The sequence below is a fragment of the Xanthomonas protegens genome (genome assembly GCF_038442435.1).
Lineage (GTDB): Bacteria > Pseudomonadota > Gammaproteobacteria > Xanthomonadales > Xanthomonadaceae > Xanthomonas_A > Xanthomonas_A sontii.
On the sequence record NZ_JAQJCQ010000005.1, the window covers coordinates 230,686 to 280,604 of the forward strand.

General features: G+C 69.6%; 44 protein-coding genes and 1 pseudogene (1 of these 45 running past the window's edge). 20 read left to right on the forward strand and 25 right to left on the reverse strand.

Annotated features, from left to right (window positions below; genetic code table 11):
- The 5 genes from dusB to PIQ37_RS08360 all read right to left on the reverse strand — a co-directional run.
- Positions 1 to 829: the 5' portion of a tRNA dihydrouridine synthase DusB gene (gene dusB, locus PIQ37_RS08340; protein WP_342073100.1), read on the reverse strand. Its footprint begins 170 nt before the window's first position; 829 of the gene's 999 nt are visible here — the first part of the coding sequence; it begins with the start codon at positions 827 to 829; its stop codon lies off the left edge, out of view.
- A 148-nt stretch (positions 830 to 977) separates the two neighbouring features.
- A complete protein-coding gene (locus PIQ37_RS08345) occupies positions 978 to 3,329 on the reverse strand; it encodes a glycoside hydrolase family 98 domain-containing protein (RefSeq protein ID WP_342073101.1) in 2,352 nt (783 codons plus the stop codon).
- A 444-nt stretch (positions 3,330 to 3,773) separates the two neighbouring features.
- Positions 3,774 to 4,379, reverse strand: a complete 606-nt coding sequence (locus PIQ37_RS08350; protein WP_342073102.1) for a DUF4893 domain-containing protein — start codon at positions 4,377 to 4,379, stop codon at positions 3,774 to 3,776.
- A 96-nt stretch (positions 4,380 to 4,475) separates the two neighbouring features.
- Positions 4,476 to 5,429 carry a ribokinase gene (locus PIQ37_RS08355; RefSeq protein ID WP_342073143.1) on the reverse strand — a complete coding sequence of 318 codons (954 nt, stop codon included), beginning with the start codon at positions 5,427 to 5,429 and terminating at the stop codon, positions 4,476 to 4,478.
- 68 nt (positions 5,430 to 5,497) lie between these two features.
- The gene (locus PIQ37_RS08360; protein WP_209231613.1) at positions 5,498 to 6,796 is read right to left on the reverse strand and encodes a NupC/NupG family nucleoside CNT transporter; all 1,299 of its coding nucleotides are present in this window, start codon (positions 6,794 to 6,796) and stop codon (positions 5,498 to 5,500) included.
- A gap of 228 nt (positions 6,797 to 7,024) precedes the next feature.
- On the opposite strand from PIQ37_RS08360, the gene PIQ37_RS08365 reads away from it, so the two are divergent.
- The 5 genes from PIQ37_RS08365 to PIQ37_RS08385 all read left to right on the forward strand — a co-directional run bounded on the left by PIQ37_RS08365 (position 7,025) and on the right by PIQ37_RS08385 (position 12,379).
- Entirely contained in the window at positions 7,025 to 7,996 is a 972-nt protein-coding gene (locus PIQ37_RS08365) for an aldo/keto reductase (protein WP_342073103.1), read from the forward strand.
- A gap of 192 nt (positions 7,997 to 8,188) precedes the next feature.
- The gene (gene hemP, locus PIQ37_RS08370; protein ID WP_017907561.1) at positions 8,189 to 8,389 is read left to right on the forward strand and encodes a hemin uptake protein HemP; all 201 of its coding nucleotides are present in this window, start codon (positions 8,189 to 8,191) and stop codon (positions 8,387 to 8,389) included.
- Between the two features lie 174 nt (positions 8,390 to 8,563).
- Positions 8,564 to 10,795 carry a TonB-dependent hemoglobin/transferrin/lactoferrin family receptor gene (locus PIQ37_RS08375; protein WP_342073104.1) on the forward strand — a complete coding sequence of 744 codons (2,232 nt, stop codon included), beginning with the start codon at positions 8,564 to 8,566 and terminating at the stop codon, positions 10,793 to 10,795.
- A gap of 6 nt (positions 10,796 to 10,801) precedes the next feature.
- The gene (locus PIQ37_RS08380) at positions 10,802 to 11,392 is read left to right on the forward strand and encodes a Hemin transport protein (RefSeq protein ID WP_342073105.1); all 591 of its coding nucleotides are present in this window, start codon (positions 10,802 to 10,804) and stop codon (positions 11,390 to 11,392) included.
- A 48-nt stretch (positions 11,393 to 11,440) separates the two neighbouring features.
- The gene (locus PIQ37_RS08385; RefSeq protein WP_342073106.1) at positions 11,441 to 12,379 is read left to right on the forward strand and encodes a DUF6607 family protein; all 939 of its coding nucleotides are present in this window, start codon (positions 11,441 to 11,443) and stop codon (positions 12,377 to 12,379) included.
- A 215-nt stretch (positions 12,380 to 12,594) separates the two neighbouring features.
- Here the strand turns inward: PIQ37_RS08385 and PIQ37_RS08390 are convergent, their stop codons facing one another.
- Positions 12,595 to 15,078, reverse strand: coding sequence for an ABC transporter permease (locus tag PIQ37_RS08390; RefSeq protein WP_342073107.1), 2,484 nt, complete (start codon positions 15,076 to 15,078; stop codon positions 12,595 to 12,597).
- Entirely contained in the window at positions 15,075 to 15,677 is a 603-nt protein-coding gene (locus PIQ37_RS08395) for an ABC transporter ATP-binding protein (protein ID WP_152180359.1), read from the reverse strand. The genes PIQ37_RS08390 and PIQ37_RS08395 overlap by 4 nt, the downstream gene beginning before the upstream one ends.
- Positions 15,678 to 15,786: 109 nt before the next feature.
- Between PIQ37_RS08395 and PIQ37_RS08400 the strand changes: the two genes are divergently transcribed.
- The 3 genes from PIQ37_RS08400 to PIQ37_RS08410 all read left to right on the forward strand — a co-directional run bounded on the left by PIQ37_RS08400 (position 15,787) and on the right by PIQ37_RS08410 (position 18,656).
- The gene (locus PIQ37_RS08400) at positions 15,787 to 16,461 is read left to right on the forward strand and encodes an arylesterase (protein ID WP_407136604.1); all 675 of its coding nucleotides are present in this window, start codon (positions 15,787 to 15,789) and stop codon (positions 16,459 to 16,461) included.
- A gap of 92 nt (positions 16,462 to 16,553) precedes the next feature.
- Positions 16,554 to 17,267, forward strand: a complete 714-nt coding sequence (locus PIQ37_RS08405; RefSeq protein ID WP_003481607.1) for a response regulator transcription factor — start codon at positions 16,554 to 16,556, stop codon at positions 17,265 to 17,267.
- Positions 17,268 to 17,375: 108 nt separating this feature from the next.
- Complete coding sequence (locus PIQ37_RS08410) at positions 17,376 to 18,656, forward strand: sensor histidine kinase (RefSeq protein ID WP_342073109.1); 1,281 nt, start codon at positions 17,376 to 17,378, stop codon at positions 18,654 to 18,656.
- Between the two features lie 121 nt (positions 18,657 to 18,777).
- Here PIQ37_RS08410 and PIQ37_RS08415 read toward each other — a convergent pair whose 3' ends face one another.
- The 5 genes from PIQ37_RS08415 to PIQ37_RS08435 form a co-directional block, all read right to left on the reverse strand.
- Positions 18,778 to 19,950, reverse strand: coding sequence for an efflux RND transporter periplasmic adaptor subunit (locus tag PIQ37_RS08415; RefSeq protein WP_342073110.1), 1,173 nt, complete (start codon positions 19,948 to 19,950; stop codon positions 18,778 to 18,780).
- Positions 19,940 to 23,152, reverse strand: a complete 3,213-nt coding sequence (locus PIQ37_RS08420) for an efflux RND transporter permease subunit (protein WP_342073111.1) — start codon at positions 23,150 to 23,152, stop codon at positions 19,940 to 19,942. Before PIQ37_RS08420 ends, PIQ37_RS08415 begins: the two co-directional genes overlap by 11 nt.
- Positions 23,153 to 23,387: 235 nt before the next feature.
- Complete coding sequence (locus tag PIQ37_RS08425) at positions 23,388 to 24,797, reverse strand: HAMP domain-containing sensor histidine kinase (protein ID WP_342073112.1); 1,410 nt, start codon at positions 24,795 to 24,797, stop codon at positions 23,388 to 23,390.
- The gene (locus PIQ37_RS08430; protein ID WP_342073113.1) at positions 24,775 to 25,458 is read right to left on the reverse strand and encodes a response regulator transcription factor; all 684 of its coding nucleotides are present in this window, start codon (positions 25,456 to 25,458) and stop codon (positions 24,775 to 24,777) included. The genes PIQ37_RS08425 and PIQ37_RS08430 overlap by 23 nt, the downstream gene beginning before the upstream one ends.
- 109 nt (positions 25,459 to 25,567) lie before the next feature.
- Positions 25,568 to 26,284: an SGNH/GDSL hydrolase family protein gene (locus tag PIQ37_RS08435; RefSeq protein WP_342073114.1), complete on the reverse strand. Its 717-nt coding sequence runs from the start codon at positions 26,282 to 26,284 to the stop codon at positions 25,568 to 25,570.
- A gap of 188 nt (positions 26,285 to 26,472) precedes the next feature.
- Between PIQ37_RS08435 and PIQ37_RS08440 the strand changes: the two genes are divergently transcribed.
- The 8 genes from PIQ37_RS08440 (at position 26,473) to PIQ37_RS08475 (ending at position 32,864) form a co-directional block, all read left to right on the forward strand.
- Positions 26,473 to 26,853 carry a diacylglycerol kinase gene (locus tag PIQ37_RS08440; protein ID WP_010342212.1) on the forward strand — a complete coding sequence of 127 codons (381 nt, stop codon included), beginning with the start codon at positions 26,473 to 26,475 and terminating at the stop codon, positions 26,851 to 26,853.
- Between the two features lie 39 nt (positions 26,854 to 26,892).
- Positions 26,893 to 27,642: a TerC family protein gene (locus PIQ37_RS08445; protein ID WP_010342213.1), complete on the forward strand. Its 750-nt coding sequence runs from the start codon at positions 26,893 to 26,895 to the stop codon at positions 27,640 to 27,642.
- A gap of 74 nt (positions 27,643 to 27,716) precedes the next feature.
- On the forward strand, positions 27,717 to 28,349 hold the full coding sequence (locus PIQ37_RS08450) for a LemA family protein (RefSeq protein ID WP_048490470.1): 633 nt from the start codon (positions 27,717 to 27,719) through the stop codon (positions 28,347 to 28,349).
- A gap of 123 nt (positions 28,350 to 28,472) precedes the next feature.
- Positions 28,473 to 29,360 carry a TPM domain-containing protein gene (locus PIQ37_RS08455; RefSeq protein WP_342073144.1) on the forward strand — a complete coding sequence of 296 codons (888 nt, stop codon included), beginning with the start codon at positions 28,473 to 28,475 and terminating at the stop codon, positions 29,358 to 29,360.
- Positions 29,360 to 29,851 (forward strand): TPM domain-containing protein, encoded by a 492-nt coding sequence (locus tag PIQ37_RS08460; protein ID WP_342073115.1) that lies wholly within the window; start codon positions 29,360 to 29,362, stop codon positions 29,849 to 29,851. Before PIQ37_RS08455 ends, PIQ37_RS08460 begins: the two co-directional genes overlap by 1 nt.
- A 705-nt stretch (positions 29,852 to 30,556) precedes the next feature.
- Complete coding sequence (lgt, locus tag PIQ37_RS08465; RefSeq protein ID WP_342073116.1) at positions 30,557 to 31,465, forward strand: prolipoprotein diacylglyceryl transferase; 909 nt, start codon at positions 30,557 to 30,559, stop codon at positions 31,463 to 31,465.
- Positions 31,462 to 32,256: a thymidylate synthase gene (locus PIQ37_RS08470; protein ID WP_342073117.1), complete on the forward strand. Its 795-nt coding sequence runs from the start codon at positions 31,462 to 31,464 to the stop codon at positions 32,254 to 32,256. The genes lgt and PIQ37_RS08470 overlap by 4 nt, the downstream gene beginning before the upstream one ends.
- A gap of 65 nt (positions 32,257 to 32,321) precedes the next feature.
- Positions 32,322 to 32,864, forward strand: coding sequence for a dihydrofolate reductase (locus PIQ37_RS08475; protein WP_342073118.1), 543 nt, complete (start codon positions 32,322 to 32,324; stop codon positions 32,862 to 32,864).
- A 131-nt stretch (positions 32,865 to 32,995) separates the two neighbouring features.
- Here the strand turns inward: PIQ37_RS08475 and PIQ37_RS08480 are convergent, their stop codons facing one another.
- From PIQ37_RS08480 to PIQ37_RS08520, 9 genes are all read right to left on the reverse strand, one after another.
- A complete protein-coding gene (locus PIQ37_RS08480; RefSeq protein WP_407136605.1) occupies positions 32,996 to 33,916 on the reverse strand; it encodes a symmetrical bis(5'-nucleosyl)-tetraphosphatase in 921 nt (306 codons plus the stop codon).
- Positions 33,916 to 34,299 carry a Co2+/Mg2+ efflux protein ApaG gene (gene apaG / locus PIQ37_RS08485; protein WP_010340000.1) on the reverse strand — a complete coding sequence of 128 codons (384 nt, stop codon included), beginning with the start codon at positions 34,297 to 34,299 and terminating at the stop codon, positions 33,916 to 33,918. Before apaG ends, PIQ37_RS08480 begins: the two co-directional genes overlap by 1 nt.
- Positions 34,300 to 34,613: 314 nt before the next feature.
- Positions 34,614 to 35,408, reverse strand: a complete 795-nt coding sequence (rsmA, locus tag PIQ37_RS08490) for a 16S rRNA (adenine(1518)-N(6)/adenine(1519)-N(6))-dimethyltransferase RsmA (RefSeq protein WP_342073119.1) — start codon at positions 35,406 to 35,408, stop codon at positions 34,614 to 34,616.
- A gap of 129 nt (positions 35,409 to 35,537) precedes the next feature.
- On the reverse strand, positions 35,538 to 36,515 hold the full coding sequence (gene pdxA, locus PIQ37_RS08495; RefSeq protein ID WP_342073120.1) for a 4-hydroxythreonine-4-phosphate dehydrogenase PdxA: 978 nt from the start codon (positions 36,513 to 36,515) through the stop codon (positions 35,538 to 35,540).
- A gap of 3 nt (positions 36,516 to 36,518) precedes the next feature.
- The gene (locus PIQ37_RS08500) at positions 36,519 to 37,880 is read right to left on the reverse strand and encodes a peptidylprolyl isomerase (RefSeq protein WP_342073121.1); all 1,362 of its coding nucleotides are present in this window, start codon (positions 37,878 to 37,880) and stop codon (positions 36,519 to 36,521) included.
- A complete protein-coding gene (gene lptD / locus PIQ37_RS08505; protein ID WP_342073122.1) occupies positions 37,877 to 40,222 on the reverse strand; it encodes an LPS-assembly protein LptD in 2,346 nt (781 codons plus the stop codon). Before lptD ends, PIQ37_RS08500 begins: the two co-directional genes overlap by 4 nt.
- 163 nt (positions 40,223 to 40,385) lie before the next feature.
- Complete coding sequence (locus tag PIQ37_RS08510) at positions 40,386 to 41,291, reverse strand: histone deacetylase family protein (RefSeq protein WP_342073123.1); 906 nt, start codon at positions 41,289 to 41,291, stop codon at positions 40,386 to 40,388.
- A 24-nt stretch (positions 41,292 to 41,315) separates the two neighbouring features.
- Positions 41,316 to 41,870 carry a cob(I)yrinic acid a,c-diamide adenosyltransferase gene (locus PIQ37_RS08515; protein WP_017913876.1) on the reverse strand — a complete coding sequence of 185 codons (555 nt, stop codon included), beginning with the start codon at positions 41,868 to 41,870 and terminating at the stop codon, positions 41,316 to 41,318.
- A 5-nt stretch (positions 41,871 to 41,875) separates the two neighbouring features.
- A complete protein-coding gene (locus tag PIQ37_RS08520; RefSeq protein WP_342073124.1) occupies positions 41,876 to 42,460 on the reverse strand; it encodes a hypothetical protein in 585 nt (194 codons plus the stop codon).
- Positions 42,461 to 42,603: 143 nt separating this feature from the next.
- Here PIQ37_RS08520 and ubiH point away from each other — a divergent pair, with 143 nt between their 5' ends.
- The 3 genes from ubiH to comJ all read left to right on the forward strand — a co-directional run bounded on the left by ubiH (position 42,604) and on the right by comJ (position 45,771).
- Positions 42,604 to 43,818, forward strand: a complete 1,215-nt coding sequence (gene ubiH / locus PIQ37_RS08525; RefSeq protein ID WP_342073125.1) for a 2-octaprenyl-6-methoxyphenyl hydroxylase — start codon at positions 42,604 to 42,606, stop codon at positions 43,816 to 43,818.
- Positions 43,815 to 44,993 (forward strand): UbiH/UbiF family hydroxylase, encoded by a 1,179-nt coding sequence (locus PIQ37_RS08530; protein WP_342073126.1) that lies wholly within the window; start codon positions 43,815 to 43,817, stop codon positions 44,991 to 44,993. Before ubiH ends, PIQ37_RS08530 begins: the two co-directional genes overlap by 4 nt.
- A 220-nt stretch (positions 44,994 to 45,213) precedes the next feature.
- Positions 45,214 to 45,771 (forward strand): competence protein ComJ, encoded by a 558-nt coding sequence (gene comJ, locus PIQ37_RS08535; RefSeq protein ID WP_342073127.1) that lies wholly within the window; start codon positions 45,214 to 45,216, stop codon positions 45,769 to 45,771.
- 171 nt (positions 45,772 to 45,942) lie between these two features.
- Here comJ and PIQ37_RS08540 read toward each other — a convergent pair whose 3' ends face one another.
- From PIQ37_RS08540 to PIQ37_RS08555, 4 genes are all read right to left on the reverse strand, one after another.
- A complete protein-coding gene (locus tag PIQ37_RS08540) occupies positions 45,943 to 46,263 on the reverse strand; it encodes an EF-hand domain-containing protein (RefSeq protein WP_342073128.1) in 321 nt (106 codons plus the stop codon).
- 185 nt (positions 46,264 to 46,448) lie between these two features.
- Positions 46,449 to 46,844, reverse strand: a complete 396-nt coding sequence (locus PIQ37_RS08545) for an EF-hand domain-containing protein (RefSeq protein WP_342073129.1) — start codon at positions 46,842 to 46,844, stop codon at positions 46,449 to 46,451.
- Between the two features lie 47 nt (positions 46,845 to 46,891).
- Positions 46,892 to 47,614 (reverse strand): hypothetical protein, encoded by a 723-nt coding sequence (locus PIQ37_RS08550; RefSeq protein ID WP_342073130.1) that lies wholly within the window; start codon positions 47,612 to 47,614, stop codon positions 46,892 to 46,894.
- An 81-nt stretch (positions 47,615 to 47,695) separates the two neighbouring features.
- Positions 47,696 to 48,595, reverse strand: coding sequence for an SMP-30/gluconolactonase/LRE family protein (locus PIQ37_RS08555; RefSeq protein ID WP_342073131.1), 900 nt, complete (start codon positions 48,593 to 48,595; stop codon positions 47,696 to 47,698).
- A gap of 125 nt (positions 48,596 to 48,720) precedes the next feature.
- Here PIQ37_RS08555 and PIQ37_RS08560 point away from each other — a divergent pair.
- Positions 48,721 to 49,838, forward strand: a pseudogene (locus PIQ37_RS08560) (Gfo/Idh/MocA family protein).
- The last annotated feature ends 81 nt before the right edge of the window (positions 49,839 to 49,919 follow it).

Consider the following 49,919-nt stretch of genomic DNA (forward strand, 5'->3'; position numbering starts at 1 on the left):
GCACGCCCTGCGCCTCGCCGTAGAACGCGTGCAGGGCCTGCAGGTGGCCGAGCAGGGTGTCGCGGACGAAGGTCAGCGACGGCGCCGGCCGCAGTTCGCCGGTGGCCAGGTAGTGCGCGATCTCGCCGAAGATCCACGGCCGGCCCTGCGCCGCGCGCCCGACCATCACCGCGTCGGCGCCGGTCGCTGCCAGCACCTGCGCCGCCTTCTGCGGCGAATCGATGTCGCCGTTGGCGATCACCGGAATGCGCAGCATCGCCTTGATCTGGGCGATGGTCGCGTACTCGGCCTGGCCGCTGTAATGCTGGTCGCGGGTGCGCCCGTGCACCGCCAGCGCGGCGATGCCGCAGTCCTCGGCGATGCGCGCGATGACCGGGCCGTTCCGGTGGTCGCAGTCCCAGCCGGTGCGGATCTTGAGCGTCACCGGCACCGGCGAGGCCTTCACCACCGCGCTGAGGATGCGCGCCACCAGCGCCTCGTCGCGCATCAGCGCCGAGCCGGCCCAGGCGTTGCACACCTTCTTTGCCGGGCAGCCCATGTTGATGTCGATCAGTTGCGCGCCGTGGTCGGCGTTGTAGCGCGCGGCCTCGGCCAGTTGCTGCGGTTCGGTGCCGGCGATCTGCACGCTGACCGGGTCCGGCTCGCCGGCGTGGTCCATGCGCTGCAGCGACTTGCGGGTCTGCCAGAAGCGCGGATCGGAGATGGTCATTTCCGATACGGCCAGGCCGGCGCCCAGCCGCTTGCACAGCAGCCGGAACGGCTTGTCGGTGACCCCGGCCATCGGTGCCAGGATCACCTTCGGTTCGATCGTGTAGGGGCCGATACGCATGCCGCTAGTGTAGCGGAGGCCGCCTCGGCGCCGCTTGGCGCCGTGGCTAGCCGGGCCGGTGAGGCGCGCGGCCGATGAGGGGCAGCGCGCCGCAGCCGGCGCAGCCCGCGGGCGAGGCTGCCGCCTCATCCGGGGAGCGGTCGTGCCATCACATCTGCCGCGACAGGCGGATGTTGTCCAGATACAGCGATGCCGGCCGCGCCGCACTGCCGCGGAACTCGATGCGGTTGCTGCCGGCAGTGAGGACCACCGGTTGCTGCAGCGTCGCCCAGTCGCTGGCGGAGGGGGTCTGCGCGAACGTCGGCGTGCCGACCTTCACGCCATTGACGTACAGGTCGACGTTGCCGATGCTCGCGCCCGCGGTCGAATAGCGGATCTGCAACTGGTAGGTGCCGGCGTCGGTCACGCGGATGTCGTCGCGCACGCTGGCGACCGGGCTGGTGCCGAAGTCCACGTAACCCAGGCCCTGGTAGTTGCGCACCGAGCCGGACACGCCATTGGCGACCAGGCTGCGGATGTTGCGGAAGTCGAAGTGCTCGGCTTCGTACTGTTGCACGCCGGTGTAGGCCGGTGGCGCCTGCGGGGCCTGTACGGACGCGATGGGCGCTCCGCTGAGGCGTCCGCTGGCGTTGCCGGTGCATCGCACGTTGATGTCCAGCGGCCCGTTGTGCGCCACGCGCAGGGTCAGGCCGTCGGCGGTCGCGGTGCTGGTCACCGTGCTGGGCTGGTGGTCGCCGCGATCGGCGAAGTCGAAGGTGGGCGTGGTGCTGGCGCCATCGATGTCGATCGTATCGGTCTTCAACGCCCCGTTGGGGGAATCGAAGTTGGTCAGGTAGATCGACAGCGAGTCGGGGAACTCCTTGATCACGCCGCTGGTGTAGGGCGCATAGGTCACGCTGACGGCGGCGCAGCTGTTGTACTTGAGCGGCAGGGTGCCGCTGGCGCTCTGGCCGGCCTTGGACGGGTTGTAGGTCACCCAGGTATTGTCCTGGCGCCCGGCGTAGATGTCGCCGCTGTATTCCTGCGGAAACAGCGCGTCCAGCTCGGCGCGCTTGGCCTCGATGGTGGGCCAGCGCGCGGCATATCCGCTCTTGGCGATCTGCACCTGGAACGATTTGGCGGTGGCGTCGGTCAGTTGCCAGACGGTGGGGATGGCCGGATAGCGTCCGGTCTTCTTGTACCAGCTGTGCTGGTTGAGGTACGTGCCGTCGCCGTCGATCAGGTACAGGCCGCTGAACAGGGTTTCCGGCGAGGAGTACAGGTTCCTGTCGTCGCCGGTGGTGGCGTCGTTGACGATCACCACCTTGGAGCGATCGATCACTTCCTGGCGGTCGAGGATGCGCAGCGTGCCGTCGAGGATCTTGCGGTAGATGTCCAACTGGATGTTGCGGTAGTGCGGGTAGAACTCCCAGCGGCGGCTGCTGTAGCCGTCGGCCGTGGTGGCGTTGGGCAAGGTGTGCACCGCATCGAGCATGATCTGTTCGGGGCCGTCGAACACGGTCTCGCCGGTAAAGGCCAGGTGCTCGATCAGGTGCGGCGATCCTGCCTGGACCGGATATGCGCTGTTGTCGCTGGTGTACCAGCCGGTGCGGTCGGGGCGAATGCCGTAGTGGCCGGCGAAGCCGGACAGGAACATCCCCAGGCTCACGCTTTCGATGTCGTGATAGCCATAGCCGCTGGTGAACTTTTCCTCGATGATGAAGTTGTCGGCGTAGCTGCCCACCGCGGCGCGCAAGCGCGGGTTGCGCTTGACCATCGCCAGCGGGTTGATGTTCGCCCCCCAAAAACCGCCGGTGAAGCTCACCGTCAGGTAGCCGCCGTACTTGTGGGTCAGCTTGAGCAGATTCGACCAATGCTCCCAGCGCTGCGCGGCCGAACCGGAACACGGTTGATCGAAGCCCCAGAACTGTTCGGCATAGTTGAAGCCGATGAAGTTGGGATAGTCGCGGAAGAATTCGCCATAGACGGTCGACTCCAGGTCGGCATCCGGCGCGTAGTCCGGGAAGTGGCTGAAACCGCCGCTGGACGGCTGGATCATCGCCCACACACCGTTGGTCGCAGCGGTCTTGATCCAGGATCGCGCGGTTTCGATGCCGTTCTCCACCTGCAGCCAGTTGCATTGATTGCCGGTGGCGCCCTGGTGGTAGATCGAGAGGGAGATCAGCAGCACCGTGTAGGGGCGCAGATCCGCCGGAATCAGGTCGATGATCTTCTGCGGATCGGCCGAATTCCAGGTGTCGGCGTGGACCAGGAACATCGGTTGGCGCGGCGACAGCGGGCGGCGCAGCGGCGTGCTGGAGCCGTCGCTGCCGGCATCGGCATCGGCGTCGCTTGCAGCGGTTGCTGTGGTCGCCGGTGTGGCGGTGCGCGTGGTCGCCGACCAGGCCATCGGTGCGGCAACGGCTGCCGCCGGCGTCGCGGTCCGGCTGTCGCCGTTCTCGTCGCCGCCGCACGCGGTCAGCAGCAGGCACAGCAGCGCGCTGGGAAGCGCGCGCGTCATCCATCCTCGGTGCTTGTTCATCGAAGAATCCATTTTGCAGTGGGGGAGTGCGTCGGCAGCGGCGGTCGTGGCCGCATCCTGCGACATGGCGAGCGGGCACTGCCTGAGCGGCGGCGAATCTAGCAAGCGTTCATCTGCCGCGACTGCGAACGGCCGCACGTTGCGCGCCGGTGTTTACGCAAATCGCAAAAGACGCGTGGCGATTCTGCGCGTGAGGCGCGACGTCGGCATCCAACGGTTACGCACGTCTCATCGCATGGCGGCGCAGCGGCACGGTGCAGGCGTGACACGCAACGCATGTGGGCCGCGTGCTGCGTAGGGCCGCGTCACACCGAGCAATGAGAAGGGCGAGGCCGCGTGCATCGCGGCGCTGTGGCGCACACGGCCAATCGTGCATGGGCAATGCGCTTTGCTGCACCGCACCGGCTGCGACCGCTGCGCGCGTCAGCGGATCAGTTGGTACAGCTCGAAGCCGTTGTCCTTGCCGTCCAGGATCAGCAGCAGTTCGTTCGGGCCCAGCGCGACCAGGCGGCCGACGCTGTTGCCGTGCGTGCCGTCGGAAACATGGCCGGGCGCGTAGGCCGCTTCCGGCTCGTCGTTGACCGTGCTTGCGCCGAGGAAGGCCAGCTCATGGCTGCCGGCGGACAGCGGATACAGCGTGCCGCTGCGGCGCTGCGAGCCGCTGGTCTTGCTCAGGTGGTAGCCGCAGGGATCGCGGCGGATCTCGGCCTTGAAGAACGGGTACGCATAGGCGAAGCGTGGGTCGACCTGGATCGAGCGCAGCTTCCAGCGGCCTTCCAGCTTGCCGGGCTGCTGCGGCGTCCGTGCGCGCTGCAGCAGGCTGCGCGCCAGCGCGGCGCCTGCTTCCTGCTCGGCATCGTCGTAATGCGGTGCGATGACCTGTTGCAGGTGTTCGGCGGACACGGTCACCGCGGCGCGGTCGGCATCGGCGGCCAGGCTGTTCCAGTCGCAGCGCGGCGCGGCGGCGGCGGACAGTGGGAGCAACAACGCGCACAGCGCGCCGAACGGCAACAGGGACGGGCGGGGCATCGGGAACGCCTTGTCGGAATGCGGCCGGCACGGCGGCCGGCGGTGTGTCGTCAGGGAACGCAGCAAACGCGGCGGTTCGCACCGCCGCGCACAGACTCAGCCGGCGTCCGGGGTCAGCCGCGGCATCGACGCCGCCGCGCCTTCGGCCTCGGTGGAGCGCGCCGCGTAGTGGTTGGCGAAGCGCACGTGGGTGGCGAACGCGGCGTTCGGCGACTGCGCCAGCGACGCCACCAGGGCGCCGTTGAAGGCGTCGCCGGCGCCGGTGGTGTCCACGGTATGCGCGGTTTCGGCGCCGATCCGGTAGTACGGCTGGGTGTCGCCGAGCAGGCGCTCCTCGGGGTGCGAGATGAACGCACCGACCGCACCCAGCGTCACCACCACGGTGCCGCCCGGCAGCAGCTTGCGGCACAGCGCGTGCAGGCTGCCGCCATCGGTGGCGGCGACGTCGTCGGCGTCCACGCGCACGCCGACATGGCGCGCGAGCAGGGCGGCGAACTCGGTTTCGTTGGGGGTCAGCACGTCGGCCAGCTTGAGCAGGCCGATGCTGGTCTGCGCGTTGGCCGGGGCGGCGTTGAGCACCGTGGTCAGGCCGGCCTCGCGGGCCAGCGCCAGGGTGCCCTCGATGGTCTCGATCGGCGATTCCAGTTGCGCCAGCAGCACCCGCGCCGAGCCCAGCAGCGGACGCTGCGCCTGCACGAAGTCCAGGCTCAGCGCGGCGTTGGCGCCGGCGCCGATGACGATGGTGTTGCGGCCGTGGCCGTCGACGTAGATGCCGCCGGTGCCGGTCGGCTCGGTGCTGGCCTCGGCGACCAGGGCGATGCCGTCCTGCGCGGCCAGGCCGCGCGCCATCGCGCCGCCGGCGTCGTCGCCGAGCGCGCAGACGAAGCTGGTACGCGCGCCGGCGCGTGCCGCCGCCACCGCCTGGTTGAAGCCCTTGCCGCCGGGGCCGGTGCTGTAGCGGCCGGCGATGGTCGCCCCCGGTGCGGGCAGATTCTCGCAACGCCACACATGGTCGACATTGAACGAACCGACGACGATGACCGAACTCATAGGCATGTACTGCTTCTCGACTGGAACTGGAAAAAAGAAAGACGGGTGCGGCGGATGCCGCGACCGGATCAGGCGAAGTGCGACAGCACCCCGGCGATGGTCGCGGTCATGAAGGTGGCGATCGAGCCGCCCAGCACCGCACGCAGGCCGAAGCGGGCCAGGTCATGCCGGCGCTCGGGGGCCAGGCCGCCGATGCCGCCGATCTGGATCGCGATCGAACTGAAGTTGGCGAAGCCGCACAGCGCGTAGGTGGCGACCAGCCGGCCTTCCGCGCTCAGGCTCACGCCCGGCACCTGGCCCTGGACGATACGCGACAGCTCGGTATACGCGACGAACTCGTTGATGACCACCTTCTGGCCGATCAGCGAACCGACCGTGGTCGCATCCGGCCACGGCGTGCCGATCACCCAGGCCACCGGCGCCAGCACGTAGCCGAAGATGGTGGACAGGTTGGTCGGGCGGCCGATGGCGCTGGCCAGGCCGGTGACGTCGCCGAGCCAGGTCAGCGGCGCATTGACCAGCGCGATCAGCGCGATGAACGCCAGCAGCATCGCGCCGATGTTCAGCGCCAGGCGCAGGCCGTCGCCGGCGCCGGCGGCGGCGGCGTCGATCACGTTGCTGGTGGTCTTCTCCACTTCCATCTTGACCGTGCCGCGGGTCAGCGGCGTGCCGGTCTCCGGGATCAGCAGCTTGGCCACCACCAGCGTTGCCGGCGCGGCCATGATGCTGGCCGCCAGCAGGTGCTTGGCGTAGAACGCCTGCTGCGCCGGGTCGCCGCCGCCGAGCATGCCCACGTAGGCCGCCAGCACGCCGCCGGCGATATGCGCCATGCCGCCGATCATCATCGTCAGCAGCTCGGATTCGGTCATGCGCGGGATGTACGGGCGCACCGTCAGCGGCGCCTCGGTCTGGCCGATGAACACGCTGGCGCAGACGCTGGTGGTCTCGGCGCCGGACACGCGCATCACCTTGGTGATCGCCCAGGCCATCACCCGCACCACCGCCTGCATCACCCCCAGGTGGTACAGCACGCCCATCAGCGCGGAGAAGAAGATGATGGTCGGCAACACCTGGAAGGCGAAGATGAAGCCGTAGGTCTTGGTGTCGAGCAGGCTGCCGAAGATGAAGCTGGAGCCTTCGTTGACGAAGCTCAGGACCTTCACGAACACCTGGCCGAGCCAGTCGAACACCTCGCGGCCGCCGGGGACCAGCAGCACCAGCGAGGCGAAACCGATCTGCAGGACCAGGCCGGTCGCGACCAGCTTCCAGTCCACCGCCCGGCGGTTGTTGGAGAACAGCCAGGTGATCCCGATCAACACCGCCAAACCGAACAGGCCGAAGCCGATCCTTCCCAATCCCTCGACCATCTGCGTCCCCGGTCCCCGACCAAAGACGGGAAGCCTAGTGCAGGGGGTGACGGCCGGCAAGGCGAGCGGCGTTCAGTCGGGGATTCGGGAGTGGGGATTGGGGATTCGGAAGAGCAGGCGCCCCGCTGCCGCAGGTGCGGCGATGCCGACGGGGCCTCGCGGCAGGGCCGCTACACTGTGCGGCCGCCCCCGGCCGTGCCGCGGGTTTGTTTAGCAGGAGGAGTTGCCATGCAATACCGTCGCCTCGGTGCCACCGGGCTGCAACTGTCGGCGCTGTCGTTCGGCGCCTGGATCAACTTCGGCGGGCAGACCGGCCGCGACGAAGCGCGCAACCTGATCGCCGCCGCCTGGGACCACGGCATCAATTTCTTCGACAACGCCGAGGTCTATGCGCACGGCCGCGCCGAGCAGGTGATGGGCGACGTGATCGCCGACCTGCGGCTGCCGCGCGACGGCTTCTGCGTGTCCAGCAAGGTCTACTTCGGCGCCGTGGAATCGCCGCGCCCGAACCAGCGCGGGCTGTCGCGCAAGCACGTCACCGACGCCTGCCATGCCGCGCTCAAGCGCTTGCGGGTGGACTATCTGGATCTGTACTACTGCCATCGCCCCGACCCGGACACGCCGGTGGAGGAAACCGTGCGCGCGATGGACGCGCTGATCCGCCAGGGCAAGGTGCTGTACTGGGGCACCTCCGAGTGGCCGGCCGAGCGCATCCGCGAGGCGGCGCAGGTGGCGCGCGCGCTGGGCCTGCACGGGCCGTCGATGGAACAGCCGCAATACAACCTGCTGCACCGCGCGCGCGTGGAGCAGGAGTACGCGCCGCTGTACGCCGAACTCGGCCTGGGCACCACCATCTGGTCGCCGCTGGCCTCGGGCCTGCTCACCGGCAAGTACAACGACGGCATCGATCCGGCCTCGCGGCTGGGCCAGGAGCGCAACGCCTGGCTGCAGCAGGAGGTGATCGGGCCGCCGGCGCAGCGCCGCATCGAGCGCGCGCGCGCCTTCACCGCGCTGGCCGCGGCCGAGGGCGTGGCGCCGGCGTCGCTGGCGATCGCCTGGTGCCTGCGCAACCCGCACGTCTCCACCGTGATCCTCGGTGCCAGCCGGGTGTCGCAGCTGCTGGAGAACCTGGACGCGCTGGAGCTGGCCGCGCGCGACGACGCGACGTGGTGGGAGCGGGTCGACGCCGCGGTGCGCTGACGACGGCAGGCGCTTGCTCCGCCGCAGTGCAGCGGCGGCGCGGTGGCGAGGGCTGTGATGTGTGGCGATCTTCGGAAGCTTTCGTGATCGGGATTTCGATCAGGATTGCGAATTGAATCGGGCGAGAATGGGTCTTGATTAAGTATTGAGAATCATTATCATCTCGATGCACCCCGTGGATGGAGTTCGACCATGACCGCTCAACCCGTGCTGTTGCGTCACCCCGAGACCCTGAGCCTGCGCGAGCGCACCGTGCCGCGCGCCGTGCCGGCCGAAGAAACCATCAGCAGCCAGGCGCTGCTCAAGGGCCGCCGCGAAGTGCTGATCCAGCACGGCGACCGCGTCTATCGTCTGCGCCACACCAGCAACGACAAGCTGATCCTGACCAAGTAATGCCTCCGGCCGCCGCGCGCGGCCGGTCTCCCCGCTCGATCTGCCGCCACCTGGCCGACGCCCTTGCGCGCCGGCCGCGGCCGCCTCGCAGTCGCGATCCTTCTCTCCCCCTCGGCCAGGCGCGGACCCCGCGCCGTGCCGGTCGAGGGTCTTACGCGACCACCGATGCTCCCCATGTTCCGTACCGCCCCGCTCACCGGCGCGCTGTGGCTGGCCCTGGCCGCCTGCGCGCATGCCGCTCCCGCACCCGCACCCGCCTCTGCCTCCGACGCTGACGACGCCGCCAGTGCGGCGGCCGCCACCCACGATTTCGACCGCCTGCAGGTCACCGCCACGCGCACCCAGCGCGCCATCGTCGACGTGCCCGGCAGCGTCGACGTGATCGATCGCGAACAGATGGACCGCACGTTGGTCCATGACCTGAAGGATCTGCTGCGCTACACGCCCGGCGTGTCCGCCACCGGCAACAGCGGCCGCTTCAGCGGCATCGGCGGCATCCGCATCCGCGGCCTGGACGGCAACCGCGTGCTGATCCAGACCGATGGCATCCCGGTCTCGGACACCTTCAGCTTCGGCAGCTACCTCAACGCCAATCGCAATTTCGTCGACATGGACACGCTCAAGCGCGTGGAGATCGTGCGCGGCCCGGCCAGCGCGCTGTACGGTTCGGATGCGCTCGGTGGCGTGGTCGCCTACGTCACCAAGGATCCGGCCGACTACCTGGCGCCTGGCAAGGACAGCTATGTCGGCCTGAAGTTCGGCTACGAGAGCGAGTGGAAGGGACTGTTCGCCGGCGCGCTGGTCGCCTTCGGCGGCGACCGCTGGAGCGGCATGGCCGCGGTCAGCCATCGCCAGGGCCAGGAAAGCGAAACCCAGGGCGACAACCGCAGCATCGGCGCCGCCCGCACCGCGCCCAATCCGCTCAGCAGCGACGGCCGCAGCCTGCTCAGCAAGCTGGTCTACGCGCCCAGCGCCAACCAGCGCTGGACGCTGACCGTGGAAGGCAACGAGGACTACTCGCGCATCGACGCGCTGAGCAACGTCACCGCCAGCATCCTCTCGCAGCGCGGCCGCGACCATCAGACCCGTGCCCGCGTGTCGCTGGGACACGCGGCGGACCAGCTCGACACGCTGCTCGCCGACGACCTGCAGTGGCAGCTGTACCGCCAGGACAGCCAGAGCCTGCAGCGCACCGACGAGCGCCGCAGCAACGGCACGCTGCGGCACATGGAGCACGACTTCGACCAGCGCCTGTACGGACTGCAGGCCAATCTGCACAAGCGGGTCGATCAGGGGCGCGTCGTCCACGACATCAGCTACGGCATCGATCTGTCGCACACCGACACCCACGAAAAGCGCGACGGCCACACGCTGAACCTGCGCACCGGCGCGATCAGCAAGACCGTGGGCATGGAGACCTTCCCGGTCCGCGACTTCCCGATTACCGAGACGCTCAAGGCCGGCGCCTACCTGCAGGACGAGATCGCGCTGGCCGATGGCCGCTTCAGCCTGACCCCTGCGCTGCGTGCGGACTATTACCGGCTGTCGCCGCAGGTCGATGCGATCTTCGCCACCGACAATCCCGGCGTGGCGGCGAAGAAGATCAGCGACCGCAACGTCTCGCCCAAGCTCGGCGCGATCTGGCGCCTGGACGACGCCTGGTCGCTGTACGCCAACTATGCGCACGGCTTTCGCGCGCCGCCCTACAACGACGTCAATATCGGCTTCACCAACCTGCTGATCGGCTACACCGCGATCGCCAATCCCAACCTGAAGCCGGAGACCAGCCGTGGCGCCGAACTGGGCGTGCGCTATGCCGGTTCGGCCGTCTACGCCGGCCTGAGCGCCTACCGCAACGCCTACCGCGATTTCATCGAGTCCTACCGCTTCGTCGGCTTCAACGCCGACGGCCTGATGCTGTATCAGTCGCGCAACGTCGACCGGGTGACCATCCGCGGCGTGGAGGCCAAGGCCGGCATCGACTTCGGCGCACTCGATGCGCGCTGGAGCGGTTGGTCGTTGCAGGCCAGCGCGGCCTATGCGCGCGGCGACAACCGCACCGACGGCACGCCGCTCAATTCGGTGGATCCGCTGCGCGGCGTGCTCGGCCTGGGCTACGACCGCAGCACCTGGGGCGCGCAACTGGTCGCCACCGCGGTGGCGAAGAAGCGCCGGCCGGAACTGCCGAGCTACTACACTCCGGCCGGCTACGCGACGCTGGACCTGCTCGCGCATTGGCACTTCACCGAAGGTGCGCGGCTCGACGTCGGCGTGTTCAACCTGGCCGACCGCCGCTACATCGACTGGAACATGCTGCCCGGCGCGACCCTGGCCAGCAGCAGCGTGCTCGACCGCTACACCGGCGCCGGGCGCAACGTCTCGGTCAGCCTGGCGCTGGACTGGTAGCGGCGGATGCGCACGGCCGCGCCAGCGCGTACCGGCCCGGAGCGGCTCGCCGCTGCGCCGCTGCCGCGCCCGGCGCAGTTGGCCGCCCTGGGCACGGTGTTGTGTCTGTACCGTGCCCGCACCGGCGCCGAACTGATCGGCTGGCGCCACGCCTGCAGCGTGGCCGCGCACCTGGACGTGGACAGCGATGGCGTGCTGGAGAGCGTGCGCTTCTACGACCGCCAACAGCAATGCTGCTGGCGCCTGTACCTGCTGCCCGACAGCGATTTCGTCGCCTGGGACATGCTGCTGTCGGCGCTGCCCGCGGCGCAGGATGCTGCCGATGGCGGCGTCGCCGAACGGCTGTGGCGGCGCGTCGCCGGCCGCCTGCGCGGCGATGGCTGGCATGCGCGGGCGCTGCGCCTGCACGCGGCCGATGGCGTGCTGGCGGCCAGCGTCGCCGGCGTGTCGCCGCTCGGTGCCAGCATCGCCCGCCGCATCGCACGCCTGGAGGCCGCCGAGGGCGATGTGCTGGTCGACGACTGCTGTTGCGCCCGCGCCGGACGCCCTGCGCCGCGCCCCGGTCCCGACCGGCCGTGGCCGCTGCTGCGATTGTGAGCGGTCGCTTCGTTTCCTCGTTTCCCATCAACCAAGACCCCTCTCTCGATGATGAAAGCTCCGCCCCTGTTCTGCGCCCTGCTGCTTGCCGGCAGCCTTCCCGTCCACGCCGAGAGCGCCGATCCGGCGCGCGACCGTGCCAGCATCCTGGCGATGCAGGGCGAGTACACGGTGGCGTTCGCCTTCGACGAGACCGTGCTGCTGCAACCCGGCTACGTGCGCGCCGCACCGATGCGCAGCGGTGGCGACGAAGTGGTGATCGTGGTCGAGGACAGTCCGCGCAAGGTGGTGCTGCAGCATCTGCTGGTGGAGCCCAAGAGCGGCCACGTGACCAAGCACTGGCGCCAGGACTGGATCTACGAGGCGCCGCAGCGTTTCGAGTTCAGCGCCGACCAGACTTGGCAGGTGCGCCCGCTCGACGCTGCGGCCACCCGTGGTGCCTGGACCCAGTGCGTGTACGAGGTCAGCGACGCGCCGCGCTACTGCGGCACCGGGCGGTGGGACTATGCCGATGGCCATCCGACCTGGACCAGCGACCTGAGCTGGCGCCCGTTGCCGCGCCGCGAGTACACCAAGCGCAGCGACTACAACGCGCTGGCGGTGATCAACCGGCACACGCTGACCCCGGCCGGCTGGACCCACGAGCAGTTCAACACCAAGGTGCTGCGCAAGCCCGATGGCAGCCAGCAGGCCATCGCCCGCGAGTTCGGCTTCAACGACTACGTCAAGACCACGGCCGTCGACTTCGCCCCGGCCTACGCCTACTGGAAGGCGACCCAGGGCTACTGGGCCAGGGTACGTGCGCGCTGGGACGGCCTGCTCGGCAAGCCGCCGGGCGTGCAGCTGAAGACCAAGGTCGACGGCATGGCGATCATCGTGCCGCTGTTCGGGCAGGCCGAGGCGGTGCAACAGGGCAAGCCGGTCAGCGATGCGCAACTCGATGCGGTGTTCGCGCAATGGACGGCGCCGGCACCGGCCGCGCGCTGAGCACAGCGCCGGCAACACAGCCAGGGTGGGGAAGGCGGCCGGGATGGCGCCTTCCCCTTTTTCTTGCGCGTGTCGCGTCCTTTCGATACACCTTTCCGAGGCACGACACGCGTTGCGGCCATCGTCGCCACGGACTGCCGTCGAGCGCCGGCGGCGACAGCATCACATGTCGCGCTCCTCCAATCCCAAATCCCGATTCCCCACTCCCGGCTCCTTCACTGCTCGCGCAAGGCCAGCGCCGGCGGCGTGCGCAGGATGCGGCGCGTCCCCGACCAGCCGGCGAGCAGGCTCAGCGCCACGCCGCCCAGGCCGCCGAGCAGCAGCGCCGGCCACGGCGGCGACAGCGCGAGGTCGAAGGCCTGCTTGGCCACCACCACGCCGATGATCGCCGCCGCGCCCACCGCGAGAATTGCCGCGAGCAGGCCGAGCGCGCCGAACTCCACCAGCACCGCGCCGCGCAATTGCCCGCGCCGCGCGCCCAGGGTGCGCAGCACTGCGCTGTCGTAGCGCCGCTCGCCGGCAGTGGCCTGCAGGGCGGCCAGCAACACCAGCGCACCGGCCAGCAGGCTGAAGCCCATCACCAGTTGCACCGCCTGGGCGACGCGGTCGATGACCTCGCGCACGCGCTGCAGGATCGCGTCGATGTCCAGCAGCGACACGTTCGGATAGGCACGGCTGAGCCCGCTCAGTTGCGCGGCCGAGGCGCGCGGCAGGTGGAAGGCGGAGATCAGGTTGTACGGGGCATCCTGCACCGCGCCGGCGTTGAGCAGCAGGAAGAAGTTGACCCGGAACGAATCCCAATCGGCCTTGCGCAGGCTGGTGACGGTGAAACTGCGCTGCTGGTCGCCGAGCAGCAGGGTGATGCGGTCGCCGAGCTTGAGCCCGTAGCGCTGCGCCCAGCCTTCCTCCACCGAGGCCTCGGCGGCGGTGCTGTCGGCGGCCCAGAAGCGTCCGGACAGCAGCCGGTTGGCGGCGGGGAACTCGTGCCGCCAGGAGAAGTTGATCGGCCGGTCGCTGCCGTCGCCATCGTCCTCCGGCCCCTGTTCGCGGCGCTGCGGCGGCTTGCCGTTGATCGCCACCAGCTTGCCGGTGCTGAACGGTTCCACCGCCGCATCGGCGACGCCGAGCGTGCGCAGGGTGCCGAGCACCTGGTCGGCCTGGTCGGGCTGGATGTTCATCAGGAAGTAGTTCGGCGTGTCCGCCGGCAGCCGGTCGCGCCACTGCCCGAGCAGGCCGGGGCCGATCACCGCCAGCAACAGCAGGGCGCACAGCGACAGCGACAGGCCCACCAGTTGCACCACGCTCAGCGCGCGACGCCGGGTCAGCGCCGCCAGGCCCAGTTTCCAAGGCCCGCGCAGCCGCCCCTGCAGCCGCCGCAGCACCGCCAGCAGTACGCCGCCGACCGCCGCGGCCAGCGCCGCCAGCAGAGTCAGGCCGCCCAGCACCCAGGCCGCCAGCACGCCGTCGCCGGTGGCATACACCGCCAGCACCACGGTGGCGACCAGGGCCGCGGCGTAGACCAGCAGCGAGGTCGGCGGCAGCGCGGCGAAGCTGCGGTTGAGCACGCGCATCGGCGGCACGTCGCGCAGGCGCAGCAGCGGCGGCAGGCCGAAGCCGAGCAGCAGCAACAGGCCGATGCCGGCGCCGGCCAGCGCCGGCGTGGCCTGCGGCAGCGGCAGGCGGTCGGGAATCAGGCTGCCCAGCGCTTCGACCAGGCCGGCCTGGGCCAGCATGCCCAGGCCCACGCCGAGCGCGCAGGCGGGGATCGCCAGCAGCAGCAACTGCACCGCCAGCGCACCGAGGATGTCGCGCTGGCGCGCGCCCAAGCAGCGCAAGACCGCGACCTGATCGATGCGGCGCAGGGCGAAGCGGTTGGCCGCCAGCGCGGTGGCGACGCCGGCCAACAGCACCGCCAGCAACGCGGCCAGGGCCAGGAAGCGCCCGGCGCGGTCGAAGGCGCCACGCACGCCGCGCTGGGTGTCCTCGATGCCGACCAAGCGGTAGGCCTTGGCGCGCGGCGCCAGCCATTCGCGCAGGGCGGCGATCTCGCCGGGCGCGCCGGCGAACATCAGTCGATAGGAGGCGCGGCTGCCGGGGCCGAGCAGGCCGGCGGCATCGACGTCGGCGCGGTTGACCAGCAGTGGCGGCGACAACTGCATCAGTTCGCCGGAGGCATCCGGTTCGGCGCGCAGCACCCGGGTCACGCGCAGCGTGCCGGCGCCGAACTCCAGCGCGTCGCCGAGCTTCAGCCCCAGCGCTTCGAGCAGGCGCGGATCGGCATAGGCTTCGCCGCGCGGCGGTGGACCGGCGCGTTCGCTGCCGGCGCCGACGGTGTCGCGCGCGACCAGCAACTCGCCGCGCAGCGGGTAGCCCGCGCCCACCGCCTTGATGTTGGCCATCTGGCTGGCGTCGCCATGGAACAGCACGCTGGGAAAACTGACCATGCGCGTGCTGCGCAGGCGGCGCCGCTGCGCCTCCTCGGCGAAGGCGGCGGGGATGTCCTGGCGTCCGCTGACGCCGAGGTCGCCGCCGATCACTTCAGCCGCGCTGCCGGTCAGCGCCAGGGTCACCCGGTCGACCAGGGTGCCGACCGCGGTCATCACCGCCACGCCGAGCACCAGCGCGGCGAACACGGTCAGCAGATCGCCGGCGAACAGCTCGCGGCGCAGTGCGCGCGCGGCGTGGCGCAGCACGTTCATGCGGCATCCGCCGCGTCGGCGGCGCGCAGGCGGCCGCCGTCGAGCCGGTAGCGGTGTTCGCAGCGCTGCGCCAGGCGCATGTCGTGGGTGACCAGCACCAGGGTGGTGTCGCTGCCTTCGTTGAGCGCGAACAACAGGTCGCTGATCTGTTGCCCGGTAGCCTGGTCGAGGCTGCCGGTGGGTTCGTCGGCGAACAGGATCCGCGGCCGCGCCACGAACGCGCGCGCCAGCGCCACGCGCTGCTGCTCGCCGCCGGACAGTTGTCGCGGATAGTGCCGCGCCCGCGCGCTCAGCCCGACCGCTTCCAGCACCTCGCGCACCCGCGCCGGATCCTCGCGTCCGGCCAACTCCAGCGGCAGCGCGATGTTCTCGGCCGCGGTCAGCGACGGCAGCAGATGGAAACTCTGGAACACGAAGCCGACCTCGCGCGCGCGCAGCGCGGCGCGCGCTTCCTCGTCCAGTGCATTGAGCGACTGCCCGGCCAGCACGATCTCCCCGCGCGTGGGCAGGTCGAGGCCGGCCAGCAAGCCGAGCAGGGTGGTCTTGCCGGAGCCGGAGGCGCCGACGATGGCGACGCTGTCGCCTTCACCGATGGTCAATCCGACCTTGTCGAGAATGTGGACCGTACCCTCCGGTCCGCTGACGGATTTGCCGACATCGCGTACGTCGATGGCGATGCTGGCGCGAAGCGTGGGGGCCTGACTGTCGATGAGGGAATCTCCAATGCGTGGCGACGAGACGAGAAGCAAGCGGGCCTGGATGCGCCGCGCCTGGCTGCTGCTGGCATGGTGGGTGCTGCTGCCCGCCATCGCCTGTGCCAAAGGTGCGACGGGGCCGGTGCTGGTGCTCGGCGACAGCCTCAGCGCGGCGCACAACATCCCGGTGCAGTCCGGCTGGGTGGCCTTGCTGGACAAGCGCCTTCAACAACAGATGCGGGCGCCACCGGCGGTGGTCAATGCCAGCATCAGCGGCGAGACCTCGTCCGGCGCGCTGACCCGCCTGCCGGCGCTGCTGCAGAAGCATCGGCCGTCGGTGGTGGTCATCGAACTGGGCGGCAACGACGCATTGCGCGGGCTGAGCCCGGCCGAACTGCGTGGCAACCTGGAGAAGATGATCGTGCTCAGCCGTGACGCCGGTGCGAAGGTGCTGTTGCTGGGCATCGACGTGCCGCCGAACTACGGACCGGGCTACCGGCAGCGCCTGCGCGCGGTCTATGCGGACCTGGCCAAGCAGTACCGGACCGGCCTGCTGCCGTTCCTGCTGGAGGGCGTGGCGCTGAACCCGTCGCTGATGCAGGGCGATGGCCTGCACCCCACCGCCGCGGCCCAGCCCAAGGTGCTGGAGAATGTCTGGCCTCAGCTCAAGCCATTGATCGCGCAGTAGTTTTTTTGTTGCTCAGGCAGATGAAGCGGTCTTCACGCCGCCACCACCGCACATCCGGCATGTTTCACAAAGCTGAAGACTGAGGAAGCGTTATGCGTCAGACCAAGGAAACATCCGGGCTCGTGCTGGTCGTGGAAGACAACCGCAATATTTCCGAGATGATCGGCGAGTATCTGGAAGGCCGCGGGTTCGAAGTGGATTACGCCTGCGACGGCCTGGACGGCTATCGCCTGGCGGCGGAGAACAGCTACGACGTGGTGGTGCTGGATCTGATGCTGCCGCGTCTGGACGGCATCGAAGTGTGCCGCCGCCTGCGCAACGACGCGCGCAAGTCGACCCCGGTGCTGATGCTGACCGCGCGCGACACGCTCGACGACAAGCTCACCGGCCTGGGCTTCGGTGCCGACGACTACCTGACCAAGCCGTTCGCGATCCAGGAACTGGAAGCCCGCCTGCGCGCGCTGATCCGCCGCGAGCGCCGCCAGGTCGGCTCGGAAGTGCTGAAGGTGGCCGACCTGGTGCTGGATCCGGTGAGCATGCGTGCCACCCGTGCCGGCACCGAGCTGCAGCTGTCGCCGATCGGCCTGCGCCTGCTGACCATCCTGATGCGCGAATCGCCGCGCGTGGTCACCCGCCAGGAAATCGAGCGCGAGATCTGGGGCAACGGCCTGCCGGACTCGGACACCCTGCGCAGCCACCTGTACAACCTGCGCAAGATCATCGACAAGCCGTTCGACCGCCCGCTGCTGCACACCGTGCAGAGCGCCGGCTACCGCATCGCCGACATCGCCCAGCCGATGAGCTGAGGCAACGCCCGATCGTGGACCCCTCAGCGGCCCCGGTGAACGGGGCCGCTTGCACGAAAGGCTCACGATCGGCCTTCCTATAATCGCGGCAACGATCACGGATGCCGTATGCCGCACGGGTTGCCGCGCAAACTTCGCCTCGCCCTGATCGCCCGCATCGTGTTTGCGGGCTGTGCGGTCACGCTTGCCAGTTATCTGGCGGTCGCGATCGTGCAGCACTCGCTGGTCGGCTCGATCCTGAAGCAGGAGGCGCGCTACTACTGGCGCCTGCGCGCGCAACTGCCGCAGCAGCCGCCGCCAAACAGCCACAGCCTGCGCGGTTATCTGGTGCCGGCCGGGCAATCCGATGCGGCGGTGCCTGCCGACCTGCGCGGGCTGGCACCCGGCCTGCACGAAGATCGCCCCGGCGGCGAGATGGTCCTGGTCGATCAGACCGAAAACGGGCGCCTGTACCTGGTGTTTTTGCGCGCACCTGCGCAGCGGCTGGCGTTCTGGTTCGGCGTGGTGCCGACGTTGCTCACCCTGATCGCGGTGCTGGTGGTGGCCTGGCTGACCTGGCGGGTGTCGCGGCGCTTGCTGTCGCCGATGAACTGGCTGGCGCGGCGGGTGTCGCGCTGGGATCCGCGCCATCCAGCCGCCGCCGAACTGGCCCCGGAAAACCTGCCGGCCGACGTACAGGGCGAGGCGCGGCAACTGGCCGCCGCCCTGCATGCGCTGGCCCTGCGCGTCACCGACCACGTCGCCCGCGAACGCAATTTCACCCGCGATGCCAGCCACGAACTGCGCACGCCGCTGACGGTGATCCGGGTCGCCACCGATATCGCGATGACCGAGCAGGAACTGCCGCCGCGCCTGCAGCGCAGCCTGCAGCGGATCCAGCGCGCCGGCCGCGACATGGAGGCGGTGATCGACGCCTTCCTCATCCTGGCGCGGGAAGCGGACGTGGTGCCGCAGAGCGAACTCTTCGAGATCGCCGACGTGGTCGAGTACGAGGCCGAGAACGCGCGCGAGCTGCTGGCGGACAAGCCGGTGACCCTGAGCGTGCGCGTGCTGGGCTCGGCGACACTGCACGCGCCGCCGCGGGTGTTGCACGTGGTGGTCAGCAACCTGCTGCGCAACGCCTGCAGCTACACCGACGCCGGGCGCATCGAGGTCGAGGTCGAGGCCGACCGCATCCGCATCCGCGACACCGGCATCGGCATGTCCGAAGATGCCTTGCGACACGCCTTCGAGCCGTTCTTCCGCGCCGAGCCGGAGCGCCCGCAAGGGGCGGGGCTGGGCCTGTCGATCGTGCGCCGGCTGTGCGAGCGCTTCGGTTGGCAGGTCGCGCTGGAAAGCGCGGAGGGCGGCGGCATTCTCGCCACAGTGCGGTTCGCCCCGGCGGCGTGAGCGACGGCAGGTCCGTGTCGCAGGTCCGTGTCGGCGCAGGCCGGCACCCTGGCGCTGGCCTGTGCCGGCTCAACGCACCGCAATGGCCGGCGTTCTTCAGGAGGCCGCCGGCCGGTCGTATTCACGCCTTTGGGTGTCCGCCATCCGCCTTCGGCGCGCTGATGCGCACCTTGTCGCCGTCGGTCAGGCCGTCCGGCGGGCTTTCGATCAGGCGGTCGCCGGCGGCGATGCCCGAGCCGAGCTGCACGGTCTTGCCGAAGTCGCGGGCGATGGTCACCGGCTTGAAGGCGACCGTGTCGTGCGCGTCGACCACCGCCACGCGCAGGCCCTTGTCGTCGAACACCAGCGCGCTCGCCGGGACCCGCACCAGCTTCGCGTCGGCCGGCAGATCGAAGCGCACGCTGGCGTAGCCGCCCGGCATCAGCCGGCCGTCCTGATTGTCCACGGCGACCTGGACCAGGGTGGTGCCCGAGGCGGCGTTGACCGCCCCCGACGCGCTGTCGACGACGCCGCTGAAGGTCTGCCCCGGATACTCCGGCACGGTCAGCGTCACCTTGCTGCCGGCGCGCACCGACGGCGCATCGCTCTGCGGCACGTTCACGTACATGCGCAGCTTGTGCGTGTCCGACACGACGAACAGTTCCTGGCCGCCGCCGCCGGCGTTGATCAGCGCGCCGACATCGGTCTCGCGCGCGGTGACGGTGCCGTCGAACGGCGCCACCAGCCTGGCGAAGCCCTTCAGCGCTTCGAGGCGTTCGAGGTTGGCCTGTGCGGACTGGGCAAGGGCGCGCTTGGCGTCGTAGTCGCCGTTCTTCTCGTCCACCGCCTGCTTCGACACCACTTCGGTCTGGCCCATGGTCTGCCAGCGCTTGGCGGTGGTCTGGGCCAGGGCGGCGTTGACGCGGGCGTTGGCCAGGTCGGCCTTGGCCTGAAGCAACTGCTGGTCCAGGTCGGGCGTTTCGATCTCGGCGAGCACGTCGCCGGCCTTCACCTTGGCGCCGATGTCGGCTTTCCACCATTTCAGGTAGCCGCTGGTCCGGGCGAAGATCGGCGCGCGGGCATACGCTTCCAGGCGGCCGGGGAGGTTGAGCACGCCGGCGCCCTGCTCGGTGTCCGGGGTCACCACAGTGACCGTCGGCACCGCCTGGTCGTCGGTCCAGGCGCGCAGCCGCTGCGCGTCGCCGGCGCGCGTGGCGATGCCGGCGACGACGATGGCCAGGACCACGATCAAGGCAATGACGCCGGCCAGGCGGAGACGGCGCGGCGAAACGGGGGGCGACAGATCAGGCGACATGCGGGGACGCTCCGGAGGCGTGTGCCGTCGGCGAGGACGGCTGGGAACCACGGCGGTGGATGAGGCTGAAGACGATCGGCACGAAGAACAGCGTGCTGACGGTGGCGAAGATCAGACCGCCGATGACGGCCCGGCCCAGCGGCGCGTTCTGCTCGCCGCCTTCGCCCAGGCCCAGCGCCATCGGTGCCATGCCGATGATCATCGCCAGCGCGGTCATCAGCACCGGGCGGAAGCGCACGAAGCCGCCTTCCAGCGCCGCCTTCGCCGCGTCGCCGTGCTCGGCGAGGCGCTCGCGGCAGAAGCTGACCACCAGGATCGAGTTGGCGGTGGCCACGCCCATGCACATGATCGCGCCGGTGAGCGCGGGCACCGACAGGGTGGTGTGCGTGGCGAACAGCATCCAGACGATGCCGGCGATCGCCGCGGGCAACGCGGTCACGATCACGAACGGATCGCTCCACGACTGGAAGTTGACCACGATCAACAGGTAGATCAGCACGATCGCGCCGAGCAGGCCGAAGATCAGGCCCGCGAACGCCTTGTTCATCGTCTGCACCTGGCCGAGCAGCACCGTGCTGGATCCCTTGGGCAGGAACTTCTGGTCGGCGTCGAGGATCTTCTGGATGTCGGCCGCGACCGCGCCCAGGTCGCGGTCCTGCGGCGAGGCGAAGATGTCCACGGTCGCATTGATGTTGTACTGGCTGACCACCGCATTGGTCGCGGTCCGCGACAGCGTCGCCAGCCCGCCCAGGCTCTGCGCGCCGCCCTGGCCCGCGCTGGGGCTGATCGGCACGTTCTGCAGGTCGGGCAGGCTGTCGAGGCTGTACTGCGGCGTCTGCATCACGATCGGATACGACACGCCGTTCTGCGGGTTCAGCCAGAACGTCGGCGCGATCTGGCTGGAGCCGGCGAGGTTCACGCCCAGGCTGCTGGTGACGTCGCGCTCGGTGATGCCCACCTGTTGCGCGAGGCTGCGGTCCACGTTCACCGCGAAGCCGGGGCTGGACTGCGACTGCTGGATGCGCGCGTCGGCCACGCCCGGGACGCGGCGGATCTCGCGCAGCAGGCGGTTGGCATAGGCGAAGTTGGCGGCGAGGTTCGGGCCGCGGATCTGCAGGTCCACCGGCGCCGGCGCGCCGAAATTCAGGATCTGGCTGATGATGTCGGCCGGCGGAAACGAGAACACCACCGACGGGAACTGCCGCGGCAAGGTCTGGCGCAGCGTGCGCACGTAGTCGGCGGTGGGCGCGTGGCCTTCGCTCAGCGCGATCTGGATGTCGCCGTCCTGCGAGCCGATGGTGCCGGTGTTGTTGTAGGCGTTGTTGATGCCCGAGGACGACAGGCCGATGTTGTCGACGATGCCGGCCAGATCGTGCGGCGGAATGAGCTTGCGCACGGCGCCGGTCACGTCGGCGAACAGGTGCGCGGTTTCCTCGACGCGGGTGCCGACCGGCGCGCGCACGTGCATCAGGATCTGGCCCGAATCCACCGACGGGAAGAAGTTGCGGCCGAGCATCGGCAGCAGCAGGAACGACAGCGCCACGCACAGCATGAAGCCGGGCACGAACATCCTGCGGCGCAGCAGCGCGGTCTCGAGCAGGGCGTAGTAGCCGGCGCGCAGCCGCTCGAAGCGCTTTTCGAAACCGCGCTGGAAGCGCACCAGCGGATTGCGCGAGGGCGGCTGGCCATGGCCGTCGCCGTGCATGTCGGTATGCGGCGCATGCGGACGCAGCAGGTACTTGGCCATGGTCGGCACCAGCGTGCGCGACAGGATGAACGACGCGATCATCGCGAACATCACCGCTTCGGCCATCGGCACGAACAGGAAGCGCGCCACGCCTTCCAGGAAGAACATCGGCACGAACACGATGCAGATGCACAGCAGCGAGACGAAGGCGGGCGTCACGATCTGCGAGGCGCCGTCCAGGATCGCCGTCTCCACCGACTTGCCCTGTTCCAGGTGCCAGTTGATGTTCTCGATGGTCACCGTGGCGTCGTCCACCAGGATGCCCACGGCGAGCGCCAGGCCGCCCAGGGTCATGATGTTCAGCGTCTCGCCGATCGCCGACAGCGCGGCGATCGAGCCGAGGATCGCCAGCGGGATCGAGATGGCGATGATCAGCGTCGAACGCCAGCTGCCGAGGAACAGCAGGATCATCAGGCTGGTCAGCGCCGCGGCGATCACGCCCTCGCGCGCCACGCCCTCGATCGCGCCGCTCACGAACAGCGACTGGTCGCCGATGGGAACGATGCGCAGGTCCGGCGGCAGCGCCTCCTTCATCGCCGCGACCCGGTCCTTGATGCCGGCGATGATCGCCAGCGTCGAGGCCGAGCCGTTCTTCATCACCGTCATCAGCACCGAGCGGTCGCCGTTGACGTGCACGATGTTGGTCTGCGGCGGCGCGCCGTCGCGGACATGCGCCACGTCGCGGATGAACACCGTGGCGCCGTCGACCGTCTTCACCGGCAGGTTGCCCAGTTCCTGGATGTCCGACGGTGCGTTGTTGAGCTGCAGCGTGTATTCGTACTTGCCGATCTTCTGCGTGCCCACCGGGGTGATGAGGTTCTGCGCCGCCAGCGCGTTGGCCACGTCCTGCGCCGAGAGGCCGCGCGCCTGCAGCGCCGGCGGATCGATGTCGATCTGCACCTGGCGGGTCTTGCCGCCGAACGGATACGGGATCGCCGCGCCGGCCACCGAGGTGAGCTGCGGACGGATGATGTTGAGGCCGAGGTCGGCCAGGTTCTGCTCGGTGAGCCCTTTGCCGGACAGGGCCAACTGGATGATCGGCACCGTGGAGGCGTTGTAGTTGAGGATCAGCGGCGGCGTGGTGCCTTGCGGCAACTGCCGCAGCATGGTCTGCGCGACGGCGGTGACCTGCGCGTTGGCGGTGCGGATGTCGACGTTGGGCTGGAAGAAGATCTTGATGATGCCGAAGCCCTGGATCGACGTGGCCTCGGTGTGCTCGACGTCGTTCACGGTGGTGGTGAGCACGCGTTCGAACGGCGAGCTGACGCGGCCGGCCATCTGGTCGGGCGGCAGGCCGTTGTACTGCCAGACCACGGCGATCACCGGGATCTTGATGTCCGGGAAGATGTCGGTAGGCGTGCGCAATGCGGCGAGCGGACCCACGATCAGGATCAGCAGGGCCAGGACGACGAAGGTATACGGTCGCGTCAGTGCGATCCGGACAAGGCCAATCATTGGAGGAGTGGTTCCGTGCGCGAATGTTGCGTCGCGGCGAATTCTGCCTGCGGCGCGCTTGCTGGCCGCATTAAGATTTATTTAGACATCCGTCCCGGGGCCGCAAACGCTCGATGGTTCAACGACTTGTACGCCGGCCGCGGCATGCGCCGCAAGCCGCGTGTCCGGCGCTGCCGGGGCGCGCGCGGGGGCAGGTGGAGAGAGGCGTGCGACGGCGGACCGGGTGTGCCCCGTTTCAGGCAGGGCGGGGCGCGCAGCCCGCGGACGGCGTGGCCGCGGCGGGCGGGCAGAGCAGCGAGAACACCGCCCCGCGCGCGTCGCCGCCCACCTGCAGCGTATAGCCGTGCAGGCGCACGATGGCGCTGACGATCGCCAAGCCCAGCCCGCAGCCGGGCTTGGCGCGCGTCTGGTCGACGCGGTAGAACCGGCGGAAGATCGTCTGGCGCTCGTCGGGGGCGATGCCCGGCCCGCTGTCGGCGATCTCGAGACGGGCGTTGCCGTCCTGGTCGGTGCCTGCGCGCAGATGGATCGTTCCGCCGTCGGGCGTGAATTTGATGGCATTGCTGACCAGGTTGGCCAGCGCCTCGAACAGCAGGTGCCGATCGCCGTGCACGGCCGGCAGCGGCTCCAGGGCGAGGTCGAAGGTCTGGCCGCGGTCCTCGGCCAGGGGCGCGTAGAAGGCGTGGACCTCGTGCAGCAGAGGCGCGAGGTCGATCGTCGAGAAGCAGGCGCTGCGCTGGCGGTCTTCCAGTTCCGACACGCGCAGCAGCGCGCGGAAGCGGGTCAGCACGGTGTCGATCTCGCCCACGCATTCGTCCAGCTGCGCGCCTTCCGGGCGGTCGGCGAACTGCTGCTGCAGCCGGTGCAGGCGCGTGCGCATGCGCGTCAGCGGGGTGCGCAAGTCGTGGGCGATGTTGTCGGTGACGCCCTTCACTTCGCCGAGCAGGCGCTCGACCTCGCCCAGGGTCCTGTTCACCGTGGCCGCCAGCAGATCCACCTCGTCGCCGCGCCGGGACACCGGCAGGCGCACGCTGAGATCGCCACGGTGGATGGGTTGCATGGCCTGCTGGATGGCGCGGATGCGTCGGGCCGGGCCGCGCGCGATGAGCAGGCCGCCGAGCACGCCGGGCAGCAGGGTCAACGACAGGCCCCACAGCAGTCCGCGGTAGATGATCGCGGTCAGTCCGTCGATCACGGTACTGGCCTTCGCCACGACCAGGCGACGGCCGTCCGGGAGTTGCCGGGCGATGCCGCGCGCCCGGGTCTGGCCGCTGCGCCCGCTGCCGATCAGCGTGGCGTTGACCACGCCGACGCTGCCATCGGCGGCCATGTCCCGGGGCACCTCGGCGATGTTGCCCGCGATGCGGCGTCCCTGCGCGTCGAACAGGCCGACCCACATGAAGCCCTGGATGTCGATGGCGTTGGCCTGGCCCACCGTGTCGGCCAGGCGCCTGGGGTCGGTATGTTCCAGGTAATGGATGCGCGCGACCAGCATCTGGTCGATCACGTGCGAGAGGTAGCGGGTGGACTCCCACTGCACGATGCCTAGCAGCACGATGCACCAGATCGCGAACAGCGACCCGTAGATCAGGATCAGCCGCGAGGTGGCCGACCGCCAGGCGTCACTCAGCGGGACCAAGGACATACCCCGAGCCGCGCATCGTGCGGATGAGCGGCGGCTGGCCGTTGCCGTCGATCTTGCGGCGAAGGCGGCCGATGTGGACGTCGATCACGTTGGTGCCCGGATCGAAATGGAAGCCCCAGACATGCTCGAAGATCATCTGTCGCGTCACCACCTGGCCGGCGTTGCGCATCAGGAATTCGAGCAGGCGGAACTCGGTGGGCAGCAGGGTCAGCGGCTGGCCGTTGCGCAAGGCGTTGTGGCGGACCAGGTCGAGTTCCAGGTCCGCCACGCGCAGGCGGGTTTCGGGCGCGTTCGCGCTGCGGTGGCGGCGCACCAGCACTTCGGCGCGCGCGACCAGTTCGTCGGGCGAGAACGGCTTGGTCAGGTAGTCGTCGCCGCCCGCACGGAGGCCGCGCACGCGCTCGTCCACCTCGGAGAGTGCGCTGATCATCAGCACCGGCGTCTGCACCGCATGCTTGCGCAGTTCGGACACCACGTCGATGCCATCCATGCCCGGCAGCATGCGGTCGAGGGTGATGATGTCGTAGCCATCGGCCAGCGCGCGCTGCAGGCCGTCGCGTCCGTCGGCGATCCAGTCGGCGCTGAAGCCGTGCGCGCCGAGTTCCGCGACGATGTCGCGGGCGGTCACTTCATCGTCTTCGATGACCAGGGCCCTGGGCATCCGGGCTTACTCCAGGCCGGAGACGGCGACGCGCGACTGCCGGCGCGTGCTGGCCGCGCCGGCACGCCCCCGGTCTTCATGCAGGCGCGCAAGGCCGCTCATCGGCGTGTCAGGGGCTCAGGTAGGGCCGCAGGGTGTCGCGCCACAGCGCGTAGCCGGCCGCGTTCATGTGCAGCTTGTCCGGGCCGAACAGCTCGGCGCGCGGCTGCCCGTCGGCGCCCAGCATCGGCGTGTACACGTCGACGAACTGCACCTGCTTCAGGCCGGCAGCGGCCTTGCGGATCAGCGCGTTGGCCTCGGCCATCTTCGGCATCAGCGCCGCGCGCGAGGGGCTGGGCTTGATCGACAGATAGACGATGCGGGTCTTGGGCAGGTCGCGATGCACGCGGGTCACGAAGGCTACGAAGTCGTCGCGCACCTGCTGCGGGCTGCGGCCGCTGTTGAGGTCGTTGTCGCCGGCGTAGAACACGATCAGGCGCGGCTTGTACGGCACCACGATGCGGTCGGCATACCAGGTGCTGTCACGGATCTCCGAGCCACCGAAGCCGCGGTTGAGCGTCGGCACGCCCGGAAAATCCGTGGCCAGCGAGGTCCAGAAGCGGATCGAGGAACTGCCGACGAACAGCACGCCACCGGGTTTGACCGGATGCGCGGCATCGTCCTTGGCGAAGCGCGCCATGTCTTCTTCCCAGGCCGCATTGGAGACCTGGTCGGGCACGCTGGGAGGTGGGGGAGGGGTGAGCGCCAGTGCCGGCGACAGGCCCAGCAGGGACAGGCTGAACAGACTCAGGGCGAGCAGCGGTGCGCGCAGCGGCGAACGGGGCATGACGCCTCCTCGAAGCAAGGGGATCGGCGATGGTGCCGCAGGTGCCGCATGCAGGCAAATCCGTGGCAATGCCGGCGGTGCCGCGGGGCTTGTGGCAAAATTGCCGCCTATCCCGCTGCGCCTTGCCCATGACCGATTCCTTCCGGCCGTCGTCGTCGCGTCCCCGTTCCCTGGGGCGGGGCTGAGCCGTGGCCGACCAGTTCGGGCATCTGCCGCGTGGCCCGCGCCGCATGCTGATGGCGGCACGCTGGTCGTGGCAGGGGCTGCGCGCGGCCTGGCTGCACGAGTCCTCGTTCCGCCTGGAGGTGTGCCTGTTCCTGATCCTGGCGCCGCTGGCGCTGTGGCTGGGGCAGGGGCCCGTGCAGCAGGTGCTGATGATCGGCTCGCTGCTGCTGGTGCTGGCGGTGGAACTGCTCAATTCGGCGATCGAAGCGGTGATCGAGCGCTACGGCCCCGAGCATCACGAACTGGCCGGCCGCGCCAAGGACATGGGCTCGGCCGCGGTCTTCGTGATGCTGGCCAACGTGGTGCTGTGCTGGGGCCTGATCCTGCTGCCGCGCTTGCTGTGATCGCCGCCCGTTTCTTCTTCTGTTAAAGGATCCGACGCCATGGCCCTCGAGTTTCTCGCCGACCCCAACACCTGGCTGACGCTGTTGACGCTGAGTGCGTTGGAGATCGTGCTGGGCATCGACAACCTGGTGTTCATCTCCATCGCGGTGGGCAAGCTGCCGGAAGCGCAGCGACCGGCCGCGCGCAAGTTCGGCATCGCGGTGGCGTGCCTGACCCGCATCGCGCTGCTGGTATCGCTGGCGTTCCTGGCACGCATGCAGGGCGAGCTGTTCAGCGTCGCCGGCATGGGCATCTCGATCCGCGACCTGGTGCTGATCGTCGGCGGCCTGTTCCTGCTGGTGAAGGGCACCATGGAGATCCGCGAGCTGATCACCGGCGGCGAGGACGAAGACCCCACCACCAGCAAGGCCTCGGGCGTGTTCTGGATGGTGATCGCGCAGATCGCGGTGATCGACATCGTGTTCTCGCTGGATTCGGTGATCACCGCGGTGGGCATGGCCCAGCACATCCCGGTGATGATCGCCGCGGTGCTGCTGGCGGTGGCGGTGATGCTGCTGGCGGCCAACCCTCTGGGGCGTTTCATCGACGCCAACCCGACGGTGAAGATGCTGGCGCTGGCCTTCATCCTGATGATCGGCGTGGTGCTGATCCTGGACGGCCTGGACGTGCACGTGCCCAAGCCCTACATCTACGCGGCGATGGGCTTCTCGGTGCTGGTGGAGTGGCTGAACCTGCTGATGCGCCGCCGCGCGGCCGCGCACCAGGTGCCCGGCGCCGGGAAGTGGTGAGCCACCACTGAGGTCGGCTGCGTTTTCACCGGCGGCGTGGCAAGCTGCGCGCAGTCATCCGCCGGAGTCCTCGCATGCGCCTGTTGTCCCGCTCCCTGTTCCTGGCCGCGCTGGCGGTGTTGCTGTCCGGCTGCGGCTACAACGCGATCCAGCAGAAGGACCAGGCGGTCAAGGCCGGCTGGTCGGAAGTGCTGAACCAATACAAGCGCCGCGCCGACCTGGTGCCGAACCTGGTCAACACGGTCAAGGGTTATGCCGACCAGGAGCGGCAGGTGCTGACCGACGTGACCAACGCCCGCGCCCGCGTCGGCCAGGTGCAGGTCAATGCCGACGACGCCGCCTCGCTGCAGCAGTTCCAGCAGGCGCAGGGCCAGCTGTCCAGCGCGCTGTCGCGGCTGCTGGTGGTCAGCGAGAACTACCCGAACCTCAAGTCCGACCAGGCCTTCCGCGACCTGCAGGCGCAGTTGGAAGGCACCGAGAACCGCATCACCGTGGCGCGCGGCCGCTACATCCAGGCGGTGCAGGACTACAACACCTACATCCTGTCCTTCCCGCAGGTGCTCACCGCCAAGCTGTTCGGCTACAAGGAGAAGCCCAACTTCTCGGTGGAGAACGAAGCGCAGATTTCCGAGGCGCCGGCGGTGAACTTCGGCGGCCAGCCGGCGTCCGCGCCGCAGCAGCCGCAGCAGCCGGCGCCGGCGCATTAAGCGCCGCCGCGGGCCGGCGTGACCGTGCGTTCCACATCGGTGGTGGCTGAGTGCGCTGCCGCATCGGCGGCGTCGCGTGGCGCCGCTCGCCGTGCATTTCGCCGCCGGCTCGCCGGCGTCTGGCTGGTGCTGCTGTTGGCGCTGCTGCCCTGGCTGGCCTGGGCGCAGGCCGAGGCGCCGATCCCGCCGCTGGATGCGCCGGTGGTCGACACCACCGGCACGCTGACACCGAACCAGCGCCTGGAGCTGGACCGGCAGGCGGTGCAGTTGCAGCAGCGCAAGGGCAGCCAGCTGCAGGTGCTGGTGGTGCCCAGCACCGCGCCGGAGAGCATCGAGCAATACACCCAGCGCGTGTTCGACCAGTGGAAGCTCGGCCGCAAGGGCGTGGACGACGGCGTCCTGCTGGTGGTGGCCAAGAACGACCGGCGCGTGCGCATCCAGCCCGGCTATGGCCTGGAAGGCGCGATTCCCGACGCCACAGCCAACCGCATCATCCAGGAGTACCTGGTGCCGCGCTTCCGCGCCGGCGACTACAGCGGCGGGATTTCCGAAGCGACCGCGATGCTGGTCAAGCTGATCGACGGCGAGGCGTTGCCGGCGCCGGTCAGCGCGCACGCCTCGGCCTCGCGCGGCGGCGGCCTGGGATTCGGGTTCTTCGCCGGCCTGTTCGCGGCGCTGATCGCGCAGGTGCTGTTCGCGCGGCTGTCGCGCCCGGTGCGCGGCGTGCTGAGCGGCGTGGTCGGCGGCGGCGTCGGCCTGCTGCTGAGCCTGTCGCTGTTGGTCGGTGCGCTGACCGGCGCGATCGGCCTGCTGCTGGGCCTGTTCGTCGGAATCGCACCGGGCCGTTCGGCGGGCGGCGGCGGTTGGGGCGGCTGGGGTGGCGGCGGCTTCGGCGGTGGCTGGGGCGGCGGTGGCGGTAGTTGGGGTGGCGGCGGAGGCGGCTTCGGCGGAGGCGGCTGGGGCGGTGGCGGTGGCAGTTCCGGAGGCGGTGGCGCCTCGGGGAGCTGGTGATGCGCCTGCTCCGGCACCTGTTCGCGCCGTCCGCGCAGCGTCTGTTCCCGGCAGCCAGCCTGGAGCGCATCGGCGCGGCGATCGCAGAGGGCGAGCGCTTGCACCGCGGGCAGGTGATGTTCGCGGTGGAATCGGGGCTGGCGCCGGCGCAGGTGCTGAGCGGCATGGCGCCGCGGCTGCGCGCCGAGCAGGCGTTCGCGCAGTTGCGCACCTGGGATACCGAGGCCAACAACGGCGTGCTGATCTATCTGCTGCTGGCCGATCACCACATCGAGATCGTCGCCGACCGTGGACTGCACGGGCGGGTGGACGCCGCACAATGGCGCCAGGTCTGCACGCTGATCGAGCGCGACATGCGTGCGGGCCAACCCGAACAGGCGGTGATTGCGGGCGTCGGCGCGGTGTCCGCGTTGCTGGCCGCGCACTTTCCGGTGCAGTCGGGCCAACCGGGCGAGAACGAATTGCCGAACCTGCCGCAGGTGCTGGACTGAGTGTGCTGCCGTGGTGGGTTTGCGCTGCAAGCACAGACGGCGGAGTTGTGGGAGGGACTTCAGTCCCGACGCGATAACGCCGGGCTGGGGCCTGATGGCTGTGCTCGTCGCGGCTGAAGCCGCTCCTACATTGGTAATGGCCGCTCGTGAGTTGGCACGATGCGGTGGCGTTGTAGGAGGGACTTGAGTCCCGACGCGGCGATAGCGCCGGACTGGAGCCTGATGGCTCTGCTCGTCGCAGCTGAAGCCGCTCCCACATTGGGGCGATGGTTGCTCCTGCATCGGCGGGATGCAGCGGTGTTGTGGAAGGACTTCAGTCCCGATCCGATGATCCGATAGTGGCGGGCTGGGGACTGATGGTTATGCTCGTCGCGGCTGAAGCCGCTCCCACATTGGGGCAATGGCTGCTCCTGCATCGGCGGGATGCTGTGGTGTTGTGGGAGGGACTTCAGTCACGACGCGATAGTGTCGGAGTGAACCCGATGGCTCTGCTCGTCGCAGCTGATGGCCTGGAGGCCATATGGGCCGCTCCCACAAAGGAGGGGGTACATGGCGTCTGGGCTGCGCATGTGTCTTGAGGTCAGTCGGCAGGTCCGTGCGCCTGCCAGCAGATGAAGCGCCACCCCGCCGCGCCGTCCGCAGTCGCGGCAACTAGCGGAGTCAGTGGCAGAATAGGCACTCTTTGCCCCCGGCCGACGCTTGCGCATGACCTATCTCCACCAGATCGATCCCATCGCCTTCTCGTTCGGGCCGGTGAAGGTGCATTGGTACGGGCTGATGTACCTGGCCGGCTTCATCTCGGCCTGGTGGCTGGGCCGCCGCCGCATCCGCGCCGGGCGCCTGCCCGGGGTGAACGAGGACGGTTTCTCCGACCTGCTGTTCTACGCGATGCTTGGCGTGGTGCTGGGCGGGCGCATCGGCTACATGCTGTTCTACGCGCTGCCCGATTTCCTGGCCGACCCGCTGCTGATCTTCAAGGTGTGGGACGGCGGCATGAGCTTCCACGGCGGCCTGTTGGGCGTGCTGGCGGCCTGCCTGTGGTGGACGCGCAAGGCGCGCCTGCATTTCTTCGACACCGTCGATTTCATCGCGCCGCTGGTGCCGCTGGGCCTGGGCTTTGGTCGCGTCGGCAATTTCGTCGGCGGCGAGTTGTGGGGCAAGTTGACCCACGCCGGCTGGGGCGTGATCTTCCCGCACGCGCCGATGCAGGACGGGGTGGCCAACGCCCCCGCATTGGAAAGTCTGATGAGCACCGCGCAACTGCAGCAGCAATACGCCGCCGGCCTGCTCGATCGTTATGCCCGCCATCCGTCGCAGTTGTACGAAGCGGCGCTGGAAGGGCTGGTGATGTTCGTGGTGCTGTGGACGTTCTCGATGAAGCCGCGCGCGCGCTATGCGGTGTCCGGCCTGTTCGCGCTGCTGTACGGCGTGTTTCGCTTCGCCGTGGAATTCGTGCGGGTGCCGGATGCGCAACTCGGCTACCTGGCGTTCCATTGGCTGACCCGCGGCCAGCAGTTGAGCATCCCGCTGATCCTGCTCGGCCTGTTCCTGCTGTGGCGCTCGCGCAGCGCGCCGGTGCTGCAGCCGGTGCCGCCGCCGGAGGTGAGCAAGTGAAGCAGTACCTGGAATTGCTGCAGCACGTGCTGGAGCGCGGCGCGGAGAAATCCGACCGCACCGGCACCGGCACGCGCAGCGTGTTCGGCTGGCAGATGCGCTTCGATCTCAACGACGGCTTCCCGCTGGTCACCACCAAGAAGCTGCACCTGCGCTCGATCGTGCACGAGCTGCTGTGGTTCCTGAAAGGCGAGACCAACATCGCCTATCTCAAGGACAACAAGGTCAGCATCTGGGACGAGTGGGCCGACGCGCAGGGCGAACTCGGCCCGGTGTACGGCAAGCAGTGGCGACGCTGGACCGGTGCCGACGGTCGCGAGATCGACCAGATGCAGTGGCTGGTGGACGAGATCAAGCGCAATCCGGATTCGCGGCGGCTGGTGATCAGCGCCTGGAACGTGGCCGAACTGCCGCAGATGGCGCTGATGCCGTGCCACAGCCTGTTCCAGTTCTACGTGGTCGACGGCAAGCTCAGCTGCCAGCTGTACCAGCGCAGCGGCGACATTTTCCTGGGCGTGCCGTTCAACATCGCCAGCTACGCGCTGCTGACCCACATGGTGGCGCAGGCCACCGGCCTGGGCGTGGGCGATTTCGTGCACACGCTGGGCGATGCACACCTGTATTCCAACCACTTCGAACAGGCGCGCGAACAACTGACGCGCACGCCGCGGCCGTTGCCGCAGCTGCGGCTGAATCCGGCGGTCACCGACCTGTTCGCCTTCACCTATGACGACATCGCCATTGAGGGCTATGACCCGCATCCGGCGATCAAGGCGCCGGTGGCGGTATGAAGGGTCGGGACCCGGGCCCCGGGACCCGAGACCCGGGGGAAGCGCAGGCAGCGATATCTGAGCAGATGCGGAGCGACGAGTCCCGGGTCCCGGGTCCCGGGCCCCGGATTTCCTTGATCGCGGCGCTGGACCGGGCCAATGCGATCGGCCGCGACAACGATCTGCCGTGGCGCTTGCCGGACGATCTGAAGCGGTTCAAGGCGCTGACCCTGGGCAAGCCGGTGCTGATGGGGCGCAAGACCGCGCAGTCGCTGGGGCGCGCGCTGCCCGGGCGCCTGAACCTGGTGATGACCCGTTCCGGGCAGGTGCCGTTCGCGGACATGCAGGCAGTGGCGTCGCTGCAGGCGGCGATCGACGCGGCGCGCGAGGCCGGCGCTGCGGAGCTGGCGGTGATCGGCGGCGGCGATATCTTCGCCCTGACCCTGCCGTTGGCCGAGGTGCTGTACCTGACCCATGTCGACACCGTGGTCGACGGCGCCGATGCGCATTTCCCCGCGTTCGATCCGGCGCAGTGGGAGGTGGTGGCGCGGCAGGCGCATCTGGCCGATGCGCGGCATGCGCTGGCCTTCGAATTCGTGGATTACCGGCGCCGGGCTGGTGCGGTGTAAGGATCGGTTGGCGGATGCCGGCGCAACCGCCTGGATTGCCGTAGGAGCGGCTTTAGCCGCGACGGGCGTTACCGGGGAAGCTCATCGCGGCTAAAGCCGCTCCTACGACATCACACGTAGCGCGTGAGACCTCACTCCTGCTCGGGCGCAGCCGCAGCCGGCGCCTGCTGTCCACGGTTCGGTGCGCTGCGCCGCCGCGGCGTGCCGGTGCGCGCTGCCGGCGGCGGTCCCTGCACCGGCCGGCCAGGAACCTGCACGACCTGCAGGTCCTCGCTGTCCAGGCGCAATGCGGTGAGCTTGCCGCCCCAGACCGCGCCGGTGTCGATCGCGTGCACGCCCTGGGTGATGGTCAGACCCAGCGTCGACCAGTGTCCGCAGACGATCTTCAGGTCGCGCTCGACCCGCCCCGGTACCTCGAACCACGGATACAGGCCCTGCGCCTGGGTGCCAGGCGTGCCCTTTTCCTCGATCGCGATGCGCCCGCGCGGGGTGCAGTAGCGGGCGCGGGTGAACAGGTTGATGATCGCGCGCGAACGGTCGTAGCCGGTCAGGCCCGGCGACCAGGCCGGGCGGTCGCCGTACATGTTGCGGAACAGCTTGCGGTAGCCGTTGCCGTGCAGCTGCTGCTCGACTTCGCGCGCGTGCTTTTCTGCCAGCGCGGTGGTCCACTTCGGTGCCAGCCCTGCGTGGATCATCATCCAGCCGAGCTGGCGGTCGGCGTGCAGCAGCTTCTGCATGCGCAGCCAGGTCAGCAGCTCGTCGCGGTCCTCGGCCAGCACGATGCGCTGCAGGTCCGGATTGACCTTGCGCTGTTCGTCCGGGCTGCGCTCGCCGATCGCCAGCAGCGACAGATCGTGGTTGCCCAGCACCACCACGCTGTGTTCGCGCAGCGAGTGCACCAGGCGCAGGGTCTCCAGCGATTGCCCGCCGCGGTTGACTAGGTCGCCGCAGAACCACAGCCGGTCCACCGCCGGATCGAAGCGGATCTTCTCCAGCAACTGCTGGGTGATGTCGTAGCAACCCTGCAGGTCGCCGATCGCCCAGACCGCCATCAGTGCAGGGTCCGCGGGACGGACAGCACGAACGGCGCGATCGCGGCGATGAAATGGGTGCCGTCGTCGGCTTCCATGTCGTAGTGGCCGCGCATCGTGCCGTGCTCGGTCTCCAGTACCAGCCCGGAGGTGTAGCGGAAATCCTCGCCCGGGCGCAGCCGCGGTTGTTCGCCGACCACGCCATCGCCGTCGACGCGTTCGATGCGGCCGTTGCCGTCTGTGATCTCCCAGTGGCGGGCGATCAGGCGTGCGGCGACGCGGCCGCGGTTGTGGATGCGGATCGTGTAGGCGAACGTGTAGCGTCCGTCCTCCGGCGCCGATTGGTCGTCGAGGAATCGGGGCGACACTTCGACCTCGATCCGATAGGGGGCGTCATCGTTCATCCCCACAGTTTAGAGCGTGTTTTGCCGTTTGAGGCGAGATGCGTGAGCGGTTCGCGTTGCGAAGCGGGTGGCATGCGCCAGCGGCCTTGTCCACGGCCCAGGCGCGCCGCGTGGAGCGGCTTCGCGCCGCGGGCGGTCGGCTTGCGGGAAGGCGGAGCGTGGCGTGCGAGGTCGACGTTCGCGCGTCTTATTAGCAGACGGCAAAGGCGTCGTCGCTATGTCCAAATGCCGCTCTGAGGCGTGTCGATGCCGGCATCGATGCCACGCCTCCATGCTCGTGGAGCGCCCGGCGCCGCGGGAGCGGCGCAGGCGCGTCAGGCCAGGGGCAGGTTGGCCAGGCGCACGAAGTCGCCGACCTCGAGCTGCTCGGCGCGCGCGTCCGGACGCACGCCCGCGGCCTCGAACTGCGCGGCATCGCAGACACCGTTCAAGGCGTTGCGCAGGGTCTTGCGGCGCTGCCCGAATGCGGCGCGGACCACGTCGGCGAAGCGCTTCGGATCGGCGATGCCCACCGTCTGCGGCGGCCGCGGCACCAGCCGCACCACCGCCGAATCCACCTTCGGCGGCGGCCGGAACGCGCCCGGCGGCACCACGAACAGCGAGGTCACCTCGCAGTAGGCCTGCAGCATCACGCTGAGCCGGCCGTAGACCTTGCTGCCCGGGTCGGCGGCCATGCGGTCGACCACTTCCTTCTGCAGCATGAAGTGCATGTCGGCGATCGCCGCGGCGTGGTCCAGCGCATGGAACAGGATCGGCGAGGAGATGTTGTAGGGCAGGTTGCCGACCAGGCGGATGCGCGCGCCCTCGGCCAGGGCGGCGAAATCCACCGACAGCACGTCGCGGTTGAGGATGGTCAGTTCGCCGACGTCGGCGGCCGCAGCGGTCAACGGCGCGATCAGGTCGCGGTCGAATTCGATCACGGTCAGCTGGCCGTGCCGGCGCAGCAGCGGGAAGGTGATCGCGCCCTGGCCGGGGCCGATCTCGACCAGCCGGTCGCCCGGCTTGGGATCGACCGCGCGGACGATGCTGTCGATGTAGTGGCGGTCGCTGAGGAAGTGCTGGCCAAGGGATTTCTTGGCCGGGGCGCCGAAGCCGGAAGAGGAAGTCATGGCGGGCAGTTTATCGGCATGCGCGGGGCGGCGCGCGCTTGCAGTGACGCAGGAGCGGCTTCAGCCGCGACCGGCATCACCGGGAGTGGCCTGGTTGCGGCAGATCGCGAACGCCACCCGGAGATGCGCCTAGGACTGCGCGCGGCGCGTCGCCAGTTGCGCGCACAGCGCAGTGGCAGCGAACAGGCTGGACGAGTCGGCCACGCCGCGGCCGGCCAGCTCCAGTGCGGTGCCGTGGTCCACCGCCACCCGCGGGTAGGGCAGGCCCAGGGTCAGGTTCACCGCCTGCTCGAAGCCGCTGTACTTGAGTACCGGCAGCCCCTGGTCGTGGTACATCGCCAGCACCGCGTCCACGGTCGCCAGCTTCTGCGGCAGGAACGCTGTATCGGCCGGCAACGGGCCGAGCAGGCGCATGCCCTGCGCGCGCAAGGCGTCCAGCAGCGGCTGCATCACCTCGATCTCCTCACGGCCCAGATGACCGTCCTCGCCGGCATGCGGGTTCAGCCCCAGCACCGCGATGGTCGGCGCGGCGATGCCGAATTCGCGGCGCAGCGCGGCTTCGGTAATGCGCAGGCTGCGTTCCAGCAGGGCGGGCGTCAGCGCATCGGCGACGGCGCGCAGCGGCAGATGGGTCGTGACCAGGGCCACGCGCACGATGGCGTTGGCCAGCATCATCACCACCTCGCGGCCGGCGTGTTGGGCCAGCAGTTCGGTGGTGCCGGTGTAGGCGATGCCGCCGGCGTTGATCGCCGCTTTGTGCACCGGGCCGGTCACCACGCCGTCCAGTTCCCCGCTCAGGCAGGCATCGGCGGCCTGGGTCAGTGCGGCGATCACCGCGGCCGCGTTGGCCGGTTCGGTCGCGCCAAATCGGCTTGGCACGGCATTGGCGACCGTGCGCAGGCGCAGATCGCCAGGGGCGAGGGCGGGGCTGGATTCGGGCAGCAGCTGCAGTGGCAGCGACAGCGCCGCGGCGGCGGCGCGCAAGGTGTCGGGATCGGCGAAGGCCAGGAGCTGGCAGTCGTGGCGCGGCTGTTGCGCCAGCCGCACGCACAGCTCCGGGCCGATCCCGCCCGGCTCGCCCGGCACCAGCGCGAGCGAGGGGCGCATGGATCAGGGCTTGGCGGCGGGCGCCGGCGCGGGCGTGGCCGCCGGCGCAGTGGCGGCGTCGGTGTTGCCCACGCGCAGGTCGACGTAGGCTTCGCCGCGCATTTCCTGCAGGAAGCGGTTGTATTCCTCTTCCAGCTTGCGGCGGCCGATGGTCTCGCGGACCTGGGCGCGCTGGGTATCGCTGGTCACGTCGGTCTGGCGCTCGGCGACGCGCTGCACGATGTGCCAACCCGCCTCGGTGCGGAACGGCTGCGAAATCTGGCCGTCCTGGAGGCTGGCGACGTGCTGGCCGAAGTCCGGGCCAAACGCGTCGGCCGGGAACCAGCCCAGATCGCCACCCTGGCTGCGGCTATTGGTGTCTTCCGACGCTTCCTTGGCCACGGCCTGGAAGTCGGCGCCGCCGGCGATGCGTGCGCGCAGCGTCTCGATCTTGGCCTTGGCGGCCGCGTCGGGCTGCGCATCGTTGACCCGGATCAGGATGTGGCGGGCGTGGTACTCGGTGACCGTCTTCTTTTCCGGATTGGCCGAGGCGTCGCGCACTTCGACCAGCTTCAGCAACTGGAAGCCGCTGGGGCCGCGCAGCGGGCCGGCGACCTGGCCCGGCTTCATGTCGCGGATCAGCTGCGCGAACGCGTTGGGGATCTCGTCCAGGCTGCGCCAGCCCAGGTCGCCGCCTTCCAGCGCGTTGGGGCTGTCGGAGTAGCGCACCGCCGCGGCGTTGAAGTCGATCTCGCCCTTGTCGATCAGGTTCTTGACCCCGTCGATCTTGCCCTGGGCGGTCTTGATCTGCTCGGCGGTGGCGCCTTCCGGCAGGCCGACCAGGATGTGCGCCAGGTGGTACTGGGTGCCGGTGGTGGCTTGCTGCGCCAGCGCCGCGTCGACTTCGGCCTCGCTGACGTTGATGCGGCTCTGCGCAAAGCTCTGGCGCAGGCGCTGCACGGTGATTTCGTCGCGCACCGAGTTGCGGAAGTCGGTGTAGGACATGCCGTCGGCGGCCAGCTTCTTGCGCAGGCCGTCCACGTCGGTGCCGTTCTGCTGGGCGATGCTGGCGATGGCGCGGTTCAGTTCGTCGTCGCCGACACGGATGCCGGTGCTGTTGGCGCGCGCGACCTGCAGCTTGACCAGCACCAGGCGCTCCAGCACCTGCCGCTGCAGCACGTTATCCGGCGGCAGCTGCGCCTCGCGGCCGGCATACTGCGCCTTCACGTTGCGCACGGCACGATCCAGCTCGCTCTGCAGTACGACATCCTCGTCGACCACCGCGGCGATGCGGTCCAGCGGTTGGGTTTGTTGCGCGGCGGCCGGAGCGGACACGCCGGCGATCGCCACCAGGGCGGCGAGAAAAACAGAAAGGGTCTTGGTCATGGAATCTGGTTCGGATCGTAAGCGTCCGGATCGGTCGTGGTGTTGCTGGGCGGGACCAAGTACAGGTCGTCGCGGTTGTAGCCGAGAATAGCACGGCGCAGAACGCGGTCCGTGTCCTGGCCCAGGGACGACAGCCCCTTGAGCACGAACTCGATCTGGAAGGCGGTATCCAGCGCGCCGGTGCGGTTACGCACGTAGCGCCGTGCCAGCGCCCGCACCGCCAGGCAGCAGCTGTCCCACTGCACGCCGAGGATGCTTTCCAGCGGCTTCTTGTCCATCAGCGAGTAGTAGTGCCGGCCAACGACGCTCCAGGTCGGATTGATCGGGTACAGGAACGACACGTCTGCTTGCTCCAGCAGATCACGCCGGAACCGGTAGGTGAAGTTGACGATGCCGTCGCCGGGCAGCAGATAGCGCGTGCGGAAGCTTGCCAGGTCCTTGCGGTGGTACTTGGGATCCCACTGGTAGGTGGCGCCCATGGTCCAGCGGTCGTTGAGCATGTAGTTGGCGTCGGCGATCCAGGCCGACTTGCCCTGCTCGATCGTGGTGTCGCTGTTGGGCAGGCTGACCCGCGAATCGCTGAAATACAGGATCTGGCCGAGGCTGACCGACAGCTTCTCCTTGCCGTCGTCCTGGCGCAGCAGGCGCGAACTCAGCGCCATCGTCAACTGGTTGGCGTCGTTCTGGCGGTCGGCTCCGGTATAGCGCGAATCGCGGAACAACTGGCCCCAACTGAAGGTGAACTCGCGGGTATCGAAGATCGGCAGGTCGTTCTGGTCGCGGTACGGCGTGTACAGGTAGAACAGCCGCGGTTCCAGGGTCTGCAGATAGTTGGTATTGCCGAACTTGGCGTCGCGGTCGAAATACACGCCGGCATCGACCGTGGCGATCGGCAGGCTGCGCGAGGGCGTGGTGTCGCCGCCGAGGGTGGCCGCCAGGTCCTTGTCCAACTGATAGGCGGTGTAGCGCCAGGCCAGGGTCGGCTTGAGGAACCAGGCGGCGCCGGCCAGCGGCATCGAGATGTAGGGCTTGAGATCCAGGCGGGCGCCGCCGGGGCGCTCGGACACGACGCCGGTGCGCTCGTATAGCGCGTCCTTGGCATGAACGTCGTCGTGCACGAAGCGCACCGCTTCACTGTACAGGCCGGCTTCGAAGTAGTTGCCGAACGACTGGTCCCAGTTGAAAAAAGCACGCGGCTGGCGGTTGTACGGCAGCGCGTCTTCCGTCAGGGTGTAGTCGGTCAATTGCCAGCGGTCGGCCATCACGCCCGCGGTCCAGGTCTCGCCGGTACCGTAGACGCCGATCGTGCTCTGGATATTGGACACCGCATTGCCGAGCAGACGGTTGGAGAAGTCCTCGGTATAGCGTTCGTCGCTGACCCAGGCCAACGAAGCGCGCGCCTGCCACTGGGCATTGATGTTGTGGTAGCCCTGGTACTCGAAGCGGCCACGATCCTTGTCGCGCAACTTGTCGTCCGGCAGGTACGCGGCCTGCAGTTCGCCTTTGCCGCCGTCGTAGAGATAGCGGAACTCGCTGCCCAGCATCATGCCGCGTCGGGCCATGAAGCGCGGATACAGCGTGGCGTCGTAATTGGGTGCCAGGTTCAGGTAGTACGGCTGGGTGTAGTCGAAGCCGTTGCGGCTGGACATGCCGATCGCCGGGAACAGGAAACCGCTGCTGCGGCGATCGTCGATCGGGAACTTGAACCAGGGGGCGTACAGGATCGGGAAGTTGTAGATCTTCAGGATCGCGTTGCGCGCGGTGCCGAAGCCTTCGTCGTTGTCGACGTCGATTTCCGGCGCGTGCAGTTCCCATACCCGCTGCGAGGGGTCGCAGGTGGTGTAGGTGGAGCGATGCATCTGCCCCAGCGCACCCTGCAGGTCGACCGAGTCGGCCTTGCCGTTGCCGCGTCGGGCCAGCAGCTGGTAGCGGATGTTGGTGATCTTGTGGGTGTCGGTGTCCTGATTGCCCTCGGCGCGGTCGGCGATCATGCGGATCGACGAATCCTGGTAGCGCACGTGACCCTCGGCAATGTAGTTGCCGGTCTCGGTGTCCACCCGCAGGCTGTCCGTGCCCATGAACTGGTCGCCGCGCTTGAGCGCGACGTTGCCCGTGTAGTTGGGGATGGTGGTGGTGCCCGACAGCTGATCGCCTTCGATATTGGTCGGCTGCTGCTCGCGGTTCTGCGCCAGCTTTGGATCCGGCTGCTGCGCATCGTCGAACTTGGGCAGCACGTCCGGGGTCGGGCACAGGCCCCAGTTCGGCGGCTTTTCAGCCGCCACTGCCGGCAGGCAGAGGGCGATACTGAACGGAAGAGGGAGCAGGCGAAGGGTTCGGCGCACGCGCGTCAGGTATCGGGCGAAAACGGTCGCTAGCTTGCCCCATCCCGTGCATAGGGGCAATGAAGGCGTCCCCGGGGCGGGGGACGGGGTTCATCGGCCTGCCGGGGCGGGGTTTCGATCCGGGCGTGCCGCGCCTCGGCCGCCGCTGGGCGGGCGCGGACCTTCAGCGCAGCGCGTCGACGTGGGCGACGCTGCCCTCGCGCAGGGCCTGCAGGTCGTAGCCGCCTTCCAGTAAGGACACCACCCGGCCGCGCGCGTGCCGCTGCGCCACCGCGCGCAGTTCGGCGGTGATCCAGCCGAAGTCCTCGGTCTCCAGCATCAGGTCGGCCAGCGGGTCGCGCATGTGCGCGTCGAAGCCGGCCGAGATCAGCAGCAGCTGTGGCTTGAACGCGTCCAGCAGCGGCAGCATCTGGTCGGCCCAAGTGTTGCGGAAGCGGAAACCGCCGCTGCCCGGTGGCAGCAAGGCGTTGTGCAGGTTGCCGACGCCGCGGTCGTGGACTCCGCCGGTGTGCGGGAACAACCCGGACTGGTGGGTGCTGAGGTACTGCACCTTCGGCTCGCGCTCGAAGATCGCCTGGGTGCCGTTGCCGTGGTGCACGTCGAAATCGACGATGGCGATCCGCTCCAGCCCATGCGCGTCGCGGGCGTGAGCGGCGGCCACGGCCACGTTGTTGAACAGGCAGAAGCCCATCGCAGTGTCAGCGGTGGCGTGATGGCCGGGCGGGCGTACCGCGCAGAATGCGGTGTCCGTGACACCGTGCATCACCGCGTCCACTGCCGCGACGCCGGCGCCGGCGGCGCGCAGTGCGGCCGCGCGCGAGCCGGGCGAGAGTACCGTGTCCACGTCGAGCATCTGCGGGCCGTCGAGGTCGGCCAGGACACGATCGATCAGCTCGCGCTCATGGACCCGGGCCAGGTCGCCGAGCTTGGCCAGCGGCGCCTCGCGCCATTCCAGCGCGGGAAAGGCCTCGCGCAGCGCGGTGGTCACCGCCTCCAGGCGCTCCGGCCGTTCCGGATGCTCCGGTCCCGGCGCGTGGTCCAGGCAGGCAGGATGGGTGTAGATCAGCATGCGCGGCCGTGGCCCGGGCGTGGCTCAGGCCTGGCGCCGGTCGTGGCGCCACAGCACTTCGCCGTGGCCGTCGGCCCGCGCCAGCACCCGCGCCAGCACGAACAGCAGGTCGGAAAGGCGGTTGAGGTAGCGCACCGCTTCCGGGCGCACCGCGTCCTGGCGCGACAGCGCCACCGTTTCGCGCTCGGCGCGGCGCACGATGGTGCGGGCCAGGTGGCAGCGTGCCGCGGCCTCGCCGCCGGCGGGCAGGATGAAGTCCTGCAGCGGCGGCAGGGTGTCGTTGTAGCGGTCCAGATGCCGTTCCAGCGCGTCGATGTCGGCGGCATGGATCGCGGCGTGGCCGGGGATGCACAGCTCGCCGCCGAGATCGAACAACTGGTGCTGGATCGCGGTCAGCAGGTGCCGCACGTCCTCGGCCAGCGGGCAGGCCAGGACCACGCCGATCGCCGAGTTGGCCTCGTCCACGGTGCCGTAGGCGGCGACCCGTGCCGAGTCCTTGCCGACCCGGTTGCCGTCGCCCAGGCCGGTGCTGCCGTCGTCGCCGGTGCGGGTGTAGATCTTGGAGAGACGGTTGCCCATCCCGGTCAGTGACCGACCGGCTGGCCGCGCTGGCCCAGCCGCGCCAGCTGCTCGACGCCGACCTGGATCGCCGCGGCCAGCGCCACGTAGAGGCTGGCGCTGCCCAGGTACGGCAGCAGCCAGTCGCTGTAGTTCTGCCACCAGCCGGCCACGGTCGGGTTCGGCACGCTGCGGCTGACCCAGTAGAAGCTGCCCTGCGCCAGCAGGTGGCACAGCGCCACCGCGACCAGCAGGCTGGCGGCGGCCAGGCCCAGGGCGCGCCAGTCGGCACCGTGGTAGCGCCGCGCCAGCCAGGCGCCGCCGGCCCACAGCACGAAATAGGCCGGGATCAGGCACCAGTAGGCCGGCGACACGCAGTAGTGCTGCCAGAAATCCAGGCCCTGGCTGCGGATGACCAGGTAGTCGACCAACACCGCCAGCGCCATCAGCAGCGGGAACGCCCAGCGCGTCCAACTGCGCAGGTAGAAGCCGCCGACGAAGAACACCGCCCACGACGCGTCCGGGATCGCCCCGAAGTGGTTGATGCGGGTCGCGGCCAGCAGCGCGGTCAACAGCAGCAGGGCGGGGAGGCGGTGGGCGGAAGGCGTCATGGCGGCGGGCACCGGGGCACGTAAGACCCCGGATTCTACTGGAAGCGCGGCGCGCGCGAGCGCCGTGCGCCGCTGCCGCCACGGCACGCAAGCTGGGCGGCGGCGCTCACCGGGCAGATGGGTACGGGTCGTATCATGGCCGGATGAGCAAACGACATGACGTAGTGATCGTCGGCGGCGGCCTGGTCGGCGCCAGCCTGGCCATCGCCCTGGACCGGCTGGGGGTGGACGTGGGCCTGGTCGAGGCCGCACCGCCGGGCGCGTTGCCGCCGGTGTTCGACCAGCGCAACCTCAGCTTCGCCGCCGCCACGGTCAACGCGCTGGGGGCGCTGGGGGTGATGCAGCGGCTGCGCGCGCCGACCGGACCGATCCGTCGCATCCACGTCAGCCGCGCGGGCGATTTCGGCCGGGTGCGGCTGGAAGCCGCCGACTACGGACGCGAGGCTTTCGGCCAGGTGGTCGTCGCGCGCGACTTCGGCGAGGCGCTGGAGGCCAGCCTGGCGGCGACGCGGCAGCTGACCCGCTACCGCCCGGCGCAGTTCGTGGCGCTGGAGGCCGACGTCGAGCATGGAGAGCGCCGGGTGCGGATCCTGCGCGACGGCAGCGAGCAGGTGCTGCACACGCGCCTGCTGGTGGGTGCCGACGGCAGCGCCAGCGCGGTGCGCGAAGCCTTGGGCATCGCCGCAACGCGCCACGATTTCCAGCAGACCCTGTTCGTGGCGCGGGTACGCGGCAGCCGCCAGCCCGACGGCACCGCCTACGAGCGCTTCCGCGACGACGGCCCGACCGCCTTGTTGCCACGTGGCGACCGCCATTACGGCGCGATCCACGCGGTGGCGGCCGAGGACGCCGATGCGGTGGCGGCGCTGGACGAGGGTGCCTGGCTGCAGCGGCTGCAGGATGCCCTGGGCTGGCGCGTCGGCCGTCTGCTCGGCAGCGGCGAGCGCAGCGCCTACCCGATCGTGCAGGTGCTGGCCGAGCGGCTGGCCGATGCGCGCGCGGTGCTGCTGGGCAATGCCGCGCAGACCTTGCACCCGCTGGGCGCGCAGGGCTTCAACCTGGGCCTGCGCGATGCGCTGACCCTGGCCGAATTGATCGAGCGCGACGGCACCGACCCGGGCGCACCGGCACTGCTGCAGCAGTACGCGCAGCGCCGAGAGCAGGATCGCCAGCGCACGGTGACGTTCTCCGGCGGGCTGGCGCGGCTGACCGCCAATCCGACCCCGCTGCTGCGCCCGCTGCGCAGCCTGGGCCTGCTGGCGGCGGCGCAGGCCGCGCCGCTGCAGTCGTTCCTGGTCGGCGGCGCGATGGGCTTCCGCGGCGATGTGCCGCAGCTGTGCCGGGAGACGCGCGCATGAGCCGGCGCGGTGTGCTGGATGTGGTGGTGGTGGGCGGCGGCGTGGTCGGCGCGGCCTGTGCGCTGGCCCTGGCCGGCGAAGGCCTGGCGGTGGCGCTGGTCGAGGGCCGCGAGCCGCCGCGCTGGTCGGCGGACACGCCGGACCTGCGCGTCTACGCCTTCGCCCCGGACAACGCGGCGCTGCTGCAGGGCCTGGGCGTGTGGCCGCAGGTCCTCGCCCGCCGCGCCAGCGCGTACCGGCGCATGCGCGTGTGGGATGCCGGCGGCGGTGGCGAGCTGGCCTTCGACGCCGACACCCTGGGCCGCGACCAGCTTGGTTGGATCGTCGAACACAACCTGCTGGTCGAACAACTGTGGGCGGCGCTGCCGGCCGCCGGCGTGCAGGTGCATTGCCCGGCGCGGGTGGAGGCGCTGGAGCCGTCGGCCGAGCGTGCGCGCCTGCGCCTGGACGACGGCAGCCGCCTGGACGCGCGCCTGGCGATCGCCGCCGACGGCGCCGAGTCCACGGTGCGCGGCCTGGCCGGGCTGGACGCGCCGGCGCACGACTACGGCCAGCGCGGCGTGGTCGCCTTCGTGCAGACCGAACAGCCGCACCAGGACACGGCCTGGCAGCGTTTCCTGCCGGGCGGCCCGCTGGCGTTCCTGCCGTTCGCCGACGGCCGCAGCTCGATCGTGTGGACCCTGCCCGAGGCCGAGGCCGCGCGGGTGCTGGCGCTGGACGATGCGGCGTTCGGCGCCGAACTGACCCAGGCCTTCGGCGCCCGCCTGGGCGCGGTGCGCGCGCTGTCGCCGCGGCTGGGCTTCCCGCTGCGCCGGCAACTGGTCGAGGCCTACCAGCGCGGCCGCCTGCTGGTGCTGGGCGATGCCGCGCACGTGGTGCATCCGCTGGCCGGGCAGGGCGTCAACCTGGGCCTGCGCGACGTCGCCGCGCTGGCGGCGCTGGTGCGGCAGGCGCAGGCGCAGCGGGTCAACTGGGCGGCGCCGCAGCGGCTGGCGCGCTGGGCGCGTGGCCGCCGCAGCGACAACACCGTGGCCGCCTACGGTTTCGATGCGATCAACCGGCTGTTCTCCAACGACGAGCTGCACCTCACCCTGCTGCGCGGCCCGCTGCTGGGCCTGGCCGGCAAGCTGCCGTTGTTGATGCACGGTTTCTGGAAGCGCGCGTCCGGCGTGTAGGTGCATGCTCCGGCCGGACGCGGCGGCCGCATTATTTGACCACGCGCCGAGCGGCGCCCGTACCCTCATCCGCCCCTTCGGGGCGCCTTCTCCCGGAGGGAGAAGGAAGAGCCAGCTTCGGCTGGTTTGCCGGAGCCCCTCTTCCCTCGGAGACGGGTTGGGGTGAGGGTAGGGCGCGAAGCGCAGCACGCAGGCCGCGTCCCTGCCATGGAGGACGACGATGCAAGACGCGACACAGACCGTGGATCTGCTGATCTCCCACAGCCAGGTGCAGTTGCGCGCCCGCGCCTTCGACGAAGCGGCCTGCCGTTGGGGGCCGCGCAACCTCGAGCAGAGGGCGATCCTGCACCGCGACTACGTGGTGTTCGACCCGTTGCCCGAGGACGCGTTCGGCGCGCAGGTGCACCTGGTGCTAGCCGCGGCGTTCGCACCCGATCCGCGCGCGCAGCGGCGCATGCAGGTGCCGTTCCGGGTGAATCCGGACGCGCGGGTGCAGGTGGCGTCCGCCGCCGAGGCCTTCGATGTGACACTGGCGCTGCAGCCTGGCGACTACGCGCTGTACTACGAAGTCTGCGAAGGCGACGACGAGGTGTATTACCGGCTCACCCTGGTGCCGGCGGCGCAGCCGGTCGCGGCGCGCTATCTGCTGGACGATCCCTGGGCGGGGTGCAGGATGCGCCGCTGCAGGAGGGAGTGCTGTAGCTGTCGTCGGCGCGGTGGGCGAGGCGGGACGGCGGGGGCTTGTTGGATGACACGCGCGGCGCGGCGATCGATGTAGCCGCGATGGCGCGACAGCTCCGCTAGCGAGATTTGCGTAGCGCTCCGGCTGTCGCGTTACTGGTGTCTGCGGTTTTGCTACTTCAGAAAACAATCGCGCCGCATGCGGCGGGAAGGCCGCAGGCGGCGCGCGTGATGGAAAGGGTACGGGGCGGTCGACGCGTGGGTCGCGTCACGTCGACATCCAGCCTTCCAGGTCGGCCTTGCTCAGGCGGCCGTGGTGATGCACATCGACGGCGTCGAACTCGGCGTACAGCGTGGGATCGGCCTTGGCTTCGGCGCGGCTGATGTAGCCGTCATGGTTGCGGTCGAGCTTGGCGAAGTCGATGTGGTAGTCGCCGACGATCGAGTTCGGTTCGACCGAGGTGACATTGATGATCTGGCCGTTCTGGTGCAGGGTCACTTCGTCCGGCGTCGACTGCGCCATGGCCAGCGCCGGCGCGGCAAGCAGCGCGAACGCGAACGGGACGAGACGAGGAACGATGCGGTTCATGGCACGACTCCTGTTGCTGGGAAGGAGTCAAGAACATAGGCCTGGCCGAATTAATCGATGCTAAAAAAAATCGGGCGTTCGTATCTGCATGTCGGCGCTGTTTAGCAAGCGTTTCCAATGCGCCCTGAAACACGACCGAGGGTGCGCCGGCGCCTTCATGGCGGCGCCGGGCGCATGTTTTGCGGTTACAGCCAGCCAGCCAGTTGCGCGCGGCTGAGGCGGCCGCTGCGGGTGGTGTCCAGCGCGTCGAACTCGTCGGCCAGCGACGGGTTGGCCTGCGCTTCGCTGCGGCTGATGTAGCCGTCGTGGTCGGTGTCCAGCGCCTCGAAGTCGATGCGGTAGCTGCCGGCGACGCGGTCGGGCTGGATGCTGCGCACGGTCACCTGCGCTTCGCCAGGCGTGGCCGGCAACTGCACCTGGTGGGTCACCACGCCGTTGCTGAGCGGCTGCGCGCGGACATTGACCGGCACATCGCGCAGCGGCTCGGTGGTGGCGCTGGAGGTGCTGTTGAGATTCTGCGCCGCGGCCGGCGCGGCGCAGGCGCACAGGCAGCAGAGCAGGGCGAGGGAACGGCAGGACATGGACACGACGAAACTCCGGAGTGGCGATGGAATGACGGCCCCGGCGCTCAGCCGGGGATGAATGGAAACGCGAGCTTCAACAGGCCCTTCAGTCCGCCCTCGGCGGTGCTGGCGACGGCCTTGGCGCCGAGGCTGTTGAGCGCGCGGCGCACGTCCTCCCAGCGTAGCTTGCTCAGGTCCTTCTTCAACAGGTCGGCCACCTCTTCGGCAGTGGGCGCCAGCTTCTGCAATTCGTGCGTCACCTTCTCCGGCTCCGGTTGCAGGTAGCCCCAGCGCTCGGCGATCTTCAGCAGCGTGTCGAAGCGCACCGCCATCACGTCGCGGTTGCGCTCGTACACGGGCATGGCGCCGACGTCGACGATGGCCTGTTCGAAGCGCTGCTGGTCGTCGGGGTGCTCGATGCGGATCGCCAGGAAGCCGTCCTTCTTGCTGCGCTCGCTGACGTGCTTGGCCCCGGCGCGCAGGTTGTCCTCGGTGAGCACCGTGGCGACGATGCGCTGCAGCGCCGCCTCGTTGTCCTCCGGCACCAGCGCACGCCAGCGCGCATAGCCGTCGCGGCGCAGGCCCTTGACCTTGGCCGGCGTCACCCGCAGGCGCATCGCCACCGCGTTGTTGGAATCGCTGCGCGAGATCGCGCCATCGCGTTCCAGCAACACGAAGATCAGCAGTTCCAGGTCGCGCTTGGTCAGCGACTGGAAGCCCTGCAGCAGGGTCAGGCGCAGGAATTCGTCGGCGAAGCCGGCCGGGTTGTTCAGTTCGATCGGCTGCATGTGCGCGGCCCTCCAGTCAGTTCAGCCAGGATGCCAGGGGGCCATTGCGCGGGCTGAGACGCCGCTGCGATACGCATCCCATCAGCGTCCGTGTTCGCGGCCGGGGCGGTCGCTGCGGAAGGTTTCGATCGCGCCGCGGTCCTGCAGGGTCACGTCGACATCGCGTCCGTCGGCGCCGCCGAAGGCCAGGTTGGTGGGCTTGCGGCCCTTGGTCGCGACCTCGTGCAGCAGCGTGCCGTCGGGGGCCAGCACGATCACTTTGCCGGCGTCGTAGCGGGCCACGTACAGGTTGCCGTCGACGTCGCAGCGCATGCCGTCCAGCCCGGCGTCGGCGAAGCTGGCGAACAGCCGCTTGTTGGACACGGCGCCGTCGGCGGCACGGTCGTAGACCCAGATCCGCCGCTGCACGCTCTCGTTGACGTACAGGCGCTTGCCGTCGGGGCTGACCTCAATGCCGTTGGTGGTGCCCATGCCGGTCTCGATCAGATGCGCGCTGCGGTCGCGGTCGATGCGCCACAGCTGGCCGCCGTCGTGCTTCCAGTCCGGGTCGCTGGCGTACAGGGTGCCGTCCGACGCCATCGCGATGTCGTTGGGCTGGAACGCGCCCGGCAGCGTGGCGTAGACCTCGATGCGCTTGCTGCGCAGGGCGATGCGCAGGATGCGGTGCTGGCCGTAGTCCGCGACGTACATGCGCCCGCGGCGATCGAAACGGATGCCGTTGCCGATGCTGCCGGCAGGGAGATCCACGAACAGGCTGGCCTGCGCGTGGCCGTTCGCATCGCGCTGGACACGGCCGATGCTGCCGTCGTGGGCGAAGTTGACCACGTACAGCGCACCATCGGGGCCTGTCGCAGGCCCTTCGATCTTGTCGGTGAACACGCCATCGCCGACCAGGTCGCGGGCGTGGAACAGGGGCTCCTGCGCCCCGGCCGGGGCAGCCAGCAGCAGGGCGAGGGCGGCGAGCAGTGGGCGGCAGCGCATCGGCGTCTCCGGGAAAAGCGGAGGCGGCAGTGTGCCAGAGGCCCCGGCGCATCGCGCGATGGCGCTCACAGTGCCGATGCCGCACTAGCGGTTAGGGTGAAGCATCCTTCCGGTCGGAGTTGCGCATGGAGCCGTCCTCGCCGAATCGCCGCCGCCTGTTGCTGGCCGGCCTGTCCGCCACCGCCGCCGGCCTGCTCGGATCGTCTGCATGGGCGGCCGCGCCGGCACGACGCCGCAAGCCGCTGGGCGTGGCCCTGGTCGGCCTGGGCGAGTACGCCAGCAGCCGTCTCGCGCCGGGGCTCACCCTGACCAGGTACTGTCGCCTGGCCGGCATCGTCACCGGCTCGCCGCAGAAGATCCCGCAGTGGCAGGCGCGCTATCGCATCCCGGATCGCAACGTCTACAGCTACGACGACCTGGAGCGCATCGCCGACAACCCGGACATCGACGTGGTCTACGTGGTCACGCCGCCTCACCTGCACGCGCCGCTGAGCATCCGCGCCGCCGCCGCCGGCAAGCACGTGTGGTGCGAGAAGCCGATGGCGATGCACGCCGAGCAGGCGCAGGCGATGATCGCGGCCTGCGCGCGCAACAAGGTGCGGCTGAGCATCGGCTACCGCATGCAGCACGAGCCCAACACCCGGCGCGTCATCGCCCTGGCCGGCGAGCGCCCGTTCGGGGCGATGCGCCGCGTGCGCGCGGAGGCGGGCTACGCCGGCTATGGCGACACCGATCCGGCGCAGCGGCCGTGGCGGCTGCGCGCGCAGTATGGCGGTGGCGCGATGTACGACATGGGCGTGTACCCGCTCAACGCGGCGCGTTACACGACCGGCGCCGAGCCGCTGGCGGTCAGCGCGAGGCGGTCCACCGATCGGCCGGCGCTGTTCGACGAGGTCGACGAGCACAGGCACTTCACCCTGGAGTTCCCGCACGAGGTGACCGCGACCTGCGCGGCCAGCTTCGGCCGCACCATGAACCTGCTGCGCGCCGAGTGCGCGAATGGCTGGTACGAACTGGCGCCGTTCCAGGCCTACGATGGCGTGCGTGGCCGGGCCCCAGCGATGGCCGCCTGTTCGAGGCGCGGGTGCGCCACCAGCAGGCGTTGCAGATGGACGAGGACGCGCTGGCGATCCTGCAGGGCACGCCGCTGCGCGTGCCCGGCGAGGAAGGCCTGCGCGACATCCGCATCGTCGAGGCCATCCAGCGCTCGGCGCGGGAGGATGGGACGCGGATCGTGCTGTAGCGGTGGCGCAGCCAATGCGCTCGTCGTAGGAGCGGCTTCAGCCGCGATGGGTTTCCCGGGAAACCCATCGCGGCTGAAGCC

What these genes read in the sequence shown, in the direction of transcription:
- PIQ37_RS08345 (WP_342073101.1), bottom strand. Translation starts at nt 3,329, where the DNA reads ATGACGCGCGCGCTTCCCAGCGCGCTGCTGTGCCTGCTGCTGACCGCG.
- PIQ37_RS08350 (WP_342073102.1), bottom strand. Translation starts at nt 4,379, where the DNA reads ATGCCCCGCCCGTCCCTGTTGCCGTTCGGCGCGCTGTGCGCGTTGTTG.
- PIQ37_RS08355 (WP_342073143.1), bottom strand. Translation starts at nt 5,429, where the DNA reads ATGAGTTCGGTCATCGTCGTCGGTTCGTTCAATGTCGACCATGTGTGG.
- PIQ37_RS08360 (WP_209231613.1), bottom strand. Translation starts at nt 6,796, where the DNA reads ATGGTCGAGGGATTGGGAAGGATCGGCTTCGGCCTGTTCGGTTTGGCG.
- PIQ37_RS08365 (WP_342073103.1), top strand. Translation starts at nt 7,025, where the DNA reads ATGCAATACCGTCGCCTCGGTGCCACCGGGCTGCAACTGTCGGCGCTG.
- hemP (WP_017907561.1), top strand. Translation starts at nt 8,189, where the DNA reads ATGACCGCTCAACCCGTGCTGTTGCGTCACCCCGAGACCCTGAGCCTG.
- PIQ37_RS08375 (WP_342073104.1), top strand. Translation starts at nt 8,564, where the DNA reads ATGTTCCGTACCGCCCCGCTCACCGGCGCGCTGTGGCTGGCCCTGGCC.
- PIQ37_RS08380 (WP_342073105.1), top strand. Translation starts at nt 10,802, where the DNA reads ATGCGCACGGCCGCGCCAGCGCGTACCGGCCCGGAGCGGCTCGCCGCT.
- PIQ37_RS08385 (WP_342073106.1), top strand. Translation starts at nt 11,441, where the DNA reads ATGATGAAAGCTCCGCCCCTGTTCTGCGCCCTGCTGCTTGCCGGCAGC.
- PIQ37_RS08390 (WP_342073107.1), bottom strand. Translation starts at nt 15,078, where the DNA reads ATGAACGTGCTGCGCCACGCCGCGCGCGCACTGCGCCGCGAGCTGTTC.
- PIQ37_RS08400 (WP_407136604.1), top strand. Translation starts at nt 15,787, where the DNA reads ATGAGGGAATCTCCAATGCGTGGCGACGAGACGAGAAGCAAGCGGGCC.
- PIQ37_RS08405 (WP_003481607.1), top strand. Translation starts at nt 16,554, where the DNA reads ATGCGTCAGACCAAGGAAACATCCGGGCTCGTGCTGGTCGTGGAAGAC.
- PIQ37_RS08410 (WP_342073109.1), top strand. Translation starts at nt 17,376, where the DNA reads ATGCCGCACGGGTTGCCGCGCAAACTTCGCCTCGCCCTGATCGCCCGC.
- PIQ37_RS08415 (WP_342073110.1), bottom strand. Translation starts at nt 19,950, where the DNA reads ATGTCGCCTGATCTGTCGCCCCCCGTTTCGCCGCGCCGTCTCCGCCTG.
- PIQ37_RS08420 (WP_342073111.1), bottom strand. Translation starts at nt 23,152, where the DNA reads ATGATTGGCCTTGTCCGGATCGCACTGACGCGACCGTATACCTTCGTC.
- PIQ37_RS08425 (WP_342073112.1), bottom strand. Translation starts at nt 24,797, where the DNA reads ATGTCCTTGGTCCCGCTGAGTGACGCCTGGCGGTCGGCCACCTCGCGG.
- PIQ37_RS08430 (WP_342073113.1), bottom strand. Translation starts at nt 25,458, where the DNA reads ATGCCCAGGGCCCTGGTCATCGAAGACGATGAAGTGACCGCCCGCGAC.
- PIQ37_RS08435 (WP_342073114.1), bottom strand. Translation starts at nt 26,284, where the DNA reads ATGCCCCGTTCGCCGCTGCGCGCACCGCTGCTCGCCCTGAGTCTGTTC.
- PIQ37_RS08445 (WP_010342213.1), top strand. Translation starts at nt 26,893, where the DNA reads ATGGCCCTCGAGTTTCTCGCCGACCCCAACACCTGGCTGACGCTGTTG.
- PIQ37_RS08450 (WP_048490470.1), top strand. Translation starts at nt 27,717, where the DNA reads ATGCGCCTGTTGTCCCGCTCCCTGTTCCTGGCCGCGCTGGCGGTGTTG.
- PIQ37_RS08460 (WP_342073115.1), top strand. Translation starts at nt 29,360, where the DNA reads ATGCGCCTGCTCCGGCACCTGTTCGCGCCGTCCGCGCAGCGTCTGTTC.
- lgt (WP_342073116.1), top strand. Translation starts at nt 30,557, where the DNA reads ATGACCTATCTCCACCAGATCGATCCCATCGCCTTCTCGTTCGGGCCG.
- PIQ37_RS08475 (WP_342073118.1), top strand. Translation starts at nt 32,322, where the DNA reads ATGCGGAGCGACGAGTCCCGGGTCCCGGGTCCCGGGCCCCGGATTTCC.
- PIQ37_RS08480 (WP_407136605.1), bottom strand. Translation starts at nt 33,916, where the DNA reads ATGGCGGTCTGGGCGATCGGCGACCTGCAGGGTTGCTACGACATCACC.
- apaG (WP_010340000.1), bottom strand. Translation starts at nt 34,299, where the DNA reads ATGAACGATGACGCCCCCTATCGGATCGAGGTCGAAGTGTCGCCCCGA.
- rsmA (WP_342073119.1), bottom strand. Translation starts at nt 35,408, where the DNA reads ATGACTTCCTCTTCCGGCTTCGGCGCCCCGGCCAAGAAATCCCTTGGC.
- pdxA (WP_342073120.1), bottom strand. Translation starts at nt 36,515, where the DNA reads ATGCGCCCCTCGCTCGCGCTGGTGCCGGGCGAGCCGGGCGGGATCGGC.
- PIQ37_RS08500 (WP_342073121.1), bottom strand. Translation starts at nt 37,880, where the DNA reads ATGACCAAGACCCTTTCTGTTTTTCTCGCCGCCCTGGTGGCGATCGCC.
- PIQ37_RS08510 (WP_342073123.1), bottom strand. Translation starts at nt 41,291, where the DNA reads ATGCTGATCTACACCCATCCTGCCTGCCTGGACCACGCGCCGGGACCG.
- PIQ37_RS08515 (WP_017913876.1), bottom strand. Translation starts at nt 41,870, where the DNA reads ATGGGCAACCGTCTCTCCAAGATCTACACCCGCACCGGCGACGACGGC.
- PIQ37_RS08520 (WP_342073124.1), bottom strand. Translation starts at nt 42,460, where the DNA reads ATGACGCCTTCCGCCCACCGCCTCCCCGCCCTGCTGCTGTTGACCGCG.
- ubiH (WP_342073125.1), top strand. Translation starts at nt 42,604, where the DNA reads ATGAGCAAACGACATGACGTAGTGATCGTCGGCGGCGGCCTGGTCGGC.
- PIQ37_RS08530 (WP_342073126.1), top strand. Translation starts at nt 43,815, where the DNA reads ATGAGCCGGCGCGGTGTGCTGGATGTGGTGGTGGTGGGCGGCGGCGTG.
- comJ (WP_342073127.1), top strand. Translation starts at nt 45,214, where the DNA reads ATGCAAGACGCGACACAGACCGTGGATCTGCTGATCTCCCACAGCCAG.
- PIQ37_RS08540 (WP_342073128.1), bottom strand. Translation starts at nt 46,263, where the DNA reads ATGAACCGCATCGTTCCTCGTCTCGTCCCGTTCGCGTTCGCGCTGCTT.
- PIQ37_RS08545 (WP_342073129.1), bottom strand. Translation starts at nt 46,844, where the DNA reads ATGTCCTGCCGTTCCCTCGCCCTGCTCTGCTGCCTGTGCGCCTGCGCC.
- PIQ37_RS08550 (WP_342073130.1), bottom strand. Translation starts at nt 47,614, where the DNA reads ATGCAGCCGATCGAACTGAACAACCCGGCCGGCTTCGCCGACGAATTC.
- PIQ37_RS08555 (WP_342073131.1), bottom strand. Translation starts at nt 48,595, where the DNA reads ATGCGCTGCCGCCCACTGCTCGCCGCCCTCGCCCTGCTGCTGGCTGCC.